Genomic DNA, 56,965 nt, shown 5'->3' with positions numbered 1-56,965 from the left:
CTGATCCCATCCCGAACTCAGAAGTGAAACGCAAACGCGCCGATGGTAGTGTGGGGTCTCCCCATGTGAGAGTAGGTCATCGCCAAGCGCCTAATTTAGGTTAACGTGTAGACGTTAAGCTAAAGGAGCGGTAGTTCAGTTGGTTAGAATACCGGCCTGTCACGCCGGGGGTCGCGGGTTCGAGTCCCGTCCGCTCCGCCAACATTAAGAGATAAGCCTCATCGAAAGATGAGGCTTTTTTCGTTATGGCGTCGCGGATAATTCGTGTCAGTGACGCACATGCTTCGGGCTCGAAGTATGTGGTTATCCTTATACTCGGCCATCATGTAGATGAAATCCTTATCAGAATATGACGCTTTCGCTTCAATGTTAAAAATCAAAACCTACTTTTTTGCCGATCTTTATTCCACTTTATCGATAGTGTTTCTTTCACGTTCTGAAAACCTCCTGTGCGCGACTTGGCAGTATTGACCTGTGACACTGATCTCGGACAAATTAAACGGTATAATGCCTTATGTCTTTCATGAGTAACGAAAATGAATTGTCGTCTTGGGTGTGGTGCTTGTTGTATTGCGCCTTCAATAAGCAGCAGTATTCCGGGTATGCCAAAGGGTAAGGCGGCGGGTGAGCGTTGTGTGCAATTGAGCGATGCCAATTTATGTTTGATTTTCGGCTCGCCTGATCGTCCTGCGGTTTGTAGTGATTTCGATGCATCTGAAGATGTTTGTGGTCATTCGAACGAAGAGGCGCTTTGGTTGATTACCCAACTCGAATCTCAGACCTCTCATTAAGTTTATCGCTGACAGGTGAAATATGCAGTTAACTCGTTATACCGATTTTGGCGTTCGTACCCTGATGTATTTAGCGGTTCAGCCAGATAGAACAACTTTATTTAGGATTGCTGAAATTACGCAGGTGTTTGATCTGTCACCAAATCATGTTTCTAAGATAGTGCATCATTTAGGCAAGATGGGTTACCTTGAAACCATCCGCGGTAAGATGGGTGGTTTCCGTTTGGGTAAGCCTGCGAGTGAGATTAACCTAGGCCAGTTAGTTCGAGTATTAGAAAACTCACTCGCACCGATTGATTGCAGCAAACCTTACTGCCGATTTACACCAGCCTGTAAGCTTAAAGGCGTGTTAGCCCAAGCTGTTGAAGCTTATTTGAATGTGCTGGATCAATATACTTTGCTGGATATTGTGAGTAACCGTGATGAGTTAGTCGCCTTGCTGCCAGACTTTTCTATTTCAGTACTGCAACTGGATTAGTACCACTTTTAAGTGCAATACCGATGGGGAGCAAACTCGATGCTGGCACCAGATCAATCCCCTCGGTTTTAAGTCTGTGTAGGTTAGCCTCCAAGAAGCGCATAGTTTCCGGATAAGGATGGGCAATCGCCACCAAGCTACCTTGGGTATGTGCCTGACTTATCATTAAGTTAAATTGTCTCTCGAGTGCATTGGCACTAGTATCATTGTCTAGAAACAGTTGGCGTTTTAGTAAAGGAATGCCTAGCTTATCTGCGTTATCCCCAGCCTTAGTGAATCGTGTTGTCATACTATCGACAAAATACAGCTGCTTTTGTTTGAGTGTTTCCATGACCCAGAGCATGGGATCGTCCAGTTGAGTTAATAGACTCCCCATGTGGTTATTGGCACCTTTGGCAAAGGGAACGCTGTTAATCGCATCAATAACACTGGTGCGAATTTGTGCCTCAGTCATTGTATTGGTTAACCCCCCCAGCCCTAATGTCTTACCATTAAGCGCCTGCATGGGAAGATGTAGCATAATTTCGTGGCCTTTTTGGTGTCCTGCGTTAGCGAGTTCTTTGCCAAGTGGGGTATGAGGTAATACTGAGAGTGTTACTGTACTGGGCAGTGCCAGCACGGCTTTATCTGTATGACGATAACCTATGTCATCAATAATGAGTGCAAGCTGGGCTGCATAGCTTTGAGAAATGCTTAGGGCCAATAGGGCCAAGGAATAAAGTAAGCGCACAATTTCTTCTTATTCGTCATGGTGCTGTATCCATGTAATGGCAGAGGTCACTTGATGATCTTGGGCCAGTGATGCATGGGCTGATAGGGCGTCGATTATAGCTAAATTACCAACGCCGGAACCAGTTTCGGCGGCAATTTTTATGTCGGGGATGATCCCAATGTTGTGAATGTTTTCACCTCTAGGAGTATTGTACTGGGCAATTGTGAGTTTAATCGCGTTACCATCTTCTAAGATGGGGATCAGGCTTTGTACTGTACCTTTGCCAAAACTGGTCTCACCTAAGAGTTTGGCACGACCATTTTCTTGTAATGCGGCGGCGAGAACTTCGGATGCAGAGGCCGAGCCTTTGTTGATTAACACTAGCATAGGCACGTTAGTCAGCATGGTTTGCGGTGAGGCATAGTAGTCAGAGTTGGCGTCGAAGAAGCGGCCAGAGGTCGAGACTATGCGTCCTTTGGCGAGAAAGAGATCCGCAATTTTAACCGCTTGGTCGAGTAGGCCGCCGGGATTATTACGTAGATCTAAGATGAGTCCTGTGAGTGGTTTGTTTTGCCATTGGCTGAGCGAGCGCACCATATCTTCGGTAGAGTTTTCTTGGAAGTTGCTTAATCTGACATAGCCAATATTGCCATCAAGCAGTTGAGTGCTGACTGACTCTATAGTGATATTGCTTGGCTTGAGTGACACTTTAAAGGTGGCATCGTCATTACTGTGTTTTAGCTCTAAGTTAATACTCTGATTATTGAGACTATGTCTTTTTATTTCAGTAAGGATATCGGCTAGATTCGTTTCAGTCGCCAGGGTGTCGTTAAGTTTAATAATAATATCGCCCGCACGTATTCCCGCTTGCTCTGCGGGAGAATGGGCAAAGGGGGCTATGATGCTAATGTGGTCTTTTTGGGCCGCGACTTCGAAACCGAAACCAAAATACTCGCCGCGATTAGAATCTTTAAGATCGAGTAATTCTTGATGATTCAGGAAGCTGGAATAGGGGTCGAGATGTTCAAAAATGCCTTTGATGGCGGCCAGCACTAGCTCTTCTTTGGGAACGGTTTTGATATAGTAAGTTTCAACCGTTTCAAGTACATCTTGTAGTAATGGATAGTCAAAGTTGTCGCGGTAGGATTTAGCATTCTCTTGGCTGGAGAGGCTGATGGATAGGCCTAAAGTGAGACCTAATCCAACGCAACTGATATAGCGGATCATGTATTTCATAACGGTCCCCTGTGATAAGGGGACCGTTATGATTAGCGACAGTATTTCGCTGGATCGACGGCTTGCCCTTTATGCCTTATTTCAAAGTATAGGCCAGGCTCGCTCTGTCCACCTGAACGTCCGACTAAAGCAATCGCTTCACCGCTTTTTACCATCTCACCTGGGCTTTTTAGTAGGGTTTGAGCGTGACCGTAAAGACTCATATAACCTTTACCGTGATCGATGACCATAACAAGACCAAAACCGCGTAACCAGTCGGCATAAATGACTTTACCACCTGAAACGGCTCGAATATTTTGCCCTTCTGGTGCAGACAACATAGTGCCTTTCCACACTACTTGACCGGAACGTTGGCTACCAAAGCTAGCACTCACACGACCTTTAGTTGGCCATTTAAGTTTGCCACTTTGTTTACCAAAGCCTTCCATCGAGGGGTTATCTTTCATGGCCCGCAGCGCTTGTTCAACGACGCGCTTTAAGCTGGCCTCTTCAATTTGCAACTGCTCAAGCTCTGCACCCTTAGAATTTAAGGTGCGTTGCAGCTCTTTGATAGTCAGTTGACGCTGATCTTGCTCTTGGCTCAAACGTTTAGCTTGTACTTGTTGTTCGGCTACGAGTTTCGTTAATTGCTTTTGTTTACTCGTTTGCGACACCTTGATCTCATCTAGCTCAGTCAAGGTTTGCTTTAATTCGTTGATCGACTTCATCCGCGCTTTATTGAGGTATTGGTAATAAGCCAACATACGCTCGATAGTGGCGGGACTTTGCTGATTAAGCATCATCTTAGTGTAATCGTGATTACCGGCAAGATAGGCGCTCGACAGCTGTTTCGACAGTGTTTGTTGTTGAGTCACTTTAAGCGTTTCTAACTCATCTTGACGTTGTTTTAGCTCGGCAAGTTTAGTGTCGATTTGCGCTAAGCTATTTTTGGTGCTGTTGACTTTTTTGGCCGCTGACGCAATCGCTTCTTCATCGCTACGCAGCAATGACAGCAGCTTTTCTCTTTGTTTACTGGTGGTTTTTAATGCGCTTTGTTGTTGATTTATTTGCGTTTGGATTGATTTTAACTCGGACTTACGCTTCTCCAAATCAGAAGCGTGTGCCGAGAAAGATAACATCATAAAGCCAGCAATAAGGCTGGCTTTAACAAGGAGTCGAGTGCTCACTAGGTAACGGTTACTCTTTTATGTGGATTAAGGGTTTGCCCGTCATCTCAGCTGGAATGGCTTCGCCGATCAAGGTCAAGATGGTAGGTGCAACATCGCTGAGTTTACCACCTTCATCTATGGTCGCATCGCGTCCAACAAAGACGAAAGGCACGAGTTCACTGGTGTGGGCCGTGTGAGCCTGACCTGTGGTTTCGTCGGTCATTTGCTCGGCATTGCCGTGGTCGGCGGTAATAATACATTCTCCGCCCACTTTCGCCAGCGCATCAACCACACGGCCGATACAAGCGTCGACAGCTTCACAAGCTTTAACGGCGGCATCGAAATTACCTGTGTGGCCAACCATGTCACCATTGGGGTAGTTACAGATGATCACGTCGTACTTAGTTGATTCAATTGCTGCGACTAACTTGTCAGTCAGCTCAGCTGAACTCATCTCAGGCTGTAGATCGTAAGTTGCCACTTTAGGCGAGTTGATTAGGATGCGATCTTCTCCCTCGAATGGCTCTTCTTTACCGCCGTTAAAGAAGAAAGTCACATGGGCGTATTTCTCAGTTTCAGAGATACGCAGCTGAGTACGACCTTGTTTCTGCAGCACTTCACCTAAGGTATTCACTAAGTTTTCAGATGGATAAGCGATAGGTGCTGTGATGTCGCCAGCATACTCAGTCAAAGTGACAAAGTGCATTTTCGGCATAACAGCACGTTCGAAACCATCGAAGTCTGGGTGAATAAAGCTACGAGTGATTTGACGGGCGCGGTCAGCACGGAAGTTCATAAAAATCAGGGCATCGCCGTCTTTTAAGGTCGCAACTTGACCGTTGGCATCTGTGATCGCCGATGAAGAAACGAATTCGTCGTTTTCGTTACGTTCGTAAGCCGCTTCCAATGCTGTAACGGCATTGTCGTATTGGAATTTTGACTTGCCTTGGGTGATTAAATCGTAGGCTTGCGACACGCGATCCCAACGATTATCCCTGTCCATAGCAAAGTAACGACCAATAATCGATGCGATACGGCCATGGCCTAATGTAGTAAACAGATCATCAAAATGGCTCAAGCTACCCTTAGCGCTGCGCGGTGGCGTATCGCGTCCGTCGAGGAAAGCGTGCAGATAAACCTGAGTTGCACCGCGCGCAACGGCCATACGACACATAGCTTCGATATGCTCTTCATGGCTGTGGACGCCACCGGGGGAAAGCAAGCCCATAATGTGCACAGCTCCGCCAGCTTTGATGGCTGAGTCTACCGCATCACATAGTGCAGGATTTTTTTCAAACTCATGATCTGCAATGGCTTTACTGATACGAGTGAGTTCTTGATAAACCACACGGCCAGAGCCTAAGTTAATATGGCCAACTTCAGAATTTCCCATCTGGCCATCAGGTAAGCCAACATCTAAGCCAGAACCTGAAATCAAACTATGGGGATATTTAGCGTTGAGACGGTCGAGTACCGGAGTCTTGGCGTGGAAAATCGCATTATTATGCGTGTTTTCACGGTAGCCCCAGCCATCGAGGATCAACAACGCGAGCGGACGTTTAGCTGTCGTCATAGTGATACCTTTAAGTTTTATAGAAGCGATAGAAATCTGAAATTGGTCAAATATTACTACGTTAGCGGGGTATGAAAAAGCGCTTTACCCCGATTAAGGTCATCGAATCACTAATTCGCCCGATTCTGTGAGTGGCTTGTGACAAGTACAGAGTCAATTGCACTAAAAGTGCGATCTCGAACTGTGACTAAACTGCTGCATTCTGCCAAGGCAATCGGTATACTCTGTGCCCTTATCGAATTTTCGCCATTTATGCGGGCAATCATCATGCAAGAATATATCGAATTTTTTAAAGCTCACTCAATGCTCAGTCTGGCTTGGGTGGGATTATTTGTTGTGCTTGTCGCGAGTATCATCAAATCGAGCATGTCAAAAATCAAAAGTATTTCTCATCAAGAATTAACGATTATGGTGAACAGACAGGATGCTAAAGTGGTTGATGTGCGCTCGAATGACGAGTTCCGCAAGGGCCATATTGTTGATGCACTTAACGTTACGCTCGCCGATATTAAAAATAATCAGATATCAGCCCTTGAAAAGTATAAAGCCAGTCCCATTATATTGGTATGCAATGCTGGCATGACCTCGTCTCAAGCCGCTCAGCTTTTGAGTAAGCAAGGTTTTGAAAACCTGTACAACTTGAAAGGTGGTATGGGTGAATGGCAGGCAGCAAATATGCCTGTTTCAAAAAGCAAAAGATAAGTTGTCGGCGGCAGTTATGATTTAAGCTGCACTCAATCCACGGGATAGTGCAGTAATAAAGTCATCATTGTTTGGCATACTGATCCTACGGTCGCTAAGGGCTTAATGTAAGTTTTTAGACTGGTTCGATCGATACCCGAATATGGGTACAAGTTGGGATGATACTGAGATCTGATATAGGCCTTGAGTAACATAAGCCCCGAGCCAATTTACGTTCAAATAGTAATTGGCTTTCAAATAATAATTGGCTTTCAACGAAAAGCCGATACAACATTGATAGGATAGGTAGGAAATTATGGCTGAAGTAGCAAACAACGAACAACAAGCCCCACAATTCAACATCCAACGTGTTTACACTAAAGATGTGTCTTTCGAAACGCCTAACAGCCCAGCGGTATTCCAAAAAGAATGGAACCCAGAAGTTAAGTTAGATTTAGACACGCGCAGCGCTAAATTAGCTGATGATGTGTATGAAGTTGTCCTGTCTTTAACTGTGACTGCACAAAACGGTGGCGATACCGCTTTCCTATGTGAAGTACAACAAGCCGGTATCTTCTCTATCACTGGTCTGACTGAGCCACAACTGGCCCATTCATTAGGTGCATACTGCCCTAACATCCTATTCCCATATGCTCGCGAAACCGTGGGCAGCTTAGTTGGTCGTGGTACTTTCCCACAACTGAACTTAGCACCTGTTAACTTCGATGCGCTGTTTGCCCAATACGTGCAACAACGTCAAGCTGCTGCGACTGCACCAGCTGCCGAAGAAGCTAACGCTTAATTACATGAAAAACTCTGCCGATATCACGGTATTAGGGGCGGGCTCTTATGGCTCCGCCCTTGCCATTTCTTTAGCCAGCAACGGTCATAAGACCTTGTTATGGGGACACGATCCTGTCCACATGCAAACGCTCGCTCAAGACAAGTGCAACCAAGCTTTTTTGCCTGGTATTGCGTTTCCTGATTGTTTACAGATCGAAGCCGATTTAGCCAAAGCCTTAGCCGCCAGCAACAATGTGTTAGTGGTGGTGCCAAGCCATGTGTTTGGTACTGTGCTTGAGCAAGCTAAACCGTTACTCCGTAGCGATGCGCGCATCGTATGGGCAACGAAAGGGCTCGAGCCTGAAACCGGACGTTTGCTGCAAGATGTGGCCCGTGATGTGTTAGGTGAGCAATATCCGCTGGCGGTGTTATCTGGGCCGACCTTCGCGAAAGAATTAGCCATGGGTTTACCTACGGCCATTTCGGTTGCGGGCACTTGTCCTAAATTCACCAACGATCTCGTCGAGCTGTTACATAGCCCTAAACGTTTGCGGGTTTACGCCAACGACGACTTTACCGGACTGCAACTTGGCGGCGCGGTAAAGAACGTGATCGCGATTGGTGCGGGTATGTCCGACGGTATCGGCTTTGGTGCCAATGCCAGAACAGCCTTGATTACCCGTGGTTTAGTCGAATTGACGCGTTTAGGCGAAGCCTTAGGTGCCAATGCGGCTACCTTTATGGGGATGGCGGGATTAGGCGACTTAGTGTTGACCTGTACCGACAACCAATCCCGTAACCGTCGTTTCGGTTTAGCCTTAGGTAAAGGCTGTGATGTGATGACAGCACAGGCTGAAATTGGCCAAGTAGTTGAAGGTTATCGCAATACCAAAGAAGTGTTTACGCTTGCGAAACGCCTCGGGGTTGAAATGCCGATCACTGAGCAGATTTACCAAGTTTTGTATCAAGGTAAAGCGCCGGTCGATGCTGCTAAAGAGCTGCTCAGCAGAGAAAAGAAATCAGAAACGCCTACGCAATAAACGCGAGCCGTGATGATGCTGTAATGCCGAATAAAGGAAAGGGTGCTAAAATAGCGCCCTTTTTTATGCACGGAAGTATTTATCCCCGGTCGCCAGGGATGGTGAAAGAGGGGATTTGTGTCTAGCGTTTGAGCTTATCTTTGCTCCGTTTAGTTGTTGTATGACTTGCTTGCTAAAGGTTCGCGAGTTATCAAATTGCCCGTTGGCAGACAATACCAATCAATTTATCTGTGTGGAGTAAGAGCGTGAAACATCATGATGTCATTATTATCGGAGCCGGCGCCGCGGGATTAATGTGTGCAGCGACCGCAGGTTACCGAGGCCGTGATGTACTCGTACTCGACAATGCCAAGCAAGCTGGGCGTAAAATTCTCATCAGCGGCGGCGGGCGTTGTAACTTCACCAACCTTAAAGTCGAGCCCGCTAACTTCCTCTGTGGTAATCCTCACTTTGTTAAATCGGCACTCGCGCGTTATCCGTCGCAGCAGTTTATTGAATTGGTCGAGCGTCACGGCATTGAATACCACGAACGTGATCACGGCCAACTGTTTTGCAATGACTCGGCCAAAGAGATAGTCACTATGCTATTGACCGAGTGTGAATGGGCGGGCGTGACGATTAAGCTGCGTACCGATATTCTGGCCGTTAAAAAGACCGAGGCTGGGCGCTTTGAGCTCAACACCTCTAACGGCGAACTGAGCTGCGACTCACTGGTTATCGCCACTGGCGGCTTATCCATGCCTAAACTCGGTGCCACGCCTTACGGCTATCAACTGGCCGAGCAGTTTGGCCTAAAAGTATTGCCAACTCACGCGGGCCTGGTGCCTTTTACATGGCACAGTGAAGATAAAATTCGTTTCGAACCCTTGTCGGGTATAGCGGTTCCGAGCCGCATTACCGCCAAAGATGGCACTGCGTTCAGCGAAGCCTTACTCTTTACCCACCGCGGCTTATCTGGCCCTGCTATTTTGCAGATTTCTAACTATTGGAAGGCGGGCGAAACCATAGAAATCGATCTCTTGCCGAATATGGATTTGGCGCAATTGCTAGAGCAACAATTCTCCGCGCACCCTAAGCAAAGCCTGCGTAACACCCTCAGCCAGTGGTTACCTAAACGGCTGGTTGAAGTGCTATTCGATGAAGCTTTGTTGAACAAAGCCTTAAATCAGCTAGTGCACGCCGAGCGCGCAAAACTGGTGGATGATATACACCACTGGACAGTATTGATGAACGGTACTGAAGGCTACCGCACCGCCGAAGTGACCTTAGGTGGTATTGATAGTAATGAGTTGTCATCCAAAACCATGGAAGCCAGCAAAGTCGCAGGACTCTACTTTATTGGTGAAGTTATGGACGTAAGTGGTTGGTTAGGTGGGTTTAATTTTCAATGGGCCTGGGCATCTGGCGTGGCTGCAGGGCAAGCGGTGTAGTTATAAGAATGGAAATAAGACGAATAAAATCTTTTGGTGAAAACCCCTTAAAAAATCTATGATATTGATTATTAAGATTAAAATATTATCTTCGTTTTGGCTATTTAAAACCACCAGAACAATACCAATTGTTTTGCATTAGTGCTTGATATAAAGCTGTTCTCCAGCTGTTTACATGTTGCTGGTAGGTTCCTGCAAACTTCTTTCTCAGGGCTAGCTCAACACCTGTTTTTTCGCTAATTTGAAAGTCGATTTCTAGTTCACCACGCAAATTTGATAACTCGTCGCCTGCTTGAATGCAAAAGCGCTGTGCTAATTTAAAATCATCGAAATGGTTGGTAATTCTAGCTTGGTCATCTGCACTCCAACCTGTAGGAGGTTGAGCATAATACCTAATAGTCGCTGGACTAGTCTCTGTGACTCTAGCAAACAACCATTGTTCATTTATAAAATGAGCTTGATCAAAGTAAGGATGTATTGATTGCAGGCCTTTAGTTATAGCAATTCTAGCGCTTTTTCCTTTGTTACAATCAGCACAACTAGGCACTAAGTTATTAGGATGAATGGATAAAAGTGGGAATTTAGCTTTAGGTAAATAGTGATCCAACGTTGTGACTTGCCCGAAACCGCAAAAAGGACAAATGCGGAGTGGTGCTCGCATCATAATGTGATCATAATACTGCCGAGCTGGCTTTGCCGCAGGTACCATTTGAAATGTATAAAGTCCTTTGAGTTCGGCCTTAGTTACTTGTCCAGTAACTAAATCTGTATCGATACCATTAAAAGTATGTATTTGGTATAAATCAGAAGTAGAAGCTTTAGCATCAAAATCTTGAATAGCATTGTCTATTTGTGTATTAATAGCGTTGAGTTTTAGAGTTAAAGTTTGATCACTAATGCTTCCAACGCAGGTATTTAAAACATCACTAAAACTTAATTGAGGTTTTGGGATTACTCTCATATTAGTTCGCCTTTATGAGCAATTAGCGCCCTCAGGATTGCTTGTCCTTCATAACCTAACTGTCCATTGTAAAGTTCTGTAATCTCGTCAAAAGTTTTGCCTTCTTCGACAGATTCAATTAACAATGCATGGAAGCCCGATTTTGTTACTTCTAGACCAAATACTTCTCTCGTTAAAACTCCTACATTCTCACCAAAAGTTTCATTTTCAGGCCTAAAGGCTATACCTTCATTTCTCGTTCGCTCTAATTTCCACACGCAGTTACTAGGTACTTCTTGTAAAACAACGGGGGAGTGAGTGGCAATAATTGCAACTGCATTTCTATCAACTAGTAAGTCCGATAAAGCTCTTGTAAATGCAGATAGAAGAGGTGGATGCAGGTGACTTTCGGGCTCGTCAATTAGTACTAGAGTCTTTTCTTCTATTGTTTCGATAAGCTTTGTTAAAGTCAGTAAAACAATAGTATGTCCAGAACTCATACGGCTAACTAAATTGAGTGCTGACTTTTGTATTTCACCAAGTCTTACAAGTTGCCCTAAACGCGATAGATCCATATCTGCAAAATTGATATCGGATTCGAGGGTTTTTATTGCTCGTATCCAGCGCTGCTTTTTGCTATCTAAGCCAAAACAAACCAATAAACTATTAACGAAGTCATCTCTTAGTAGTTCAATATCTTTGAGCTCATTAGAGTTTATGTCACTATTTTTCTTAAGTCCTATATAAAAGTAACAGGTACCTAAAGATCTATCAGGCCTATCTTGGGGAGGAATGAAGGGATCAAACGCACTAAATGACACTGAAGATATACTACTGAAGTAATCTTTAGGGAGAGTAGTTTCTTGCCAAAAGTTTGCTTTTACATACAGAGCCCCAACTTCTTCTGGTTCTGCTTTTTCATCGATAACACTTTTTACAATATTATTGAGTAACGTTGTCTTACCAACGCCATTTCTTCCAATTAAGACATGAATATTACTTGATGGAAGAGAGCCTGGTGTTACTTTAAAACTTAAGTTTATCTGAGCACTTTTCTCGGTTTGTTGTTTTTGATATGAAAAATTAAATTCTGTGAGTGGTGCTTCGTTGTTTAATATTCTTGAGTACTGTCCATGAATAACAGAAACGCTGACTGACCTTAATAAAGATGTTTTAAATACGTTTTCCTTTACCGCAATATCAAAGCTTTTCTTTAAATATGCGACGTCTTTAAGCTTTTCAAGCAGTTGATTTCCTAAATCGTCACTTAGTAAGCTTCGGATATTTTTGTAATATTCTTCATCCTGTCCCAATGTGAAAGCTGACTCAGTCAAGGCCCCAAAAGTATCTGGAAGCTTTTCTGAAGCCCATCCTGGTTCTAGGCCTACAATGCCCAGTTTCAGGTTACCAATGTTATGCTGCGTTCCATATTCATCGGATACGATCAGATAAAAACTCGTTTTAAAATCGTAGTCATCCCAATTATCTTCGCATAAGTAGGCTATCAGTTTTCCCGTTTGTGTAGGACGCGGCGATCTGTATTTAATTTTTTTAAACGTTAATTCCACTTACATTTACCTAAAAGGGCATATAAGTGCTGAATCCCAAAAATTCAGACACCCAAAATAAAACAATAACATAATCCGCTTTAGGTTTGCCTTCAAGAAACATTGCCGAAAGTTGCTTTAATGAGATCCATTAAAAGTGTCTGTATGGCAAATGAGGTGTCAAATTGAGCCAATTCATTCAAAAATGCTGTGTTCAAGTAGATAAGTATAATGCCAACGCAGCCTCCTCTGCGGTGAAAGTTCTCTCCTAATCTGCATCATTATCATATAGAGTAACTGGTCGATCACGTTTTCAAAGAAACAAAATGCAGGGTGAACTAACTATTATATTAATGCTCTTTTGTGCCAGTGATTGATCGCCCACAGCTAAGCTGAGTTGAACCAATAGCGGCACTGACTTGCAGTGCCTGCCATTCAATTTATTTAACCAATCGCCAGTTTAGTTTCTGCGTAGCGCAGTTTCTTGGTCCTTGGGCTGGCGAGGAAGTAGGCGAGTACGAGTGGGCCGAGGCGACCCATGAACATTATAAAAATGATGATGGCTTGGCCTAGAGTCGTTAAGTTGCCTGTCAGACCTCGGGACAAACCGACTGTGCCCAGTGCCGATACGGCCTCAAAGACGATATCAATTAACGGTGCGTTTTCACTTAATACCAGTGCGAAGATGGCTAGCCAAGTAACGCCAATGGAGATCATGGTTAGCGCCAAGGCTTTGCTGACAGTGTCTTTGGGGATCTCGCGCTTAAATACATAAATGGCTTCATCGCGGCGTAAGTAGCCATAAGTAGCCAAGATGAGCACCATAAAAGTGACCACCTTAATACCGCTGGCGGTACTTAGTGAGCCGCCGCCAATAAACATCAATACCAGCATGAGTAGCGTTGTACCATCTTCGAGTTGGTCTATGGCTAGCGTATTAAAGCCTGCGGTGCGCGGTGTCACGGCTTGAAACCATGAGGCTAACCATTTCCCGAGTTCGCTTAAGGGCGCCAAGGTATTGGGGTTGTTGTACTCAATAAAGTAAATCGCAATTACGGCGACGGCGTTGATAATTATAGTGCCTGTGATCATCATGCGGCTGTAAACGCTGAGTTTTGACCAACGTTTGTTCCTACGAAGATCTATCCACACCGAGAATCCAAGGCCACCTATGATGAGCAGGCCCGTGATGGTGAGATTTATGACAGGATCGGCAACATAGGGCATTAGGCTGTCGGCACTGAGGGCAAAACCTGCGTTGTTAAAAGCGCTGATGGTGTAGAAAAAACCGTGGAATAAGCTGGTTTGCCAGCCGAGTTCCTGACTCCAGTACACGGAAAGAATGGCCATGCCTACGGCTTCAACCAATAAGGAAAACACTAACACTGATTTTGCCGTTGACACTAGAGTAGATGTATCTGTTTGATTAAAGCCTCTTTTGCGACTGTTTGGTGTAAAAAACCAATTCTGCCGCCAATGGCGATCAAGGTGACAATGGCAAAGGTCATCAGCCCAAGTCCACCGCATTGAATTAACAGCGCTATGACGATTTGCCCAAAGGGCGTAAAAACAGTGCCAGTATCGACAACGACAAGCCCTGTCACTGTTACCGCCGAGGTGGCCGTGAACAGACTTTGTAGCCACGTAATAGAGGATGCGGTTGCTATGGGCAGTTTGAGTAAGCAAGTGCCTAAGATGATCAATAATGCAAAGCTCACGCTTAGGATAAAGGGCGGTGCGCCTAACAGCTTTTTACTCGATTTGGGTTTATGCTCAATCGCCATGATGGAGGGATGCCATTGAACCAAGTTACACCAACCTTGGCGCTAGGTATTTGAGCTCAGTACGGCTACCGCAGAGCAGTAAGGCGTCATTCGTTTGCAGGATAAATTGACTATCAATTTTGCTGAAAACCGTCAGATCCCGCTTAACCATAATGGCGGCGACTTTGCCTTTAGGATTGCGTATCACATTGCTTTTTGTATCATCTTTAACATCATCCTGTGCAGCGCCGAGGAGTTGGCTGACAGTGGTTTGATCAAGGTGAGGCTTGATATGGATTTCGACCACATAGAGACCATCACCAATCGGCAGGAAATTGTTCACCATAGGATAGTTGAGTGACTGGGCGACACGTATGCCCATTTCTTCCTCTGGATGTATGATGCGGGCGACGCCGAGTTTAGAGACGATAGTGTGATGGGCTTTAGTGCTGGCCTTGACCCAAATGACTTCTACGCCTAGATTTTTCAGTGCCAAGGTGCACAGCAAACTTGACTGCATATCTTCGCCAATTGCGACCAGTACGGCTTCACTGTTTGCGAGGTCTAGCTCACGAAGTGCGGCTTCGTCGGAACAATCACAAATAACCGCTTCGGTTAAGTCTTCTACGTATTTTTCCACCATTTTAGGGTCACTATCCACGCCAGTGACCGTGTGGCCTAAGTGGATCAATTCTAGGCTAGCGGCGACACCAAATCGCCCTAAGCCAATAACGGTAAAATGTGCCATTAAAATATCCTTTTCTAATTTATAACAGATGCTTATCTATTGTTTGTTAAGCGATAACCTAGGCCCGCTTCTGTCTTAATGAGCTGCTGCTCGCTGCTGTCATTGAGTTTTTTACGTAACTGACTGACTAAGATCCGCAGATAATGACTGTCTTCTTGATGGGTTTTACCCCAAATATCCCGCAGTAATTCAGTTTGTTTAACGAGCTGACCAGGGTGAGACATTAAGGTCTCCATCAGGGCAAACTCCTTTTTGGTTAAGGCGATTTCTTGCTGATCGAGCCAAAGCTGGTGGGTACTTTTTTGCAACTTAAGTGCGCCAAACTGCAGTAAATCACTTAATGGCGGTTCATCGACTAAATCGCGGACTAAAACCTTGATGCGAGCGATTAACTCCCTGATCCCAAATGGCTTGCTGAGATAGTCATTGGCGCCAGCTTCTAAAAGACGAATTTTTTCTTCCTCTTGATCGCGGGCGGTTAAGATAAGCACCGGCACTTTGTCACTTTGACGTAGGGTTTGCAGCAAGCTGATGCCATCACCATCGGGTAGGCCAAGATCAAGCACTAACACATGTGGCTGCTGCGCATGATATTGCGCTAGGGCTGACGCAATCGAGGCGGCGCCATGATATTCGAATCCTTCCGCTTCTAACGATATCCGCATAAAAGTGTGGATTTGCGCTTCGTCATCGACGACCAGCACCTTATAAGCCATTTATTCCTCTCCCTTTTTTATCGGCAATGCGATACGAATAAGGCTGCCATGAGCGACAGGTTCGGCGCTGATCTGGCCACCATGGGCGGTAATTATGCCCTTAGCAACAGCAAGCCCAAGGCCCGAGCCGCTATCGGTTGAGGGATGCTGGCGATAAAAGAGTTCAAAAATTGCCTGCGCTTGAGCGGGTTCTATGCCAAGACCCTCATCTTGGATATCTAACAATAATACATCGCCCTGCTGATACGCCTTTACTATGACTTGCTTATCAGAAGGCGAATAGCGCAGCGCATTATCCAATACATTAAAAATAGCTTGCTCAATCAATGAACTGCAGATCATCAGTGACGGTAGATCGGCGTCACTCTTGATGATAATACGCGGCTGCGTGGCTGGAAAACGGGCAATAGCTTGGTGCAATACATTCATTATGGCGTCTTCACTCAAGCTAAATTTGAGTGCGCCGTGTTGTAACTTAGTGGCTTGCAGCAGGTTTTCGATATATTGGTGCAGGCGATGGCTTTCGGCTGCTGCGCTATCAATCAGCTCATCCTTTTGGTCTGGGCTGAGCTTAGGCATGTATTCCTTTAAGGTGGTGAGCGTGCCAATGATAGTGGCGAGTGGGGTGCGTAAATCGTGGGAAACCGACAGCAAAATACTGTTGCGTAACTGAGCTTGTTCGAGAGCATCTTGCTGACGTCGATAGTGTTCGGCTAATTTGCTGGTGGTGAGGGCGACAAGCAGAAACACACTGAGATTGAGAATGTCCTCAAGATTAAACATCTGGAGTGAATAACGTGGTGTGGTAAATAGAAAATTAAAGCTGGTCGCCTCAAATACTGCCGCAAAATAGGCCAAGTTGGCGTTGCATTGTAGGGCTACGGCCACTACGGCCAATTGTAAAATCAGTAGTACGGCGATAGTCGAGTTTGAAAAGTGATCGATAAAGGCGCTGCTGAAAATGGCCGTCACTAGCACTATGAAGGTAAATAAAGTCGGGTGCGAACGCCAGTATTGTGTCATGGGAGCCGCTATGGATGAAGTCATGAATAGAAAGACGCATATAAAAAAAGTGCCTGTACTTTAGCAAAGGCATTTTAAGATAGCGCGTAAAAATGTCGTAAAATTTGTAACCTTGTGAGTGGCTTAGCTTGCACTTAGCTTAGGCCAATCGAGCTTGTTCACATCACACTTTGGGTAAATGATAAGGCTTACCGCATACACTCATGTTGTAAGCCTTAACCTAGGCGCAGACCCTTACGTATGTTGCCAAAGCGCCTATCCAACCACTAACCCCGAAATCATTTGTTCACCCATCATTGAGCTAAGCATCACCAAGGTATTGGTGGGGGCACTAAGCGTTTGCCACTATAGCCAGTAACGGCGGCGAAGCGGGGATCTTCGGCTTCCCAATCTGCCTGTGCTTTAACTATTTCATCTTTGCTATGGCCGACAAAGTTCCACCAAATGCTGACAGGATCAGCCAGTGGCGCGCCACCAATCAGCAGTATGCGACAACCTGCCTCGAGTTTTATGGTAATGGTTTCGCGTAGCATGCCAAGGTAGGCGAGGTGGTTATTATCAAAACTGTCATCCTCGATTTGGAAGCTGCCTTCCAGTGGCATGAGGGCATATTCGAAACTAGGGTCGAGATTCAGAGTGAGTTCAGCGTCATGGGCGGCAAACAGATCTATGGCAACGATAGGTGAGAAGTGTAATGTGGGCGCCTGTTTATGATGCCAACTGCCAATCAGTAGGGTGAATTCGACGCCTGACTCGTGCCAAGTCGGCAGCTCTGGGTAGTGATCGAATCTCGGAGTGGTATCTTTGTGCTCTAGTGGTAAGGCAATCCATAGTTGGGCTGCGTGCATAGTGTGATGGCCCGCTATCGACTCTTCGGTGTGGGCTATGCCGTGTCCGGCTGTCATCAGGTTAACTTGTTTTGGGCGGATCACTTGGGCACTGCCGAGGCTGTCCCTGTGCATGATTTCGCCTTCGAGCATCCAAGTAAAGGTTTGCAATCCAATGTGTGGATGTTGGCCGACGTTTAACTGCGGGCCGTCGGTGATTGGGCCAATATGGTCGAGAAAGCACCAAGGGCCGATAAGGCGGCGCTCTTTTTGTGGAATAGCCCGTGCGACAGGTATGCCGCCGACATCACTGATTTTAGGGGCTATCCGTTGAGCTTGAATGCGGCCATTTTCAATAGGACATTCCTTAGGGCCACCATAAAACTGTGCTTGTAGTTCACTCATGTTCGCTCCTTATTCCATTACTAGGGCATGCTCAGTTCAGTTTGGCTCGGTTCAGCGCAGCTAAGTGTGAACCTAGAATCTCGCATGGGGGTGATCTCATATTGCATTCGAGCCGAAGGTTTTAGCTTCGGGTATTCCAGTCGATTTTGCAAATTGTGGCAGTGACCTGATAGAGGGCAATTGCACTTTTTAGTGGTTAACTTAACGTGTTTTAGGATCTTCAAATTGTCCTTCGATACACTTTGATAGCCTAATTCAAGTACGAATGTGTGACTGAGCCCGCGTGAATGGGACTTTTATCTGTCCTTTACTTTAGCAAGCCTGTATTTATGTGGGCATTAGCGTTTGATGTTTTACTCGAGCCTAAATACGAGTGTTTGACAAGTTTGGGGCTCGGTGATTTTTATCATCCATGTCTTACGTTGGATCTGCAAAATCGAGTCTATCTTTTATGGGAGCTTGTGTTGGCGGCAAAGCCTGTCTTCACCCTAATCCATTCAGCGTACAGGCTTAACACTCATAAATATATCATTGGTAAATATAACGTTGGGCTGTGATTCAGCGTGATAGATCAAGGGGAAAGCGTGCTCGAAAATCAAATGATGTTACTGGCGGTATTTGAACGGGCGGCCTTGATGCTGATGACCTTGTTCTTTTTAACCCGCACTCGACCGTTCCAGCGTTTATTCCAAAAGCGTAATCACACCCCCGCAGAGCTGGTCTCTGTGGCGGCGATATTTTGCTTATTTGCGGTGTTCAGTACTTATACCGGTATTGAGGTTGAAGGCGCGCTGGTTAACGTGCGGATTATTGCGATTATTTCCGGCGGGATTTTATTTGGCCCTTGGGTCGGCATTCCCGCGGGCGTGTTGTCGGGGCTGCATAGATATCTGATTGATATGGATGGCGATACTTCTATCCCGTGTTTAATCGCCAGCATTATTGCCGGTCTAATGGCTACCTGGATTTACTACAAATGCCCCAAATCTAAGTTATGGATTTATGGCATTGTGGCTGGCATGTTGTGTGAAACACTGACCATGTTGTTGATTTGGCTGCTGACAGAGCCGCACCAGGTGGGTGTAGAGATTGTGAGTCACATTGCCTATCCCATGATTGCGGGCACTGTGTGTATCGGACTGATTATCAAGCTAGTGCAAGACCTCGACGATGAGAAAGAGCTCATTGCCGCCAAGCAGGCCAAGCTCGCGCTGGATATTGCCAACAAAACCTTACCTTTCTTCCGCAAAATTGATCGTCATGCGTTAGAGCAAGTGTGCGGTGTGATCCGTAATGAAATCCACGCCGATGCCGTGGCCATTACCGATACTCGCGATGTATTAGCCTATATGGGCGTTGGCAAAGATTACTACGAGGTCGATGGTCATCAAGCGATTAGCGAAATGACTCAAAGGGCGATAGAGCAAGATCAAAACATTATTAACAATGACTTACGCCAATATCATTTATCGGATTTTCATTCGGTCATCATAATCCCGCTGCGCGAAAACGGCACTGTGAGTGGCACGCTGAAGATTTACTATCGCAATACCTATCGTATCACTAGCTCGTTGCGGGAGATGGCTGTGGGTTTGTCGCAGCTGATTTCGACCCAGATGGAAGTGTCGCGTATCGAGCAACTGCAAGAGATGACCCGCAAGGCGGAGTTTACGGCGTTGCAGAGCAAGATTAATCCACATTTTTTATTTAATGCCCTCAATGCGATTTCTTCTTTGATCCGTATTCGGCCACAGCAGGCGCGACAGTTGATTGCTAATCTGGCCGATTATCTGCGCTATAACTTGGCTAAAGGCGATGAGCTGATTGATATCCAAGAAGAAGTGAAACAAGTCCGTGATTATGTGGCGATTGAGCAGGCGCGCTTTGGCGACAAGCTTGAAGTGATCTTCGATGTCGACGATGTGCATTTTTGTGTACCTTGCCTCTTGTTACAGCCGCTGGTGGAAAACGCCATTTTGCACGGCATTCAGCCGCGCAGTGCACCGGGTAGAGTGACGATAGAAGTGAAAAAACTCGATGCAGGCATTCGCGTCGCCGTGCGCGATACTGGTTATGGGATCCGCCAAGAGGTGATTGATGGTGTAGCTGCTGGCCGTGTAGAAAGCAGCAGTATTGGGCTGATGAATGTGCACCAGAGAGTGAAGTTATTGTACGGCGAAGGTTTGCAGCTTAAACGGCTCGAGCCGGGGACTGAAGTCAGTTTTTACTTACCGGAAAATGAGGCGCAAGTATGTTAAAAGCCATCATAGTTGAAGATGAATATCTCGCCCGTGAGGAGCTAGAGTATTTAGTGAAGAGCCACAGTGAGATAGACATAGTGGCTAGCTTCGAGGATGGCTTAGAGGCCTTTAAATATTTGCAGGATCACGAGGTCGATGTGGTGTTTTTGGATATCCAAATACCGTCCATCGATGGCCTTTTGTTGGCGAAGAATCTGCATAAATCGACCCATCCTCCCCATGTGGTGTTTGTGACTGCCTATAAAGAATTTGCAGTAGAAGCGTTTGAGCTCGAAGCCTTCGATTATATTCTCAAGCCCTACAATGAACCGCGGATCATCAGCTTATTGCAGAAGATTGAACAGGTGGGACGACAAGCACCAAAGCCGCAACATGAGGCCGCGAGCAACACCAGTCGAACCGTGAATTTAGTTAAAGGTGAGCGGATTATCGTTACGCCCTGCGAGCAAATTTATTATGCCGAGGCCGATGAAAAACTCACCTATGTGTACACCCGCACCGACCGTTATGTGATGCAGATGACCATCAGTGAGTTTGTCAGCCGCTTGCCTGCTGAAGGCTTTTTCCGCTGTCACCGTTCCTATTGCGTCAATATCAACAAGATCCGCGAAATCGTTCCTTGGTTCAATAGCACTTACCTGATTAGGTTGCATGATTTGTCGTTCGAGGTGCCCGTTAGCCGTAGTAATATTAAGGCTTTTCGACAGCTGATGAGGCTGTAATTGTCATTCATTCCTGCAGATCTGTATTTCATGCCTTAATTGATCGGCGCGAATCGCATCTCTCTTATAGTGGGCTCAATTCCTGATCCCCTAAAGCGAGATGCATCATGACTAAAGAGATGAACCGTACTCGGTACCTGACCTTAGTTGGTACTATTATCACCCAGTTTGCACTCGGCTCAGTTTACACTTGGAGCCTGTTCAATGCGCAGTTGGCCGTTAAGCTCGACGAACCCGTCAGCCAAGTGGCATTTGTGTTTGGTTTGCTGAGTTTGTCTTTGGCCGTGGCATCTTCCATGGCGGGCAAATTACAGGAACGCTTTGGCGTACGTAATGTCACCTTAGGCGCAGGCCTGTTACTCGGCGTTGGATTCTTACTCACTGCTCAAGCCAGTAACTTGATGATGCTTTACCTGTGCGCAGGGATTTTAGTGGGCTTTGCCGATGGCACTGGCTACTTGATGACCTTGTCTAACTGCGTGAAGTGGTTCCCCGAACGCAAAGGGCTGATTTCGGCGTTAGCGATTGGCGCTTATGGTCTAGGTAGCCTCGGATTTAAATACATTAACGTGCTGTTACTCGAAAACACTGGCCTTGAAACCACCTTCCAACTGTGGGGCCTGATCGCCATGGCGTTGGTCTTGTGTGGCGGTATGTTGATGAAAGATGCGCCTGCACAATCAGCCGCAAGTCAGCAAGCCGAAAGCCGCGACTTCACCCTCGCAGAAGCCATGCGTAAGCCACAATACTGGATGCTGGCGCTGATGTTCCTGTCGGCCTGTATGAGTGGTTTGTATGTGATTGGTGTGGCTAAAGATATCGGCGAGAAGATGGTCGACTTGCCTGTACTGGTCGCCGCCAATGCTGTTGCTGTGATTGCTATGGCGAACCTCAGTGGTCGTTTAGTGCTGGGTATTCTGTCGGACAAAATCCCCCGCATTCGGGTTATTTCACTGGCGCAGATCATCACTTTAGTCGGTATGGTGTTACTGTTGTTCATTCCTTTGAATGCTAACCTGTTCTTCGTTGCGGTTGCCTGCGTTGCCTTTAGTTTTGGCGGTACTATCACTGTTTATCCATCATTGGTGAGCGACTTCTTCGGCCTGAATAACCTGACTAAAAACTATGGCGTTATCTACTTAGGTTTCGGTATCGGCAGTATTATCGGTTCGATTGTCGCCTCGTTATTTGGTGGGTTTATTGCAACATTTAACGTGATTTTAGTGCTACTGGTGGTGGCGTTAGTCATGTCATTAACCATTCGTATACCAGAGCCCAAAACTCCTGCGTCAGCTAAGAAAGCGACTAAGAGTACGCCTCGCTTAGTGAATATGACGGCCGAATCTGCATAGGCGTAAGCTAAGCTTTTCCTCTTTAGCTAAAAGCTAACATAAAAAATCCGCAGCCAAATGGCTGCGGATTTTTTACTTTTTATCCCGTATTTTATGGACGAGGTTGTTACTCACGTTTAGGCTCGCTGACTTATCTATGTGATTACACTTTTGATGTTAGCTCAGTGCAGCCTCTTTTTTATCACACCAACAACAGGTAACTTGATAGCCATAAAGCGTTATTCAGGATGTGTTGATGTTAACGGACCCTCTTTTTTGGTTGGTGGCGATACCCGCAGTCTTGATTACTGGGATTTCTAAATCCGGTTTTGCGGGTGGCGTGGGCGGCTTAACTGTCCCACTATTGGCGCTGGCCATTAGCCCTACCACCGCGGCGGCGCTTATGTTGCCGCTGCTGATTTATATGGATTTTTTAAGTGTGCGTTCTTGGTGGGGGCAACATAATCCGCGTCATTTATGGATATTACTGCCCGCAGCGATAGTGGGTATTTTTATCGCTTATCTGTTGTTCGATAGGTTGAATGAAGAATATCTACGGGCGATTTTAGGTTGTGTGTCCCTCGGTTTTGGTTTGTATGGTTTGATCCTTGGGGATAAAACTCAAGCATCACCTTCACCTCTGGTTGGGCGCTTGTGTGGCTTAACCGCCGGATTTACGAGCTTTGTTGCCCATGCGGGCGGGCCGCCACTTAATGCTTATTTGTTGCCGTTGCGCTTGGCCAAGGCAGAGTTTTTAGCCACTGCCGTGGTGTTTTTTGCGGTGGTGAATCTGGTTAAACTTGTTCCTTACAGTTTGCTTGGGCAGATTAACCAAGAGAATATTATCGTTTCTCTGTTATTGGTGCCGCTGGCATGGTTAGGGGTAAAGTTAGGTTTGTTCATTCAAGATAAAATTGACGATAGGTTATTTAAACGCATCATCTTGATTTTAATGGTGCTGGTGGGTGTGCGTTTATTGTGGACGGCGTTATAGTTTTAAGCTTTAGGTTATATTAGTCTGCTAGAGTGCGCGGGTGTTGGGGCGTTTTGATCCCCAGCCGCCCTGAATTTACCTGATAAAAACTCAAAATTACGTTACTGTGAAATCTGCCTGCAATGAGTTTGAAGCTATGAAACGATTACTGATAGTTATCTTAGCCTTAGGCCTTGGCGCTTGTGCTAGCGCGCCAGAACCTAAGCCTGTGGTAAAGCAAGTTGAACCTGTCTCGGTTTGGAACGATAGCAATATCTCCGAACTCCATTCTGAGTGGCGTGGAGTACCTTATCGCCTTGGTGGTGGCACTAAGCGTGGCATAGATTGCTCGGCCTTTGTGTCGGTCGCCTATCAGAAGATGTTGGGTATGACCTTACCGCGCACAGTCGAAGAGCAGCAAGCCTTAGGTAAACCTGTGCCGAGAAATCAACTGCGCAAGGGCGACTTGGTCTTTTTCAAGACGGGCTGGAGCACACACCATGTCGGCATTTATGTGGGAGACGATAATTTTCTCCACGTTTCCACTAGCCAAGGGGTGAAGATTTCGAGCCTGCATAACAGTTATTGGGCGTCTAAGTATTGGAATGCACGGCGGATTTAACATATCTTCTTTATGCACTTGAGCTTATAAGTTAGCGGAGACAATATGTCCTTAGAGCCTGCGTTATCCCAGAGTGACCCTTTACCTACTTCTGTTTTTCTCGCCATTTTCTCCGCCGTATTCTTGCCCATGTTTTTGGCCGCGGTTGATCAAACCTTACTCGCGACGGCGACGCCTGCCATAGTTGAAGATCTTGGCGGTCTGCGCCAAGCCTCGTGGATCACTATCGGCTATATGCTGGCGATGGCCGCTTCTGTACCGATTTATGGCTGGTTAGGGGATAACTTCGGTCGCGCGAAAATCCTGATGATCGCCTTAGTGGTTTTTGCACTGGGCTCCATCGTTTCGGCGAGTGCAGGCACTATGGACCACATGATCGCCGGACGTATCTTGCAGGGTATGGGCGGTGGCGGTTTGATGAGTTTGTCCCAATCCTTAATTGGTGAGTTAGTGCCTATTCGGCAGCGGGCGCGTTTCCAAGGCTATTTTGCCGCTATGTTTACCCTCGCGAGTGTCGGCGGCCCTGTGATTGGCGGGATTGTGGTGCACGCCTATTCGTGGCATTGGCTGTTTTGGGCGAATATTCCACTGGCTATGCTGGCCGTATGGCGGCTCAATGGCTTACATAAGCGCAGCGTTAAACCCGTTCGCCAAGGCAAGTTTGATTTAGTGGGCGTGGTCTTGTTTCCGGCTATTATCACCGCGCTGTTGTATTGGTTATCTGTGGCGGGGCAAGAGTTTGCTTGGCTTTCTGCGACCAGCTTAGGCTTTGCCGTCTTTGTGGTGGTTGGCATTTTATGCTTGTTATTGTGGGAACGGCGATTGGCGAGTCCGTTTCTGCCGTTAGATTTACTGGCGAAGAAGGCCGTGTATATGCCACTGCTAACGGCGGCGCTGTTTGCGGCCTGTTTGTTTGCGATGATCTTCTTCCTGCCGATTTATCTGCAGGTGGGCTTACATACTAATCCCGCTAAAACTGGTTTACTGCTCTTGCCTATGACCTTCGGTATCGTCACTGGCTCGACGATAGCAGGCCGACTGTTAAGCAAAGATGTCGCGCCTAAGTGGTTGCCGACCTTTGGTATGGGTTTAGCTTTCATCGGCTTGTTATTGATTAGTTTTGTGCCGCCTAATGCCAATGTGATCGGCGGCTTAGGTGTGTTGGTTGGGATAGGGCTAGGGACTGTGATGCCGAGTGTGCAGCTCGTGGTGCAGAGCGTGTCGGGCAAGGCGCGACTCAGTCAAGTCACGGCCATGGTGTCGCTGTGTCGTTCTATGGGCGCTGCTATCGGCACTGCGTTATTTAGTGTGCTGCTTTATAGTCTGCTGCCACTCAAGGGTTCAGAGCTTGGCATCGCCACCATTAAAACTCTGCCGACAGAGGTGGTGCATCACGCCTTCCAATATGGATTTATGGCCGCTGCGGGTGTGGCATTGTGCGCCGCGATAGTCGGTTTTTTATCCCCTGCGACGGCATTAAAAGATCATGATAGCGAAACTGCGCAGTAAGCCTAGATTTGCAGGTGCACGACCCATTTAAGCCGTGTACTATTTGCGCTGAGCCGTATTTTTGTGGCCTTATTCGATTCCAGGACATAAGCATGACAACAACAAAACACTGGACCCTAAAGAGCATAGCCAACGAGTTGGGTGTCTCTAATGCCACTGTGTCTAACGCGTTTAATCGCCCCGATCAATTATCGGAAAAACGTCGTAATGAAATTTTAGCGGCTTGCACTAAGTTGGGTTATTTCGGACCAAATAAAGCGGCTCAATCCCTACGTAAGGGCAAGTTCGATACTGTCGCCTTGGTGCTGTCGGATAGCGTGGAATACATGGTGTCCGATCCCGTCGCCAGTAAATTTATGAAGGGCGTAGCCTCTGTCTTGGAGCAAGAAAAACTCAATTTGCTGCTGTTTTCGGGCAGTTCAGACAGTGTAAATGCGGTAGCCGATTTTGTGGATGGTTTTATTTGTTATGGTCGTCCGCGCAATGCCCTGTTGGCCGAGCAGTTAAAGCAGGTAAAGAAAAAGGTCGTCACGGTCGATTTTGATATCCATCGCAATGCGTCTGTGAGCATAGACAATAAGTTAGCGGCCTATGAAGTGGCAAAACTGGCATTGCAGTCGCCAGCTGACAATGTGGCCATTTTGGGGCTACGTTTGCTCGATACCCACTTAACTTGCCGCGTGTATGATTTAAATTTGTTAGAAATCGATACCTCTGTTGCCCATCAAAGGTTACAGGGTTACTTGCAAGCGATTGAAGAAGTGGGCGTTGTTCTGGGGCCGGACCGCATTTGGAATATCCCCGAGAGCAATGCCGACTATGCGGCGATAGCGGCAAAAGAAGCGCTGAACTCGACTCCGCGGCCGAATGTATTTTTATGTATGAGTGACTTAATCGCCTTGAGTGTGCTCGGTGAGGCGCAGGCCATGGGGCTGAGTGTTCCCGAAGATGTGCGAGTAGTGGGCTTTGATGGCATAGATGAAGGCACACGTTCAAATCCGCCGTTAACGACCGTCTATCAATACTCTGAGCAGAAGGGCCGAAAAGCGGCGCAAATGTTTGTCAGTGATGCCGTGCATGCGGAAGTTTTGGGCTATGAATTACGCCTCGGTAAGAGCTGCTAGTCTCTACATCTTTTAACTAAAAAAGGCGCATTCAATGCGCCTTTTTGCTATCTCAAAACTATGGCTTGAACTTAAACCCAAGCTCAAGCCCGAACAGGAACTCAAGCTTATGCTTGAGCCAGCAGTTTTGATAACGACACTTGTGTCTCTTTACCTTGCTTATCTATTAGGGCGATTTGGCCATCTTTGTTGGCAAAGTCGAGGGTGAGGCTCGCCTGTGAATCGGCCGCTGTCCAAGATAAGGTTAACGTGCGTTCTGCTGATGCCATCGTAAATCGGCCATCGAAGGCTGGGCTGCTATTACGCAGTTTAATCAGTTGAGTCAGCGCCTTAACTACAGGTTTCTGTAACGCTTGTTGCACTTTTTCACGGTTCAAGTAAGGACGATTAATATCGCGACCGACATGGGTGTTGTTGAGCAGTTCCATATCATTTGGAATCGCCAGCAGACCCGCGTAATACACCTGCGGAATACCCGGTGCGAAAAACTGAATCGCCCGCGCCATCAAATAATCTAAGTCATTCTGGCCGAGCGCATCGTAATAGGTGCAGTTGATTTGATATAAATCGACGTTACTGGCGGCCGCGCCTGTGGCTTGAAGACTCTCGCCCTTACTGTTGCCATGTATGGTTTCAACCAGATTATCGATTTGATTTTCGGTCAATAATCCGCGCAAGCCATCCATAGGGCCGACGTCGATAATGCCGATGCCGTCGTGGGTGTCGAGTACGGTAATGCAGTTGCGTGGCGCCATTTCCAGCCAATGGGTCAAGGCTTGGCAATCTTGGCTAAACAGCGTGTGCAAGATGAGCGGTGGCAGGGCGAAGTCGTACACCATGTCGACCCGCTTGGCGATTTCGACTTGAGTCATGTGGTGCGAATGAATTTCGGCCAGCGTTGTCATACCTAACTCATTGGCTTGATTAGCTAATTTATCCACGAACTCGAAGGACTCTTCAATCATAAAGCAGCTAGTGCCGGGCTTTTTAATCGCATAGCCCGCAGCATCTAAGCGGATCAGATTCACTTTACTGTGGTCGAAACGCGCCAGTACTCGGTTTAAATAGTCTTTACCCGCGGCGGAATGAACGTCGATATCGATTTGATTGCGGGTAAAGGTGGTCCAAAACTCTTCGGTCGAGCCATCGGCTAAGGTGTAAGTGCTGAAGCAACTGCCCGGGCGTGGACGATAGATAGCGGCTTGATCTTGCGCGCTTAACCCTTCAGGAAATACCTTGTCTTTGGTTAAAAATAAATCCCAGTAAGCCGATTGTTTGCCGTGCTTGAGTACGTCTTTAAATTCGGGCGACTCGGCGGACATGTGGTTAACGATAAGGTCGGCCATGATGTCGTAATCATCACCAATGCGTTTAACGTCATCCCAATTGCCTAAGCGTGAATCGACTTGCACATGGTCTATCGGATCGAAGCCTGCATCGCTGCCGTCAATGGGAAAATAGAAAGGCAAAAGATGTACGCCGCCGAATAGACCTTGCAACTCGTCATCGAGCAGCGCTTTGAGCTCCTTGAGCCCGGCATTGGTAATTCTGTCGACATAGGTGATCAGTTGCACTTGGTTTTTCATACTTTGCCCACGCTTGAGTTGTCTTTTTAGAGTAAAGGTTAATGGCAATCCTTTAATTGATTGCACAACTAAACTTAATCGATTAAGTTGTATATTTAACCAATATGAAACATTATTCAAGTGGTTTGTTGGATTTTTGAGTTAGTCTCAAGTTTTGGGGGAGGCTGGCTCACTGCTGTACACAAAAGCCGAAACCCTTTCAGTATGCTGTCACTGAGCTGCTGAGAGCGAGTAGGTATAATAACGATAAGGTGAAATGGTATGGTAAGTGATTCAAAAGGTTGCGATAACCGCAATCATACCCGTATTCGGGTACTCACATATTTAATGTTTTTCATGTTCGCTATGACCTCTGATGCCGTGGGCGTCATTATTCCTGAGTTGATATCCCAGTTTGGTTTGTCCATGTCGCAGGCCAGTGCCTTCCATTATATGCCGATGATTTTTATCGCGGTGAGTGGACTGTTTTTAGGCTTCTTGGCGGATAAGATAGGGCGTAAGTTAACCATTCTATTGGGGTTATTGTTATTCGCGCTCGCCTGCTTCATGTTCGCGCTGGGGGAATCGTTTTACTATTTCTTGTTCCTACTCGCCTTTGTCGGCACGGCGATTGGCGTCTTTAAAACCGGCGCGCTGGGGCTTATTGGCGATATCTCGACTTCCTCAAAACAGCATTCGAGCACTATGAATACGGTAGAGGGCTACTTTGGTGTCGGTGCCATGATAGGGCCGGCCATCGTTAGTTATTTACTGATCAGCGGCGTCTCTTGGAAGTATCTGTATTTTGGCGCGGGTTGCTTCTGTTTAGTGCTGTGTTGGTTAGCTTATCGGGCGGATTATCCGCAAATCAAACGTTCCTCGACGGATGCCATTAACCTTGCCAGCACCTTTAAGATGATGAAAAACCCTTATGCATTAGGGTTCTCGCTCGCGATAGGTTTATACGTTGCCACCGAAGTGGCGATTTACGTGTGGATGCCGACCTTGCTGCAAAGCTATCAAGGTGATTACACCACACTGGCCGCTTATGCCTTGACGATCTTTTTTACCCTGCGTGCTGGTGGGCGCTTTTTAGGTGGCTGGGTGCTCGATCGCTTCCCATGGCAGCAAGTGATGTTCTGGTTTAGCTTCGCGATAAGTGCTTGTTATCTTGGGTCTATGATCTACGGCATTGAAGCGGCAGTCGTCTTGTTGCCCTTGTCTGGGCTGTTTATGTCCATGATGTATCCCACGCTTAATTCTAAGGGGATTAGCTGTTTCCCCGTAGATCAGCATGGCTCTGTGGCTGGGGTGATTCTGTTTTTTACTGCCGTGTCCGCCGCCGTTGGGCCCTTGTTGATGGGGTTAGTGGGCGATATTTTCGGCCATGTTAAATATGGCTTCTACCTCGCCACTGGTTTTGCCATTTTGTTGTGCCTTCTGAGCGGATTTAATCTCGTTAAAGATCCTGCCCGCCATTTGTTAACTTTCGATACGCACTAATTTGGGCTGTGACAGAAAATATTTTTTTGTCACATTTCTTCAATTAATCAATACGTTGATCTGGTACACCCAGAGTGCGAACCAAAATTGTGCAAAAAACACACTTGATTTTTGTTATTAAGTTGCTAACTTGTTAACTTAATCGATTAAGTTGGTTGGGGGTTAAGTTCAATATGACCTTGAGCAATCACTAAGATGGTTCTTCGATTAATCACAATTCGGTAGATGTAGCCATGGGGAGATAGGGCTGCATCTCAAATATGGGTGGGGACATAAAAATGATAAAAAGCACATCACAGAAATTCTTGTTAAGTACATTGGCCGTGTTGGTGAGTTCTCACCTTTGGGCAGCCGACGCACCACAACAGGAAGAAGCCAAGAAAGACGCGTTAGGTTTAGAAAGAATTACCGTGACTGGGGTTGCCCGCGGCACTCGTGTTATGGACTCGAGTGTGTCAGTCAGCAGTGTGTCACTGGCTGAGCTTGAAGTGAGTACGCCGCGTTCATCTGCCGAAGCATTCCGTATTATTCCGGGGATGAAGGTCGAGTCTACTGGCGGTGAAGGTAACGCTAACATAGCTGTGCGTGGTTTACCTGTGGCGTCTGGTGGTGCTAAGTTCCTACAAATTCAAGAAGATGGTTTGCCAATCCTACAGTTTGGCGATATCGCCTTCGGTAACGCAGATATCTTTTTACGCTTAGATTCAACAGTGCAAACCATTGAATCTATCTGTGGCGGCTCTGCATCGACTGCGGCCAGTAATGCCCCTGGCGGCATTATCAATGTGATCAGTAAAACCGGTACTTCGGATTCGGGCAGTGTGGCTACCACCTTAGGGCTGGATTACGATACCTTCCGTACCGACTTTGAATACGGCACTAGCATCAACGACAGCCTGCGTTTCCATGTGGGTGGTTTTGTGCGTACGGGCGAAGGCCCACGCGATGCTGGCTATAACGCTAACAAAGGCGGCCAGATCAAAGCTAACTTAACCAAAGAATTCGATAAGGGTTATGTTCGTCTGTATTTCAAACATTTAGATGATAAAAGCATTGGTTACTTACCTATGCCTATGTACTCGGATGGCAGTTCAATCCCAGGTTTTGATGCGAAATCCGATGCGATTCAATCCGCGTATTTCCAGTCAACTTTGAGCTTAGGTGCCGATGGCGAACGTCGCCGTGGCGATATGCGCGATGGCATGAATCCAGTGGTCGATTCTGTCGGCTTAGAGGCTTCATTCGATTTAGGTAACGATTGGCAGGTTGAAAACCGTTTCCGTTTCTCCGATGTGAGCGGTAACTTTATCGCGCCATTTCCTGCCGAAGTGGCAAACGGTAGCGATATCGCGACCAGTATTGCTGGCACTGGCGCTAAGTTGATTTACGCCAATGGACCTAATTCTGGTAGTCAGATGGACGGTTTAGCCATGCGTATCAATACCTTTGACGTGCAGATGAATGACTTTGGCTCAATCGTAAACGACCTGAAATTGACTAAAACCTTCGACGATACCAGCGTGACCTTAGGTTACTACAATGCGGTGCAAAACATCAGCATGACCTGGATGTGGAACTCTTATTTGATGGAAGTCAAAGGCGATAATGCCGCACTATTAGATGTGGTTGCCGCCGATGGCACTGCGTATTCTGACAATGGACTCTATGGTTATGGCGTACCTTACTGGGGAAATTGTTGCCAACGTAATTACGATACCGACTACACCATTAAAGCGCCTTACCTCGCGTTAGCATCGAGTTTTGGTGACTTGTCGCTCGATGCCAGTGTGCGTTATGACAGTGGTGATGCGAGCGGTAACTACGCAGGTAGCGTGCAATCGCAAGTGGATATGAATCTTGATGGAATGATTTCAATCCCTGAGCAGAGCGTGTCTTCCATCGATAATGCGAACCCTCAGCCAGTGAATTACGATTGGAGCTATACGTCTTACTCATTAGGTGCTAACTATCAATTTGCCAGTGACTTAGCTGCCTTCGGTCGCTTGAGCCACGGTGGCCGCGCCAATGCCGACCGTCTGTTATTTGGTAAAGTGCGTGCCGATGGTTCAGTTGCGAAGGAAGATGCGGTTGATATCGTTGACCAGTACGAGTTAGGTGTTAAGTACCGTTACGATGATTTGTCTGTGTTCGCGACGGCGTTCTACTCTGAAACCGAAGAGCAAAACTTTGAAGCCACCAGCCAACGTTTCTTCGACCGTAAGTACAAAGCCAAAGGTATCGAAATCGAGTCGGCCTATTTTATCGGTGACTTCGACTTTAGAGGCAACCTGACCTGGACCGATGCTGAGATTGCTAAAGATGCATTGACGCCAGAAGTGGTGGGTAATATCCCAAGGAGACAGGCTGACTTTATCTACTCCTTGATGGGCCGTTACAACTTTGACCAAGGTTCTGTGGGCGTTAACTTAATCGGTACCACTGATTCCTATGCTCAAGATAATAACGACTTAAGCTTCGATGGCTACAACCAAGTGAATACTTTCGCGACTTACAATCTGACCGAAGCCATGAGTGTGTCCTTAAACGTCAATAACTTGTTTGATGTCACAGGTATTACTGAGGCGGAAGAAGGCTCAATCCCTGATAACAATATCATCCGTGCCCGTACTATTAATGGCCGCACCACGAGTGCGACGCTTAAATACGAGTTCTAAGCGGATGTTGCGACAAAAATAATGCTAAGCCCAAAACAGCCCATGAAAGTGGGCTTTTTGCCCGATACAGAATGCAGAATATAGAATACAAAGTTGGAGTGGAAATGACGGTATTACTCAGTTTCGGTGAGGTGTTAGTAGACTTGCTGCCAACCGATGCCACAGGCAAACATCATCAGCTGATTGCCGGTGGCGCGCCCGCCAATGTGGCTGTGGGTTACGCGAAACTCGGCGGTAAGAGTTACTTTGCCGGTGGCATCAGCGCGGACCATTATGGCGTTATGTTAAAGCAAGCCTTAGCGGTTCAGGGCGTGGCGACCGATTATCTTGCCGAAGTGCCGGGCGCCGCTACCGCGACTGTGCTGGTCAATTTAGATGAACAGGGTGAACGCACCTTTGAGTTTAACCGTAATGGCACAGCCGATATGCGCTACAGCAATCAGCATTTCGACCATATTCCATGGCAGGGGATTGATATCTTTCATCTTTGCTCTAATACCTTTACTGAAATTGCCATCTTTAACACTAGCCTTTATGGTGCGCGTTGTGCCAATGCGTTCGCGACTTTAGTGAGTTTCGATGTGAACCTGCGTTTATCCCTGTGGCAGGACACGTCTTTGTTGGCCGAGCGGGTTGAGCAGTGTTTTCGTTACACCCAAGTGCTGAAAATGAGCCGCGAAGAAGCGGACTACTTAGCGTTAGCGCGGGATAAGAGTTTTGAAGATTATCTGCAGTTTTGCCTCGCCCAAGGGGTTGAGGTGATTTTGGTCACCGATGGTGCCAATACAGTACAATGCATCACAGGGCAGCAAAGGTTTAGCGTACCCGTCCCCAAAATCTCAGCCGTCGATACTACGGCGGCAGGCGACAGTTTTATCTCAGGCTTCCTGTTCGCTTTAGGCTTAGGGCTCGAACATGATCTTGAATCCGATTTAGGAAATGTAGGCTTGAAACAAAGGCTAGAAAGCAAAGCGCATTTAGAAGCGGCGGTGGTATTTGCAACTCGCTGCGGCGCGATTACCTGCGGGCAAAAAGGCGCGTTTCCCTCTTTGCCCACACTGGCTCAGGTGAGCTCATTTTTGCTTTAGATCTGAGCCGATATTTGTCTCTTCTCCTTGGCATAAATTGCACATATATTTCAATGTAATGTACTAAATCTATTTTTTATGCTGAAAATATCGCTAAAGCAGATGAATATTAAAAATATACTGCTATAGTATAACTATTATTTTTTTTCATCATAAAAAGTCTGCGTTAGTGATAGTTGTTACTGTGTAATACCTGTGGTGAAACGTAGCACTTTGAGGTGGTACTTATGTCTGATATGAAAAACGTAGAAAGTGATACCCAAATAAATCAGATGCTTAACATGAGAAACCAGCTAGCTGTGCAGATGGCTGCGTTAGATCGTGAATTGCAAATACTGCTTCTTAAACAAAAGCGTGATGGATTTCAGCCGCTAACGCAACAGACAGTACAAGAGATGGTGGCCGAACATATGGGGCAGCTAAAAGTGAAGGAGCTAACCTTATTTGCCGATATTGCGCCAGCTACTTACTACAAAATTATGAGTAAGCTTGAGTCGGTAAAAATTGGCACCCTAAAGACACTACTCAATACCATTGGGTTAGATTTATTTATTGGTAAGAAAGCACCGGACGTTAGTGTTCAAATTAGCTCTTCGAATGAGGCTAAGTCATGAGAGCTAATCGAATTGGTTATGTCTACAGTAACAACCGATTTGCCGGTGAACTGCTAGAGTACGACACGCTAGAGGGGTATGAGTACAGCTTCACCTATGCGGCCTCGTATATTGCCTCAGGCCTGCCGCAGATTGGCTATAAGCTGCCAATCACCCATGAGCCATACCGCCGAAACTATTTGCCGCCATTTTTTGCTAACCTGATGAGTGAAGGTTGGGTGAGGCGTCATCAAGCGAGAATCGCGAGATTAGATCAAGATGACAAGTTTGGCTTATTACTGGGAAATGGTGCCGAGCTTATTGGTCCCGTCAGTGTGCTGACTGAGTATCGTGGTGATGATATCTCGCCCGCGATAGAATTGATCTCTGTTCCGATGAAAAGCCTTAAAGGTTACCAGATTGATTTTCCTCGCAGTGAGTTTAACGAAGTGGCCATGGAATCCTTAGGTGGCGTATCTATCTCTGGTGTTCAACCTAAAATGTTTCTAACCTATGTTGAAGGCAAACCCAAAACACTGACCAACGCCGTCGGCATGGGACCATACATAGTTAAACCTTCTCCCAACGACTTTCCAGAGTTGGCGGAGAACGAATTTATGGTTATGCAGTTGTGTAAGGCAGTTGGTTTCAATGTTGCTGAACATCACTTAGTTCCCTTTAGTTGCGGGCAACTGGCCTATGTGACTGCACGGTTTGATCTGGATAGAGAGACTGGTAGAAAGCGTGAATTTATCGAAGATCTGGCATCTGCGCTAAATGTTGCGCCGGGGAATAAGAGTAGCGATACATTGTCCTATGAAAGAGCGATTAAAGAAGCGTATCAATTGAGTGGTGGCCATGTGCAATTGCTCAAAGATGGCTTTCTGCAGGTCCTAATGGCCTATATCGTTGGCAACAATGATTTGCATTTGAAAAATATTTCCCTTAGCCGTGCTAGTGACAGTAACAGGGCCTCTGGGTACACCCCCATCTATGACATGGTCTCAGTTGCTCCCTACAAGCAATACGATAATTCGGGTGAGTTAAGTATTTGGTTACTTGAGTCAGAGGTGGAAAGAGGATTCAGTACATCATCATATGAGCATTATGGTTACTATACTGGCCATGATTTTAGTGCCTTTGCTGAAGCGATTGGGTTGGGTGAACGAGCAGGAAAAGTATTGATGAATGACCTTGGCAAAAAAGTGGCAAAAGCTCGGGAGAAGGTTATTGAGAATGCCCCCGGTAGTGAACAGCTGAAGCAAATAATTAGTGATAGGATAACGGCCAGATTAAGCACTCTGACTCGGCCAACGCTTTGGTAATAACTTGCTGCAATTGGCTAAGTTGAAAGTGTTTGTTTTTCAATATTACCCTTTGTGCTCATTGCATCTCCTCTATACATACAAATGCTACGCATATAGCGCGAACCTCATCACGTTTTAGTCGCTCCATTGGTTAGGCATTTATGCTATTTTAGCTGCGGCTTAAGGTCGAAGCTGTCGCGGCTTCTTCCATGCTTGATGTCGACAATTTTCACTTCGGCATGTTTCATTTCAACATCATTGGGGATTTCCTATGAGCAAAGCAAAAATCGGTATTGTGACGGTCAGCGATCGCGCCAGCGCGGGAATTTATGAAGATATCTCAGGCAAGGCGATTATCGACACGCTCAACGACTATCTCACCAGCGAGTGGGAGCCGATTTATCAAGTGATCCCCGATGAGCAGGATGTGATTGAAGCGACGTTGATCAAGATGGCCGACGAGCAGGATTGCTGTTTGATTGTCACTACGGGCGGCACTGGCCCAGCGAAACGCGATGTCACCCCAGAAGCGACAGAAGCCGTCTGCGATCGCATGATGCCAGGCTTCGGTGAGTTGATGCGCGCCGAGTCATTAAAATTTGTGCCTACCGCCATTTTGTCTCGTCAAACCGCAGGGTTACGTGGCGATTCATTGATTGTGAATTTGCCCGGCAAACCAAAATCGATTCGCGAATGTTTAGATGCCGTGTTCCCCGCCATTCCTTACTGTATCGACTTGATGGAAGGCCCGTATTTAGAGTGCAATGAGTCGGTTATCAAGCCATTCAGGCCTAAGGCTAAGTAATCTTGCTATCGAGCCTGTAAAAAAATAAAGCCACTGAAAATCCAGTGGCTTTATTGTTTGAGGAGCTTAGGATTCATAACTGATTAATCTGCTGCTTTAGCTCGTACTCTGGCTCTGTCACTATTTTTTCAAGCACTTGTACTCGCTCGATTAGTGTTTGGTTTTGTAGGCTGAGTTGAGTCACTTTGTCCTCAAGGTGCCTATCGTCTGCGGTGCCCACTCCAAGTTGGTGTGCCTTTAGATAGTGTTTAAACATTTCAGTGGCGCTGAGGCCAATAATGAAGCTGACCATAATCACCATTAAGACAAATTCGTTTTCCATAACAAACTCCCGTAGCTATTGAGGTTTTCAACTTGGGAGCGACTTAGTTATCGCTCCTCAAGTTTGTCGGTTTAAGTTTATCGTCCCCAAGTTTATCAATCGAAGCGACCTATAAACCGAAGATTACTTTTTCACTCTTGAGCGACCTTTCCATGCCAAACGCCAGCAATACCGCGATGGCGAGTGTGCCTAAGGTCGAAACCAGTAACTGCAACATGGGTAAGTCTTTACCTTTGATAAAGTCCATTAATGCCTGTTGCTGACCCGAGACGGGCAACCACTGCAGCATATCTGGCGCTATGTTGTAACTGGCGGCCATCGACAGGGCTAAGGGCACAAACAGCACCATAGTCAGATAGGACTGAGCTTCCTTAAAGGTTTTCGCCATAAAAGACACAAAAAGTTGCAGACAAGCGGCCATTAACGCGACGGGGATGCCGACCACTAACATCAGCAGCATAAATTCTGTGGTGATGTTGACGCTAAAGCCTAATTCCTGCCATGGCACAAAGGCGTAGGCGATTTTAGACACCAGCAAAATCAGCACTAAACCGAGCAGAGCGAACAGGCTCACCGCAATAATTTTTGACAGTACTAATTGGCGAGTGGTCAGCGGATGGCTCAGTAGCAGGGCCAAGGAGTTACGTTCGCGCTCACCGGCACTGGTGTCGATCGCTAGGTTCATCCCCGAGATAAATACCGAGTAGATCATAGTGAAAATGGCGATACCTAAGATCATCCCACCTTTAGAGTCTGTAGTGGCTTTGTCTTGCACATTCACTTTAAGCGGTTGCACCACGCGGGGGTCAATACCGCGGGCGATTAAACGTAAACTGCCCATTTCAGCGCTGTAGGCCTGCAGTTGCTTCTCGAGTCTGCGAATCGAGTTCTGTAATTTCTCTTCAGAGTTATCGGCCACGATAGTGATTTCGGCGCTTTTGCCTTGGTTCATCTGCGCGGCATAGTCGGTGCTGATGATCAGTTCTATTGCTTTAAGGTCTTTGGCGTCAGAGCCATCGGCTGCGCCTTGAGTGATGCCTTTATTCGATAAAAATCTTACTAAATCCGGTGCTTTATCGGGATTTTTAATAGTGATTTTCAAATCATCGGGGCTGGTTAGCTGGCCAATTAACACCATAAATAGGCCGCACATGATCAGCGGCGTGCCTATGGCGTAGTAGAGACCCGCCATCACAGAGCGCTTATCGCGGGCGGCATCGATGAGTTCTTTACGAACCATAGCCATTATTTTATTCATGCTGTCATTCCCTTATCCATGATCTTATCTATCTGAGCTTGTACAGTATTGATGCTGCCTGCATTCTTGTTAGTTTGAGTCATCATGCCGCTATCCCTTCATCCGTGCCGATAAGTTGAATAAAGGCTTCTTCGAGTGAGTCTTTGCCAGTTTGAATGCAAAGCTCAGTTGGGCTGCCAATGGCGACGACTCTGCCTTGGGCCATGACGATCACTTGGTCACACAGCGCGGCGACTTCCTGCATCACGTGGCTGGAGAACAGCACGCAATGTCCTTGATTTTTAAGGTCGATAAGAATGTCGCGCAATAGGCGAGTGCTCATCACATCCAGCCCACGTGTCGGCTCGTCGAGGATAATATTGCTCGGGCTGTGGACGATTGCCTGTGCGAGGGCGGTTTTCATTCTTTGTCCTTGGGAGAAGCCTTTGCAGCGGCGATCGCTAATGTCTTCGAGGCGCAATTTCGCAATCACTTGGCTGGTGGCTTCCTTGGCGTCCTTGGATGATAAGCCGCTTAGCTCGGCAAAATAGCGAATGTATTCCCTTGGTGTTAAGCGTTCATACAGACCAAAAGGGTCGGGGAATAGCCCGAGTTGCTGCTTAGCGCCAATAGGGTCGATGGCGACATCTATGCCTTCGATTTCAGCCTTGCCGTTATCGGGTTTCAGCAGGCCAAAGATAGTACGTAAACAGGTGGTTTTACCTGCCCCGTTCGGGCCGAGTAGTCCTGTGATTTGGCCGTTTTGTGCGACGAAACTTAAGTCATTCAGCGCCTGCACGTCACCGATGCGCTTGGAAAGATGGGATACTTTAATCATGGCTTATTCCTTAGCTCCAGTGCTGGCGTGATCATCTGTTGTCGTGGTTTTTGTGCTGGTCGCATTAAGCGGTTCCACCGAGCTGGCATTTAAATAAAAGCTACGGCGCACATCTTTATTCAAACATTCGCCGTCGAGATCGTTGACTGAGCCCGAGCGGACGAGATCGGCAATCAGGTTATTGGCGCAGGATTGATAGGCCACACTGTGGGTCGCATAAGGAGCGACAAAGTGTTTGGCATTGGTGAGTTTTTCCATGGCTAACTCGCCCCAGCTTGGTGGGGTGGCGGGGTCGATTTCGCCGGATAACAACAAGGTCGGAATGTTGCTGTTAATGGGCTCGCTAAAGCTGTCATCGACCGCAGGGACTTTCCATACTGAACAAGTCGCCTCTAAGCCTTCGAGCATGGTTCTGCCCATAAAGGATTTTTTGGCCTGCTCGCGCATGATTGGGGTAATGCGGTGCATATCTTCGCCACAGACCACAGAGGCATGCATGCCCATCGCCATGCCAGCATTGTCGATAGTGAGGGCATAGAGGCCGAGTGTGGGTTGGAAGTTGTTTTTCGATGCTTGATGAATCGCATGGGGCAAGAGGGCGCGCACATTGGCTTGATACAGTGCCATGCGGATCGAGCCAGAGAATTTACCGCGCGTCATGGTCAACATGGTTTTTTCGCCCGTGACGGGATCGTAAACGTTTTCCATCACAGGGCCTGTGGCGAGCTTAGCGTCGACTCGCTCAAAGTCTGCCTTTAACTGGGGAAATTGACTGTTACAGGCGACAGTTGCTTGGCAATCCTTAAACAATAAGTCGAAGCCACGATCAATCGCAGAGCCAATTTCTAATACGCTTTGCTGCATGGGCACTATGCCGTCTAAGGTCACTGTGGCTAAGTGCTCTGGATATAAACGCATGTAAAGTTGTGCCATGCGAGTGCCGTAGGAGATGCCGTAAATATGCAGTTTTTTATAGCCTAAGTGCGCTCGCACGGCTTCGAAGTCTTTAATCGCATTGAGGCTGCCATATTGGGTCACGTCGGCATCAATTTTGGCTAAGCATTTTTGCGTTTCGGCTAAGGTATCGACATTATCGTCATCGAAGGACAGTGGAGATTGAGCACCTTCATCGCAGGCCAGTACATTCGAACGGCCAGTGCCCCTTTGATCGATCAGTAAAATATCCCGCTGTTGGCGGACTTTGCTCAGCATGGCATCGAAACCTGCCGCGTTCTCTATGGCCGATTGTCCTGGGCCGCCGGCAATCGCTAGCAAGGCTTCTTCATGGTTGGCATTTTTCACCGCAGGCAAAACAACGTAATGTACTTGGATCTGTTTGCCATCGGGTTTGTTAGGGTTTTCTGGCACAGTCACAAAACCGCAGTTTAGGCGATCGGAAACGCCTTCTACATAACAAGTGTCGGTCTTATTCGCGATATCTGCCGTCGTTTGTGTCTCTTGGCTTTTAACATCACTCGCCCACGTCGCCGTACTTGCCATTGCCAGTATGAGGGCGCTCATTCTCAAAGTACGCGTGCGCCATGTGGCACCATGGCGTGGCTGAGTTGGCACAAGGCGTTGAACTGTGTTGCTTAACTTCCTGTGTGTCATGCTATCTATCATGCGCGCTTTCCTTTTTGCATTTCAGGACGAGTATGTTAATTTAAATACCAGTGTATCGGTGTATCAATGTATTAATACAGTGTGTAAAGGCTAATGTTAGAACTTTTAAATGTCAACCCCAGCAGTGGTGAACCCATTTACAAACAATTACACGAACAAGTCGTGCGTTTAATTGTGGGCGGTCAACTGCAAGTGGAAGACGTATTACCCTCAGTGCGACAGATTGCCGAGCATTTAGCGGTAAATCCCATGACAGTTTCCCGCGCTATTCAACAGTTGGTTGACCAAGGTTGGCTCGAACGCCGCCGTGGCCAAGCGACAAAAGTTGCGTTGCGAACTGAGACTATGACATCGGGTATTAGCCTGCTTGAACCCCAGCTTGATGCCCTGCTGTCGCAGGCAAAGCAGTTAGGTGTCAGCTTGCCCGAGTTGCTGCAACTGCTAAATGAGCGCTGGCAAGATTAGAAAGTAATGTACCGATAAATAGAATAAAAAGGATGAAATTCGATGGACCAAAAGCGCACGTCAATACTTGAATTTAACCGAGTGAATAAAGTCTTTCGCGGTAAAGGCGCAGGTGAAAAGTGGGCGCTTAAGGATTTATCGTTAACTTTGTCGGCGGGTATGGTGGTGGGGTTATTGGGGCAAAATGGGGCGGGTAAATCAACCCTAATGCGCTGCGCCTTAGGTGTGCTCACACCGGATTCTGGCAGTATTGTTACTTTAGGCGAAACGCCCGCAAACTTAACCTCAAAGGCAAAGGAGCGTTTAGGTTATGTACCGCAGCAACCTTTTGGTTATGAAGGTTTTACCATTGAACGCGCCCTTGATTTACACCGCAGCTTTTATCCCAATTGGGACATGCAATTAGAGCAAGATTGGTTGGTACGTTTCGAGTTAGATGTGACCCAACAGGTGCAGCGTTTATCGGTTGGGCAAAGGCAATCATTAGCGTTAATTATGGCGATGGCCTATCGCCCTGAGTTGTTAATCCTCGATGAGCCCGTTGCCAGCCTCGACCCTATAGTCCGGCGCAAGTTTATGGTTGATTTGTTCGATCTCGCCCTCGAATCTGGCTCTGCCGTGCTGTTTTCATCCCATATCACCTCAGATCTAGAGCGAGTTGCCAGCCATGTCGCACTGATAAAACAGGGTGAGTTAGTGCTGTTTAAGGAAATTGATGCCCTGCGTGAAGAAGTGCGTTTGTTAACACTCGCTCCCGAAACTGTGTTGCCCGAGTCAATTACTGTGCTGAACCGTGTTGGCGATTCGGTGCTGGTGGATCTAGGTGAGCACAGCGCGTCAATATCAGGCGTGTTAAAGAATGAAGCTTTAAACTTGGAGCAACTGTTTATGGAGCTACACAGATGAGTGCGGCGCACCATAAGCAGATACAAGTCGCGAAGGGCAAAATAACGAGTCAACGAATGAATCCTTTCAAGGGCATGCTGCGCTTTTGGTGTTTTGATATCGGCAGTGTGAGCTTTTTAGGTACGGCTATACTGGGGGTGATCTTAGCTTGTATCGCCGCGGTTTATGGTAAAAATGACAGTGCTGAACTGTTGTTTTCTATGGGGATTATCTCAAGCTCGGCGGCGGTTGCATGGCAACTCATACGTCTGATGGCGAATGAATGTGCACAGTTAATTCCCCATTATCGTCGCCATATCTACATTCAAAGTGTCACTGTTTTAGTCAGCGTTTTTGGCATAGGAGTCTTGTTCTGTTTGGCTTTAGGTTTGACGGCTAGCCTAGCGAGCTTAGTGCTGGCTTTGGTGATGAGTTTAACTTTTATTTGGCTTTGTTTACTCAGCACTCAGTGGTTTTATGCTTCGTTTTTACTTTTTGTCTTAATGCCATTTATCCCATTGATTGCAGAGCACATTCCTCTTTGGCTAAGTGCGATTGCCCTGCTGATTTTAGGTATGCTGATTGCGCGTGCATGCGGTGTTTTACCTTGGCGTGCTGAGGCGAGGACGGTATATCTCAATGGTCTCGAAATGGGCTGGTTTTGGCTGCCGAATCTGCAATCCATGCGTATCTTGAGTCGCTTCGAGCGTTATTTGCATCCGACCAATTTCTTTATTGGCCCTATGCTCACCATTCTATTGTTATTACTGCCTATATTAGCCTTAGTGCTTGGGCTGTTGTCGCATCAATTTCATTGGAACGCCCCTGTATTATTGTTTTTGGCGCAGTTCAGCGTGATTAGTTGTTCGTTGGTGCATTGGAGCCGAGTGCAACGCTCGCGCTCGACAGAAACCTTATTGTTGATGCCAGGGTTTGATGGTCGAAAAGGACTCATAGCGGCATTTTGCCTTGGACAGCAAAGACTCCTGAATGTGGTCGTCGGCATTATGCTGACGTGTAGTCTGCTGTTGGGCTGGCTCAATGGTGATCTGAATATGCAGTTAGTGGGTCATCTCGTGCTCAGCACTTACTGGGCCTGCGCTTTGACGTTAGGTTTTGGCTGTATGTGTCGCCGAGTTTTGCATATCACGCTTACTATGATGGTCGTCGCGGGGCATTCCCTGTGGGTGTCCATCAGCCTTACCTCTTTACGTGATGGCGGCAATTTAACTAATTGGTTGCTATGGGATCTACTCTTAATACTGCTGGGGCAAGCGGTACTGATTTGGGGCAAGAAAACCCTCTGGAAGGGCGATGTTATGAGGGCATGTTGACGTTTCGAGATTAAATTTTGTTCGCTCTGGCAAGTAAGTGCTACTAAGAGTGGTACGCTGCTAAAGGCTATTTACAGCGTGATTTGGGCGACATTTGCACAACATTAGAGCAAAAACTCTTAGTTTTTATTTGGCCTTCAGGTAGAATGCTGCAAAAGCGGTACACTTGTAAGCTAAAAAGGTGAGTCTCTTATGTCTCTCGATCAATATCATGTTATTCGACTACTACAGCAGCAGAGCGAGTCTTTAAAAGACGCAGTAGCGCTGGAAGGTTTTGAAATGGCCGCTCCTTGGTATCAGGTGAGTTGGCAAGCCTTCGACCAAATCAGCAGTAAAATTGCACAAGTGTTGATCGAACTTGGCGTACAAGTGCAAGACCGTTGCGTTATTCTGGCGCAAAACTGCCCGCAGTGGACTTGTGCCGATGTCGGCACTCTCAAAACTCGCGCCGTTGTAGTGCCAATTTATCCCACCAGTACCGTCGAACAGGCGAGCTTTATCGTTAACGACGCCACCGCTAAAGTGATTTTTGTCGACGACGCTAAGCAATACGCCATGGCGTGTGAGTTGCAAGCCTTATGCCCAAGCCTAGAGCATGTGATTGTATTCGATGCCAGCGTGACACTCGCTGCCGATAAGGCCAATCAGCATTGGCATCTAGATACCCTACTGGCGGGTGACACTCAGTTAAACATTGAGCAAGAAGCCGAGCTTAATCAGCGTTTACAAGCTGCAAATCTCGATGATTTACTGACCTTAATTTATACCTCCGGCACGACGGGCGATCCTAAGGGCGTGATGCTGGATTACCGTAATATGGCGTCTACCATACGCCAGCACGATCAAAAACTGGCCTTCCATTCTGGCGATGTGTCTTTGGCATTTTTGCCATTGAGCCATGTATTTGAGCGCAGTTGGAGTTTCTACGTCTTGTGCCGTGGCGGCCATAACGTCTATCTGCAAAATACCCAAAGAGTGAAAGAGGCGATTAGCGCCGTGCGTCCACATACCTTGTGTGTGGTGCCGCGTTTCCTCGAAAAAGTGTATAGCGCCGTACAAGATAAAGTCGCCAAATCAGCCGACGGTCGTAAGAAGTTGTTTGCTTGGGCGATGCGCGTTGGCCAACGTCAGTTCGAAGTTGGCCAAGGTCGTGCTAAGGGGGGATTGTGGTTGTCGCTGCAATGGCGTTTGGCGCACAAGCTGGTGTATAGCAAGCTGCAGGCTGTGCTTGGTGGCCGTTTGAAGTTTATGCCTTGCGGTGGCGCAGCCTTAGATGTGAATGTCGGTAGTTTCTTCCATGCGATTAATATTCCAGTACTTTGTGGGTATGGTATGACAGAAACTAACGCGACTGTGACCTGCAATACCTTAGGTAATCGAGTGCCGGGTTCCAATGGACAACCTTTGCTGGAAACCGAAATTAAGCTAGGTAAGGACGATGAGATTTTAGTCCGCGGCGCTACTGTGATGCGCGGCTATTACAATCGTCCTGAAGATACCGCCGCTGCGTTTGAGGATGGTTGGTTAAAAACCGGCGATGCAGGGCGTTTCGATGCGAACGGCAATTTATTTATTACCGATCGTATTAAAGAATTGATGAAGACCTCCAACGGTAAATATATCGCGCCGCAAAGGGTTGAAGGCGCCGTAGGCTGTTGTCCTTTTATCGAGCAAGTGGCGATTATTGCCGATGCGCGTAACTATGTGACCGCTTTGATTGTGCCAGCGTTTGAGTCACTGGAAGCGTGGGCGAAGGACAAAGGGCTGAAGTATGAGTCACCTTTAGAATTGCTGCGCCATAGTCATGTGGTTGAGCATTTTGAGCAACGCTTAAAGCAGTTACAGCATGAGTTGGCCGGTTTTGAACAGATTAAAAAGTTCACTCTGTTGCCTGAAGCGTTTTCGATGGAAGCGGGTTTAATCACCCCAACGCTCAAGCTGCGCCGCAAGATGATTTACCATAAATATGCCCATGAAATAAATGCTATGTACAACAACTAATTGTTAACTTGTTGTTGCTAAAGGCCGCAGAAGCGGCCTTTTTTTTATCTACTACTTCCTGAAGTGCTTTTCTTCGCTTAAAATTCGCCCCGTTTACTGGTGCGCATGAGGCGCGAGGCGTCGGTATAAAAGGTGTAGTTAAATGGAACTTTCGATTCGTAGTTTATTCACTGCAGCGAGTGCGGTGTTGTTATCTTCTTTAACTGTCATTCCTGCAGCTGACGCTGAGGATTACGACAAAATCGTCCATGGCCCAGTGGACTTGCCTAACGGGCAATGGCTCAATTTCTATCAAAAAGATCATAAAGTGTGGGGCGAAATGCTCTATGGCGATGCGCCCGGCGTACGTCTTGATGATTATGGTTCTGCTGAAGTGGTTGCGGTTTTTTACCTCGATTTTGATAAAGGTGGCACCAAAGAAGTGGTTGTCATGCTTAAAGATGCCGATGGTCAGCATTTACGGGGCTATGGTTTTGAAGGGGATGATCTCACAAAACTTCCCCGTCTACAGGTTGTGCTCGATGAAGTCGCACCAACCTTAACCTCGTTTACCGTGGGTAGCGTTCGTAAAGTGTTAAGCCAAATTCCGCCGCAACAATATCGTATGACCTATGATGTTGACGCGATTGAAGATCCCGCCATTAAAGCGATTGTCGATGGTTCTACTAAGCTCAAGCCGACCTTAGTGGGTTATCGTAATTCCGAAGGTTCACCCGTCGATGTGAAGACCGCCGTCGAATATAAATTACGTTATCCACTCACTCGCAAAGATAAAGATGCCCAAGGGATTGAGCGCCAATATAGCTTAGTGACCACCTTTGATCGCAGTGGTTATAGCGAAGAAGACGGCAGTTTTGTATTGGTGAGCGTGGCCTTTGAGGCCGATGACTTTGATTGGCTTAAAAGTGGTGGTGCCGTGATCCCTAAAACTGGCCCATCCTACGATTTTATGAGTATGAGCATGGCGAGTACTTGGGCAGGGCTTGCCAGTGAAAGTCATTATGCCCAAGGCGTGCTTGATGGCCCGTATGCAGCCTACGATGGTCGCAATGGTAGCGTGGTTTACTCTGGTAACTACAAACAGGGCAAAAAAGTCGGTAAGTGGATGGAGACAGAGAACCAAGCCATTTATTGGGAAGGCGAATATCTTGACGGTAAAAAGCAAGGTAAATGGATTGCACAGTCGATGTTCGATGAGGCCGATAACTTTGGTTTTGCCCATTACAATCAGGATGTGCTCGACGGCCCCTACGAAGTCTATGAGCCCGATTATGACTCCAGTGCAGAAGGCGATAAGCGATTAGTGGCAAAAGGTATTTATCTTAATGGCGTAAAAGATGGCGAGTGGCTTGAGGCTGATGGCAGCAAAGGCCAATATCAAAAGGGTGTGAAGCAAGGCGCTTGGGTCGATAAAGTGACGAGCGGACATTTCCGTGATCAAGTAGGTGAAGGCGCCTATCTTGCAGGAAAACGCACTGGCCTTTGGGTATTTAAAGCCGAAGATGGGACTCGTACCGAAGTGAGCTATGTCAATGGCTTACGTCAAGGAGAGTCTAAATCATTCGACAAAAATAATCTGATGTTTAATACCCGTCATTATGAGCAGGGTCGCCTTAATGGTCAGAGTATTTGGTATTCAAGTCCGAATGTCGTGGTGGATATCGCTAACTACCGCCAAGGAGAGTTGGATGGTCAGCAAATGCGCTTTAATCCCCAGAACGGTGAGCTGACTGAACTAACGAGTTATAAATTCAATGAAGCGGTGACGCTTAAGCCTTCGCACGATGAATGTATTATGCGTGAGAATCCCTACTCAGATGATTGTGAAGGGGTGATTAATGGCAAAAATGAAGCAATTTCATCGATAAAACACGGTGAGCAGCGCGAATATCATAGCAGCGGCTCCTTGTATAAATTGGCTTATTACACCAATGGTGCTGTAGATAAAGAATATCAGTTTGATTCAAATGGCCGTTTATTAAATTTAAAAACGTACAAAGCGGGTAAGGAATACGGCCCAAGTATCAGTTATTCCACTGATGGTGGTTACTCACTCTCCCGATATGGTCACCAAGTGAATAACCGTGTCTCTGGCCCCCATTACAGTTTCTATCCCAATGGGCAATTAAGAAGCCTGTGGAACTACTGCCAGCAAGAAGGCGAAACCTGGAACGGTGAACCTTATTTCTGGGATAACGCCATTGCGCGCTGCGGTATACAGCGCGAGTACTTTGATAATGGTGCCGTGAGTTGTATTGAAGACCTCGATAGCAATTATGCCGTGGATAAAGTGTGTTACGACATGAATGGCAAGATAGCGAATGAAATGCTGCGTATCGATGAACAGCATGTGGTACACAAGCGCTACATTAACGGTGTCATCTATTCCGAAGAGCCGGGTTTTGCCGATTACTCACATATCACTAAGGGCCGTAAGATTTACCACTTAGAGAACCCAAAAACTCATGGGGTGTATAAGTCTTATAAAAATGGCAAGTTAGAATACGAGAAAATGTATGATATGGGTAAGGCTGGATGCCTTAAAAAGTACGATGCTAACGGCAAGCAAACCCCAGAAACGGCGAGTTGTCAGTTTTAAAATGCTAGGTTTGGGCTAGTGGCTAGAACCTGTTTGGCTTAGGATAATGGATGAGTTTGGTGGTTTGGTTTCATTGCGATAATCACCACGCTCTTCCAGTTATAAAATAATAAAAAGGAAGTTTGCATGTCAGCCACAGAATACAGTCTCGAAATCAATCCAAGATTTACTGAAACCGACGGCCTAGGTCATATCAACAACACTGTTATCCCCGTATGGTGTGAAGCGGCGCGCACGCCAATCTTTGAGATTTTTAATCCTGAGCTGGATTTACATCAGTGGAACTTAATCGTCGCGGGGTTTACCGTGGCATTTATCGCGCCGACTTACTATGGCAAGAGTGTCACAGTAAAAACCTATGTCAGCCGTATCGGTAATAGCAGCTTCGAGCTGACCCAAACCTGTTGGCAAGCGGGCAACAAGACAGCCGAAGTAAAAACCACACTCGTACATTACGATTACAGCAGTGAAAAAAGCCGCCCGATTCCTGAAGAAATCCGCGAAATGCTCGCTAATCTGAATGGTGAAAGTGCTTAGTCTGCTTACTCTTTCGGTCAGCGTAATTGCAATTGCGCTGCTGAAGGGTTAATTTGTCGACCCGCTAACTGTGATGCAGATCACTTATCTGTATTGCTTAATTTTTATCGGTTCGGATTAACCATGAGATTCTATTTTACCCGCATGCGATCGAAGGACATTTGTCCACCAAGACAGCCACTTAAAAAGATTGTGTGGTCATGGGTTGGGGCTTTCTGTGGCATTTACTTGGTCGCGAGTCTCGCAAATTATATGAGTGAAAACCTCGTCGACACTATGTTTGTCATTGGCTCGTTCGGCGCGTCGGCAGTGCTAGTGTACGGTGCACCGCTGGCGGAGTTTTCTCAGCCGCGTAACTTGATTGGTGGCAGTGTGTTATCGGCCTTAATTGGGGTCGCAGTGTACCAAGTGTGTGGCGATTATGTGGTGCTGGCGAGCGCCTTAGCGGTATCCCTGTCTATCGCATTCATGTACCTGACTCGCACTCTTCATCCTCCGGGCGGCGCAACGGCATTGATTGCCGTGATTGGCGGTGAAAACGTGCATCAACTTGGCTTTCTTTACGCGTTAATGCCAGTGTTCCTCGGCTCAGTATTACTCTTACTGGTCGCGCTGGTGGTCAATAACCTTTCCACCGATCCCAAGCGCCATTACCCTGTTTATTGGATTTAGCGAACTTGTTCTTAAATCTGCCTATTTTAAAAACTTCTGTACATACCAGCAGCTGGCTTGGATAGTAAAGTCTTGGCTTTTGGCCCACTTTAAGCCGTGGCGCACTAAGCGTTCGGCAAGGCCTTTACCGCGCAGTTCGTTGGGGACAAAGGTGCGGCTAAAATCGATATCCTTGCCTGATAATCGGTATTCCAACACGGCTTCATAGCCGTCGACAGGGATAATAAAACGCTGTCTATCCTGTTGATGTTCAATGGCTATCTCGATATTTTCGTTATCTGACATACATGCTTCCCTCAAGGTATGGCCTAAAGTGTGATGGCAATTCGTTGTCGATTTGAATAGCTTAAGCGACTTCGTGCTGTTTGAGAATCGCCAGTAGGTCTGCCGGTAACTCAGCTTTTTTGCCCGTTTTAAAGTTAAACATCACCGCGACTGAAGTACCTAACGTCGTTACTGCCTGCTGCTGTTTACTAAAAGCCTGATAATGCATGGTAAATCTATCGCTGTGAATATCGCTAATGCTGACACTTACCAATAAAGTATCGGGGAAAGTCACTGGGCGTTTATAGCGAGCCTGATTTTCGCTGATTACGGGGCCAATGCCGGATTTATACAGGGTATCTAGCGGGAAGAGGCGATTGAAAAAGTCGATACGTGCCGTTTCAAAATAGCGGAAATACACCACATTATTTACGTGTTGTAGGGCATCCATTTCACCCCATGCAACGGGGATTTCTGTGACTATGGGGTGCTGTGCGAGAAACTTTTCCATTGCCTGTTCTTGTACACCTTCTTGCAACTGTTGTTTAAATCCCATGATAAAAATCCCAAGTTAAAACGCTCGTTTAAGCGGCCAGACTAGCAGCATAAGATTGCTGCGACAAGTCTTGGCCTAAGCTGATACTGTGGCTGATAATGGCAAGCAATGCCGATATGAGTAATGTCTTTAAAGGGTTAGGTTGAGCTATGTATATTGGACAAGCGGCAAAGCAAACTGGGCTGTCGATAAAAGCGATTCGCTTGTATGAGGAGTGGGGGCTAATCGACACTCCCGCACGTCAGGGGCGTTATCGTATTTATAGTGCGGCGGATATTAGGCTGTTGTTGCTGATCAAAGAGGCCAAAGCCCTCGGCATTAAGCTTGTCCAACTAAAAGATTTACTCGAACAAGGCGATAAGCATGCTCAGTTAGCCACAGTGCAGGCTTTTTTGTTGGGTATAAAAGCGGATTTTTTACGCCAGATAAGTGAGTTAGAACATAAAGTCACTCAGTTAGATGCCTGTATTGATGGGCTCACCTCCTGTGAGTCGCAGCTGTTACCTTAGGTCTTGACTCTCCCCTTAGGGGCAGAGTTTATGCTATTTGTCACATTGACTGTTATGGAGTTTCATCGTGGCAAAAAAGATTTTAGTGATCTGTGGTAATCCTAAGGCGCAGAGTTTTTGTGAGCATCTGGCTGAAACCTATGCCCAAGCGGCGGCAGATAAACACTCAGTGAGAATCGTCAAACTAGTTGAGCTGAATTTTGACCCGAATCTGAGCTATGGTTATCGTCAACCTCAGCTACTCGAAGCCGATTTGCAGACGTTTCAAGCGAATATCCAGTGGGCGGAGCATGTGGTGATTGTCACACCGATTTGGTGGGGCGGTATTCCTGCTAAGTTTAAAGGCTTAATCGATAGGACATTTTTATCTGGATTTGCATTTCAATATGAGAAAGGTAAATTGATACCCGCTAAGTTGCTGCGCCATAAAACTTCGCGAATTATCATGACTATGGACACGCCGCCTTGGTATTACAAGTGGTTTCAAGGCGCTCCCGCGCTGAAACAGCTTGATACCGCCACCTTAGTTTTTAGTGGTTTTAAGCGTGCTAAGTCCAATATGTTGGGGCCAGTGATGAGTGCTAAGGAGCCGCAATTGCAACAATGGCGGGCGTTGGTGCAGCGGCTGGGGAATTTAGGTTTATAGAATCTAGCGAAACAAGGAGTGGGGCGTGATTAAACAAGTGGGCAATACTCTTATTCAGCCAAAACACAGAGCGTCCTGCCATTGCGGTGCCGTGGTATTGGAGTTGTCATTGCCTAATGGCATCGAAAATCCACGCCGTTGCGATTGCTCTATCTGTCGCCGTAAGGGCGCAATGGTTGGCTCTGTGCCGCTGGCGGGGATTAAGATCCTCAAGGGTGAGGATGCGCTGAAACTCTATGAATTCAATACCAAAACTGCCAAACACTACTTCTGCTCTATCTGCGGTATTTACACCCATCACCAGCGACGTTCCAATCCCCATGAGTATGGTTACAACATTGGTTGCCTCGAAGGGGTTAACCCATTCGATCTCGAAAATGTGCCCACGAATGATGGCGTTAACCATCCTGCGGATCGTTAGATTATGAATATAGGTCAGTTTGCTGTACTCACAGGACTGTCGGCGCATACGCTCAGATATTACGAGAAAATTGGCCTACTGCAGCCTGTCGTTCGAAATGGCAGCGGGCATCGTGATTATGCGGCGAAAGAATCGGAATGGATTGGGTTTATCAATCGCTTAAAAGAAACGGGCATGCCGTTAAAGCAGATATTGACCTATGCCGAGTTGCGTGTTCAAGGCGATGCAACCGCTGGCCAGCGACAGCAGTTGCTCGAGCAACATGCAACACAATTGGCTGAGCGTATTCGCCAAGAGCAGGAGCATTTGGCTGCCCTTAAGCAAAAAATTCACTATTACCAAACTCATTTTTAGTGGCTAAGCTCAGTCGCTAACATTTGTGGTTAAATGCTAAAAAGCTAATATTATTTACTTTTCTATTTGCTTGCGCCTCTAGTCGGCGAGTTAAACAGAGGGTTAGTTTTACTGATCCGCATTGCCTGTGTCATCCATCAATGAACCATTGACTTAGAGTTAACTCTAAGGTTTAGGCTGCTTGCTGTGATTTAATCCAACAGGAGCTAAAAATGAGTAATCAAAGATATGTGCAGGGCCTCGCTAAACTGACTGAAATCGACGGTGAGGCGGGGGAGAAAGTCATCCGCAGTCTTGCCGATATTTGCCCTGACTTAGGCAATTACATTATTGAATATCCTTTTGGGGATATTTATCAGCGTGAAGGGCTCGACCTTAAGACGCGGGAGCTAGTGACAGTTGCCGCACTCACGGCGCTAGGGCATTGCCAGCCACAGTTAAACGTACATATTAATGGCGCATTGAATGTGGGTTGTACGCCGCAGGAAATTGTTGAGGTGATATTGCAAATGTCGGTTTATGCTGGCTTTCCTGCTGCACTTAATGGCATGTTTGTCGCTAAAACCGTATTTTCTGAGCGGGAGTTAAGCGTCGTTTAGTTAGTCCTGAGTCAGGTTTATTGATTTGTAAAAGTGACGATAAGGCCGCTTTGATTTCCTCTCAAGTTCATTTTAGTTGGATTTAAACTGGCGATGGGGTGTTGCAGAGCTTTCATTCGACTCTAAGCAGAGCGTTCGACTTTGGCTAGAGATAGCCAAAGTGACCAATGTACCGAGATTGAGTGGCACAGTTGCCATCACTGTGCTTTGCACATTACAGTGGCAAATGTTGCCCGTCTTACTATTTCAATGGAATGTAAAATAATAATGAATTTAATCGGTTACATTGGGGCGGCTCGCCAATACTTGCGAAAGCTCAGTTTACCATCACTGAGTGACATCCGTTTAGGTTTGGGCAAGTTCTGGCGCTGTCTTATCCTAGGGGTTGCTAAGTTATCCTTTGCGCAAAAGCTGTATCTTATTGCTTTGATATTGGCTTTTAGTAGCGAGTTAATGGGGTTGGTCGCTGTGATTGCCGTAATCGCTATGGCCATCGAGTTTTGGCCTGTGTTCGAGCGGGTTTGGCACAGTTTGGCGGGCAAAGCTGTGTTGTTGCTGTTTTATGCGATGATTGCCAACTTTGCTTTGGGCTGGTCTGGCGCGATAGTCAACGAAGTGGTTGGGGTCTCAGCAAGCGATCTCAATTACACCCATAACTTAGCGATTCTACTCTATATGCCCGCTTGGTTTTTGATGGTAAGCGCGATCGTGCTGCTGGCATTGCAGTTGATTATTCCTATCTATTTAATATTGATTTTTTTGCTTAAACCTTTGGGTGTCAAGTCGTTACGGCTTACCTCGCATACTTCATTCCGTAAAACGACTTTTTTGATCCGTATCGTGCTAGCGACTGTGGTTTTGTATCACTTGAGCCTGTTAATTGATTTAGAGACTCGCATTGAAACCTCATTTGGCAGCTTTATTACCTCTCCCCAAGAAGCCGCTAAGCATGCGCCTCGCGAGCCTAAATCGGGACGGTTGCCGGATGCGACCGATGTGCTGACGGTACCGATTGTAGAGCTAACTCAGACTGCTCTTGACTCTGAAAGCGATAAATCGAGCAAGGCTGAGAATAGTAATGATGACAGCGAGCTGGAAGAGGAAGATCGCAAAAAGGCCTACGCCTCAGTGCGAACTCAATATCAGTACTTAGTGCGGCAATGGCTAGCTACGTTCGCATTTTCACTTGAAGCGAATGGCCGCTCGCGTTGTAAAAAGCCTGCCGAGTCGAATGTGATTGAATTAAATGATTACGAGATTTTGTTGATCACACCCGATAAGAATGCGGATTATGGTTATCGTTTTGAGGTGGAAAAATGTATCTCGGCCGCGTTTCCGCTAGCGGTGAAGGGCAATTGAGTCAATTAATAAAAAAGCGACCACAAGGTCGCTTTCGTTTTATAGGCTAAATCAGCTTGAGCTGACTGAGTCGACTATCGTGTTATTCAACCATCACGTTATTCAATAATTGCATTATTCAATCAGCAGCTCATCGAAGCTGCTGATTTTGCGGAACTCGCCAGTGCGTTGCTTGCTGTCGCGAACCATTTGGCAGGTCATCATACCCGCAGCGTCGGCAGCCTTTAATTCTTCAATGACATCAGACACAAATAGCACTTGTTTGGGGCTTAAGCTGATGGTGTTGAGGATATTGCAGTAAGCCTGCTTATCTAATTTGTTGCCCGTGCGGGTGTCGAAATGGCCGTTAAACATTTCAGTTAAATCGCCGCCGTCACTGTGGCCGAACAACAGTTTTTGCGCGTCGACAGAGCCGGATGAAAAACTGTAAATACGCAGATTTTGTGCGCTAAAACGTTTCACCGCTTCAATAAAGTCCGGGAAGATATGGCCCTTAAATTCGCCATGGGCATAGCCTTGTTTCCAAATTAACCCTTGTAAGGTTTTAAGTGGCGTGGCTTTACGGTCTTCGTTGACCCACTGTTGCAGGATCTCAGTTACACGCGCTAAGTCAGCCTCAGGCTCTAGGGCGATATCTTTAGTGTCACAAATACAGTTTTCAACCAATACATTGTGTTGGTTCTGTTCTAAAAAGTCTGGCAAGGCTTTGACAGAATAGGGGAATAGTACATCTTGGATAAAGTTTAGGTCTGTCGTGGTGCCTGCTGTGTCTACGACTATGGCTCTGATACCCATAATGTTTTGATACTCCACAATATGTTGGCTAAAAAATGCAACTCCGATCCTAAGCGTTATTGGTGAAATTGGCTAGTCTATTTCACCCAAACACATGGGCAAATTGTGGGTGATATCACTAAGCGATAAGATTGAAATTTGATTAATCTAGTAATTTTAAAAGCTTATCCACTGATTATCCGAGAAAACACTAACTTGATACTGGATTTCATCTCGTTTATTGCGCACAAGTTTGTGGTAGACATAAGACTATGGTCTTAATAGCTAAGGGAAATTTAGGCTGCTATTGTAGTTAAAGTCTCTTTACTCCTTTATACCTTGCATGCTGTGGTTTTCGGGAGACGAGACAGCTATTTCACCTGCGAATAGAGAGACCTTACATGAAATATTTACCCGCACTTGGCTTTGGTATCCTATTAGCCTTATTGAGTTTTATCAGCTTCTCATTGGTCGCCAGCGCAGGTTATATGTTGGACATGTTGAGTGCGGTGCCTCACATCTCGCATAACAGTGTGGAGTATCTTTTGTTGGCGGCTCACGATGCGAGTTTGCTGATATTGCTTGCAGGTTTAGTGCTTTATGCTTACCACAGGATCTTTCCTAAACTTCCCTTCGATTGGTTTACCGCTGTGCTTATCCAAATGCCCCTTGGCTTGGCGGTACTGGTGTTAGATGGTTTTACTTTAAACCTGTTTTCATTCAAAGGTTTTGCACTCACGCTGACCACTTTAGCCGCTTCATTTGGGGTGTTAAGCCTCTTTTGGTTGCTTCAACGCAGAGCTAAGCGTTTCGAGGCGAGGTTGAGTAAATAAGCAGAATTTACAGAACATAGCGTAGGCGCAGTGCCGTTTGTTCAACAGGGGATAACGCGAGCCACTGTTCTCGGATTTCCACGGCTTCCTGCGGATAGTCGGTAATGAGCACATCGGCTCCCAGCGCCAACATGCGCAGCATTTGCCGTGGATTATTTACTGTCCATACATGCACTTGCTTACCTCCTTTGTGTGCTCTGGCGATAAATTTTTCGTTAGTAATCGATTGATTGACCGCTAAGAATTGTGTATTCGCCTTAATGGGATCGCCAATGGATTGAGTGACGATAAGGCCAGTGTGAATGGAAGGGTCGAGTCGTTGCACTTCTTCAATGGCTCTTGCTTCGAGTGATGTAATCACCACTTGTTGTGTCATTTTCTCTTGTTGCAATAAGGCGACAACGGCCTGCGCTAAGCTGGGATCGGCTTGATTATATTTAAGCTCAATGTTCAAACCGATTTTGTTGCGTGCCTCATTAAGCATCTCTAGTAGTGTTGGTACGGATTCCCCTGCAAAGGCAGCACTGTGCCAGCTCCCCGCATCAAGCTGTTGCATTTCGCTCGCACTGAGGTTGGCAACTCGCCTGGGATCGCCCGCTATGCGCATCAAATCAGCATCGTGCAATACCATTAAGGTGCCATCGGATGCCGTTTGCACATCGATTTCGGCATAATCCGCCTTTTCTGCAATCGCTAAACGCAAAGCAGCAAGGGTATTTTCTGGTGCCCTAGCAGCGCCAGCACGGTGGGCAGTAATCAGGATGTCATCCCTTTGTGGTTCACTATTGAGGGCATATACCCCTAATCCCAACATGATTAAAAAAGTGCCGATTAACACCCCGCTTATTGTATAAAGCGACAGTTCAGACGTTCTTTTTACCGTTTGTCGCCCAAGGCGTTCTAACCCTGCGGGTTTTTCTCCCAGCTGGCGGTATAACAGCAATATGATAAAGGCTTCGCCAAACATTCCGAGTAAGGACCATGCCGCACTGAGCATAAAAATCAGTGCAGAAACCAGGGCCAATATGGCTAATTCTGCCGAAAGTGTCAGCGTAACCCTATCAAGTAAAGTATCGGTTCCCCAGGAGATCAGCAGTATTAAGGGATACACCAAAGCACCTATCCTCAACCACCAACCCGCAGCGTGCCACATAATCGGGCGTTCATTGCCTGCGCTTAATTGCCAGCTGCGTTTGAGTGCCGTCAAAGCATCGGTCGTTTCACTCACAATAATCGTCAGTGAAAAGGCCGCTTTGGCCCACAGATATAAGGCAACAAGGACATAGATTATCGCTAAGAAGGCCATACTCGTTAAGGCGAGATACCAGTCTATAGGCTTGAAATACAAGTAGTAATTAATATCGTGTCCCTGTAGAAACACGCTGAAAATCAGATATCCTAGCCCGATAAAAGGTACGCTGAGCAGCAACAAGCAAGCCGCATAAATGCTACCAAGGCGAATAAATACGGGTAAGCGCGCAGTCGCGAAAATCAGCGCCCGCACTGGGCCAATGGGAATATCGTATAAGCCAGATGCTGCGAGAATCGTGACTCCAGCACGTTGGGTAAAAAACACGGTAAAGCTGCTGAATAGAGTAATGACCATAAACAGTAAGCCATAGGGAGACATGGCAAAGGCGATTAAGTCGTAATTGGTAATGGTGACATTGCCCGTTTTGGCAATCAGATGGCGCAGTAGCCAGCCAAAAGACGGGACGATAATACCCGCCGACACTAAGGTGAATAACAGTTCAAATTCAATGAGTTTTCTACCGCAGCGACGAATGGCTTTAAGCGTGTCATACCAGTAACTGTGTTCAGGATTGAGCATGCCGCTTCCTTAATCGTGCGAGTTGAGGACTGTAATTTAGCAGCGTTTCAGGTTGACGGTTAGTCATTCGTGCAATGTTTTAGATATGGGCAAGCCGTTAAAGTCTACTTCTCAATGATTTTACAGAAGACGTATAAGTGACTAGGGTCTGTTGATCTTTGCTGTACAAATGTTGTTCAGCAATACATCGGCAGCCACATTAACATAAACGCCAGTGACACCATACTGGCGTAATTTCTTGCTAGCTTGTCATATCTTGTTGATATTGCTCGATAGTGCTTAATTCTTCCAAAAGCATTCTCCACTAAATGTCGATACCGATATAAGCACCAATCGACTCTTTCTTGAGGTGTATTCTTATAGCGGCGCCTTGGAATAACAGATTTC

At 46.7% G+C, this 56,965-nt stretch carries 53 protein-coding genes, 1 tRNA gene, 1 rRNA gene and 1 pseudogene; 35 read left to right on the top strand and 21 right to left on the bottom strand.

Annotation, left to right across the window (positions count from 1 at the left end; all coding sequences use genetic code 11):
• The 4 genes from rrf to L5L97_RS21715 form a co-directional block, all read left to right on the top strand.
• Nucleotides 1-88: ribosomal RNA gene (gene rrf / locus L5L97_RS21730) — 5S ribosomal RNA — on the top strand; the annotation flags it as partial.
• 36 nt (nucleotides 89-124) lie between these two features.
• Nucleotides 125-201: transfer RNA gene (locus tag L5L97_RS21725), tRNA-Asp, on the top strand.
• A gap of 335 nt (nucleotides 202-536) precedes the next feature.
• A complete protein-coding gene (locus tag L5L97_RS21720) occupies nucleotides 537-791 on the top strand; it encodes a YkgJ family cysteine cluster protein (protein ID WP_173242460.1) in 255 nt (84 codons plus the stop codon).
• Nucleotides 792-813: 22 nt separating this feature from the next.
• Entirely contained in the window at nucleotides 814-1,269 is a 456-nt protein-coding gene (locus tag L5L97_RS21715; protein WP_105250838.1) for an Rrf2 family transcriptional regulator, read from the top strand.
• On the opposite strand, the gene L5L97_RS21710 is transcribed toward L5L97_RS21715, so the two are convergent.
• Genes L5L97_RS21710 through gpmM form a run of 4 tightly spaced genes read right to left on the bottom strand, consistent with a single transcriptional unit; the run spans nucleotide 1,244 to nucleotide 5,938 of the window.
• Nucleotides 1,244-1,999 carry a divergent polysaccharide deacetylase family protein gene (locus L5L97_RS21710; protein WP_105250839.1) on the bottom strand — a complete coding sequence of 252 codons (756 nt, stop codon included), beginning with the start codon at nucleotides 1,997-1,999 and terminating at the stop codon, nucleotides 1,244-1,246. The genes L5L97_RS21715 and L5L97_RS21710 overlap by 26 nt on opposite strands.
• Nucleotides 2,000-2,008: 9 nt before the next feature.
• Nucleotides 2,009-3,217, bottom strand: coding sequence for a S41 family peptidase (locus tag L5L97_RS21705; protein WP_263183948.1), 1,209 nt, complete (start codon nucleotides 3,215-3,217; stop codon nucleotides 2,009-2,011).
• 32 nt (nucleotides 3,218-3,249) lie between these two features.
• Nucleotides 3,250-4,383 carry a murein hydrolase activator EnvC family protein gene (locus L5L97_RS21700; RefSeq protein ID WP_263183947.1) on the bottom strand — a complete coding sequence of 378 codons (1,134 nt, stop codon included), beginning with the start codon at nucleotides 4,381-4,383 and terminating at the stop codon, nucleotides 3,250-3,252.
• 10 nt (nucleotides 4,384-4,393) lie between these two features.
• The gene (gene gpmM, locus L5L97_RS21695) at nucleotides 4,394-5,938 is read right to left on the bottom strand and encodes a 2,3-bisphosphoglycerate-independent phosphoglycerate mutase (protein WP_105250842.1); all 1,545 of its coding nucleotides are present in this window, start codon (nucleotides 5,936-5,938) and stop codon (nucleotides 4,394-4,396) included.
• A 267-nt stretch (nucleotides 5,939-6,205) separates the two neighbouring features.
• On the opposite strand from gpmM, the gene L5L97_RS21690 reads away from it, so the two are divergent.
• The 4 genes from L5L97_RS21690 (at nucleotide 6,206) to L5L97_RS21675 (ending at nucleotide 9,872) form a co-directional block, all read left to right on the top strand.
• On the top strand, nucleotides 6,206-6,640 hold the full coding sequence (locus L5L97_RS21690) for a rhodanese-like domain-containing protein (RefSeq protein WP_105253030.1): 435 nt from the start codon (nucleotides 6,206-6,208) through the stop codon (nucleotides 6,638-6,640).
• A gap of 295 nt (nucleotides 6,641-6,935) precedes the next feature.
• On the top strand, nucleotides 6,936-7,421 hold the full coding sequence (secB, locus tag L5L97_RS21685; protein ID WP_006083777.1) for a protein-export chaperone SecB: 486 nt from the start codon (nucleotides 6,936-6,938) through the stop codon (nucleotides 7,419-7,421).
• A 4-nt stretch (nucleotides 7,422-7,425) separates the two neighbouring features.
• Nucleotides 7,426-8,442, top strand: coding sequence for an NAD(P)H-dependent glycerol-3-phosphate dehydrogenase (gpsA, locus tag L5L97_RS21680; protein ID WP_173497252.1), 1,017 nt, complete (start codon nucleotides 7,426-7,428; stop codon nucleotides 8,440-8,442).
• A 245-nt stretch (nucleotides 8,443-8,687) separates the two neighbouring features.
• The gene (locus L5L97_RS21675) at nucleotides 8,688-9,872 is read left to right on the top strand and encodes an NAD(P)/FAD-dependent oxidoreductase (RefSeq protein WP_263183946.1); all 1,185 of its coding nucleotides are present in this window, start codon (nucleotides 8,688-8,690) and stop codon (nucleotides 9,870-9,872) included.
• A gap of 100 nt (nucleotides 9,873-9,972) precedes the next feature.
• Here the strand turns inward: L5L97_RS21675 and L5L97_RS21670 are convergent, their stop codons facing one another.
• From L5L97_RS21670 to L5L97_RS21640, 7 genes and pseudogenes are all read right to left on the bottom strand, one after another.
• Nucleotides 9,973-10,833, bottom strand: a complete 861-nt coding sequence (locus tag L5L97_RS21670; RefSeq protein WP_263183945.1) for an HNH endonuclease — start codon at nucleotides 10,831-10,833, stop codon at nucleotides 9,973-9,975.
• A complete protein-coding gene (locus tag L5L97_RS21665; RefSeq protein ID WP_263183944.1) occupies nucleotides 10,830-12,380 on the bottom strand; it encodes an AAA family ATPase in 1,551 nt (516 codons plus the stop codon). Before L5L97_RS21665 ends, L5L97_RS21670 begins: the two co-directional genes overlap by 4 nt.
• 423 nt (nucleotides 12,381-12,803) lie before the next feature.
• A pseudogene (locus L5L97_RS21660) lies at nucleotides 12,804-14,167 on the bottom strand (TrkH family potassium uptake protein).
• A gap of 1 nt (nucleotide 14,168) precedes the next feature.
• Nucleotides 14,169-14,870, bottom strand: coding sequence for a potassium channel family protein (locus tag L5L97_RS21655; protein ID WP_263183943.1), 702 nt, complete (start codon nucleotides 14,868-14,870; stop codon nucleotides 14,169-14,171).
• Between the two features lie 32 nt (nucleotides 14,871-14,902).
• Nucleotides 14,903-15,586, bottom strand: a complete 684-nt coding sequence (locus tag L5L97_RS21650; protein ID WP_131524531.1) for a response regulator transcription factor — start codon at nucleotides 15,584-15,586, stop codon at nucleotides 14,903-14,905.
• Complete coding sequence (locus tag L5L97_RS21645; protein ID WP_263169404.1) at nucleotides 15,587-16,633, bottom strand: PAS domain-containing sensor histidine kinase; 1,047 nt, start codon at nucleotides 16,631-16,633, stop codon at nucleotides 15,587-15,589.
• Between the two features lie 284 nt (nucleotides 16,634-16,917).
• On the bottom strand, nucleotides 16,918-17,841 hold the full coding sequence (locus L5L97_RS21640; protein ID WP_263183942.1) for a pirin family protein: 924 nt from the start codon (nucleotides 17,839-17,841) through the stop codon (nucleotides 16,918-16,920).
• 584 nt (nucleotides 17,842-18,425) lie between these two features.
• Here L5L97_RS21640 and L5L97_RS21635 point away from each other — a divergent pair.
• From L5L97_RS21635 to L5L97_RS21605, 7 genes are all read left to right on the top strand, one after another.
• Nucleotides 18,426-20,099 carry a sensor histidine kinase gene (locus tag L5L97_RS21635; RefSeq protein WP_317629578.1) on the top strand — a complete coding sequence of 558 codons (1,674 nt, stop codon included), beginning with the start codon at nucleotides 18,426-18,428 and terminating at the stop codon, nucleotides 20,097-20,099.
• A complete protein-coding gene (locus L5L97_RS21630; RefSeq protein WP_105250908.1) occupies nucleotides 20,093-20,824 on the top strand; it encodes a LytR/AlgR family response regulator transcription factor in 732 nt (243 codons plus the stop codon). The genes L5L97_RS21635 and L5L97_RS21630 overlap by 7 nt, the downstream gene beginning before the upstream one ends.
• Before the next feature lie 107 nt (nucleotides 20,825-20,931).
• Entirely contained in the window at nucleotides 20,932-22,176 is a 1,245-nt protein-coding gene (locus L5L97_RS21625) for an MFS transporter (RefSeq protein ID WP_263183941.1), read from the top strand.
• A gap of 235 nt (nucleotides 22,177-22,411) precedes the next feature.
• Nucleotides 22,412-23,149, top strand: a complete 738-nt coding sequence (locus L5L97_RS21620) for a sulfite exporter TauE/SafE family protein (RefSeq protein ID WP_263183940.1) — start codon at nucleotides 22,412-22,414, stop codon at nucleotides 23,147-23,149.
• Between the two features lie 136 nt (nucleotides 23,150-23,285).
• Entirely contained in the window at nucleotides 23,286-23,750 is a 465-nt protein-coding gene (locus L5L97_RS21615; protein WP_220777436.1) for an NlpC/P60 family protein, read from the top strand.
• A gap of 45 nt (nucleotides 23,751-23,795) precedes the next feature.
• On the top strand, nucleotides 23,796-25,259 hold the full coding sequence (locus L5L97_RS21610) for an MFS transporter (protein WP_263183939.1): 1,464 nt from the start codon (nucleotides 23,796-23,798) through the stop codon (nucleotides 25,257-25,259).
• Nucleotides 25,260-25,351: 92 nt separating this feature from the next.
• On the top strand, nucleotides 25,352-26,383 hold the full coding sequence (locus tag L5L97_RS21605) for a LacI family DNA-binding transcriptional regulator (protein ID WP_263183938.1): 1,032 nt from the start codon (nucleotides 25,352-25,354) through the stop codon (nucleotides 26,381-26,383).
• Between the two features lie 107 nt (nucleotides 26,384-26,490).
• Here the strand turns inward: L5L97_RS21605 and gtfA are convergent, their stop codons facing one another.
• Complete coding sequence (gene gtfA / locus L5L97_RS21600; protein WP_263183937.1) at nucleotides 26,491-27,969, bottom strand: sucrose phosphorylase; 1,479 nt, start codon at nucleotides 27,967-27,969, stop codon at nucleotides 26,491-26,493.
• Between the two features lie 261 nt (nucleotides 27,970-28,230).
• On the opposite strand from gtfA, the gene L5L97_RS21595 reads away from it, so the two are divergent.
• From L5L97_RS21595 to mog, 6 genes are all read left to right on the top strand, one after another.
• The gene (locus L5L97_RS21595; protein ID WP_263183936.1) at nucleotides 28,231-29,451 is read left to right on the top strand and encodes an MFS transporter; all 1,221 of its coding nucleotides are present in this window, start codon (nucleotides 28,231-28,233) and stop codon (nucleotides 29,449-29,451) included.
• 278 nt (nucleotides 29,452-29,729) lie between these two features.
• Nucleotides 29,730-32,126, top strand: coding sequence for a TonB-dependent receptor domain-containing protein (locus tag L5L97_RS21590; RefSeq protein ID WP_263183934.1), 2,397 nt, complete (start codon nucleotides 29,730-29,732; stop codon nucleotides 32,124-32,126).
• A 104-nt stretch (nucleotides 32,127-32,230) separates the two neighbouring features.
• Complete coding sequence (locus L5L97_RS21585) at nucleotides 32,231-33,214, top strand: carbohydrate kinase family protein (RefSeq protein ID WP_263183933.1); 984 nt, start codon at nucleotides 32,231-32,233, stop codon at nucleotides 33,212-33,214.
• A gap of 227 nt (nucleotides 33,215-33,441) precedes the next feature.
• The gene (locus L5L97_RS21580) at nucleotides 33,442-33,828 is read left to right on the top strand and encodes a hypothetical protein (protein ID WP_212601154.1); all 387 of its coding nucleotides are present in this window, start codon (nucleotides 33,442-33,444) and stop codon (nucleotides 33,826-33,828) included.
• Nucleotides 33,825-35,132 (top strand): type II toxin-antitoxin system HipA family toxin, encoded by a 1,308-nt coding sequence (locus tag L5L97_RS21575; RefSeq protein WP_263183931.1) that lies wholly within the window; start codon nucleotides 33,825-33,827, stop codon nucleotides 35,130-35,132. The genes L5L97_RS21580 and L5L97_RS21575 overlap by 4 nt, the downstream gene beginning before the upstream one ends.
• A 253-nt stretch (nucleotides 35,133-35,385) precedes the next feature.
• Nucleotides 35,386-35,919: a molybdopterin adenylyltransferase gene (gene mog / locus L5L97_RS21570; protein WP_106648670.1), complete on the top strand. Its 534-nt coding sequence runs from the start codon at nucleotides 35,386-35,388 to the stop codon at nucleotides 35,917-35,919.
• Between the two features lie 73 nt (nucleotides 35,920-35,992).
• On the opposite strand, the gene L5L97_RS21565 is transcribed toward mog, so the two are convergent.
• From L5L97_RS21565 to L5L97_RS21550, 4 genes are all read right to left on the bottom strand, one after another.
• A complete protein-coding gene (locus L5L97_RS21565; RefSeq protein ID WP_263183929.1) occupies nucleotides 35,993-36,241 on the bottom strand; it encodes a hypothetical protein in 249 nt (82 codons plus the stop codon).
• A 109-nt stretch (nucleotides 36,242-36,350) separates the two neighbouring features.
• Entirely contained in the window at nucleotides 36,351-37,499 is a 1,149-nt protein-coding gene (locus L5L97_RS21560; protein ID WP_263183928.1) for an ABC transporter permease, read from the bottom strand.
• An 82-nt stretch (nucleotides 37,500-37,581) separates the two neighbouring features.
• Nucleotides 37,582-38,316 carry an ATP-binding cassette domain-containing protein gene (locus tag L5L97_RS21555; protein ID WP_219254690.1) on the bottom strand — a complete coding sequence of 245 codons (735 nt, stop codon included), beginning with the start codon at nucleotides 38,314-38,316 and terminating at the stop codon, nucleotides 37,582-37,584.
• Nucleotides 38,317-38,319: 3 nt separating this feature from the next.
• A complete protein-coding gene (locus L5L97_RS21550) occupies nucleotides 38,320-39,939 on the bottom strand; it encodes an alpha/beta hydrolase (RefSeq protein ID WP_263183926.1) in 1,620 nt (539 codons plus the stop codon).
• Nucleotides 39,940-40,032: 93 nt separating this feature from the next.
• Between L5L97_RS21550 and L5L97_RS21545 the strand changes: the two genes are divergently transcribed.
• The 7 genes from L5L97_RS21545 (at nucleotide 40,033) to L5L97_RS21515 (ending at nucleotide 48,432) form a co-directional block, all read left to right on the top strand.
• Complete coding sequence (locus L5L97_RS21545; RefSeq protein WP_263183925.1) at nucleotides 40,033-40,404, top strand: GntR family transcriptional regulator; 372 nt, start codon at nucleotides 40,033-40,035, stop codon at nucleotides 40,402-40,404.
• A 42-nt stretch (nucleotides 40,405-40,446) separates the two neighbouring features.
• Nucleotides 40,447-41,310, top strand: a complete 864-nt coding sequence (locus L5L97_RS21540) for an ABC transporter ATP-binding protein (protein WP_263183924.1) — start codon at nucleotides 40,447-40,449, stop codon at nucleotides 41,308-41,310.
• The gene (locus tag L5L97_RS21535) at nucleotides 41,307-42,623 is read left to right on the top strand and encodes a VIT1/CCC1 transporter family protein (protein WP_263183923.1); all 1,317 of its coding nucleotides are present in this window, start codon (nucleotides 41,307-41,309) and stop codon (nucleotides 42,621-42,623) included. Before L5L97_RS21540 ends, L5L97_RS21535 begins: the two co-directional genes overlap by 4 nt.
• Nucleotides 42,624-42,815: 192 nt before the next feature.
• Nucleotides 42,816-44,624 (top strand): AMP-dependent synthetase/ligase, encoded by a 1,809-nt coding sequence (locus L5L97_RS21530; protein ID WP_198573882.1) that lies wholly within the window; start codon nucleotides 42,816-42,818, stop codon nucleotides 44,622-44,624.
• Nucleotides 44,625-44,766: 142 nt separating this feature from the next.
• Nucleotides 44,767-47,223: a toxin-antitoxin system YwqK family antitoxin gene (locus L5L97_RS21525; protein ID WP_263183922.1), complete on the top strand. Its 2,457-nt coding sequence runs from the start codon at nucleotides 44,767-44,769 to the stop codon at nucleotides 47,221-47,223.
• A gap of 126 nt (nucleotides 47,224-47,349) precedes the next feature.
• Nucleotides 47,350-47,760 carry an acyl-CoA thioesterase gene (locus L5L97_RS21520; RefSeq protein WP_263183921.1) on the top strand — a complete coding sequence of 137 codons (411 nt, stop codon included), beginning with the start codon at nucleotides 47,350-47,352 and terminating at the stop codon, nucleotides 47,758-47,760.
• A 123-nt stretch (nucleotides 47,761-47,883) separates the two neighbouring features.
• Nucleotides 47,884-48,432: an HPP family protein gene (locus tag L5L97_RS21515; protein ID WP_131524567.1), complete on the top strand. Its 549-nt coding sequence runs from the start codon at nucleotides 47,884-47,886 to the stop codon at nucleotides 48,430-48,432.
• Nucleotides 48,433-48,453: 21 nt separating this feature from the next.
• Here L5L97_RS21515 and L5L97_RS21510 read toward each other — a convergent pair whose 3' ends face one another.
• Nucleotides 48,454-48,717 carry a GNAT family N-acetyltransferase gene (locus L5L97_RS21510; RefSeq protein WP_263183920.1) on the bottom strand — a complete coding sequence of 88 codons (264 nt, stop codon included), beginning with the start codon at nucleotides 48,715-48,717 and terminating at the stop codon, nucleotides 48,454-48,456.
• A 61-nt stretch (nucleotides 48,718-48,778) separates the two neighbouring features.
• Nucleotides 48,779-49,207, bottom strand: a complete 429-nt coding sequence (locus L5L97_RS21505; RefSeq protein WP_263183949.1) for an acyl-CoA thioesterase — start codon at nucleotides 49,205-49,207, stop codon at nucleotides 48,779-48,781.
• A gap of 194 nt (nucleotides 49,208-49,401) precedes the next feature.
• Between L5L97_RS21505 and L5L97_RS21500 the strand changes: the two genes are divergently transcribed.
• The 6 genes from L5L97_RS21500 (at nucleotide 49,402) to L5L97_RS21475 (ending at nucleotide 53,140) form a co-directional block, all read left to right on the top strand.
• Complete coding sequence (locus L5L97_RS21500; protein ID WP_105250930.1) at nucleotides 49,402-49,761, top strand: MerR family transcriptional regulator; 360 nt, start codon at nucleotides 49,402-49,404, stop codon at nucleotides 49,759-49,761.
• A gap of 67 nt (nucleotides 49,762-49,828) precedes the next feature.
• Nucleotides 49,829-50,407 (top strand): NAD(P)H-dependent oxidoreductase, encoded by a 579-nt coding sequence (locus tag L5L97_RS21495; RefSeq protein ID WP_263183919.1) that lies wholly within the window; start codon nucleotides 49,829-49,831, stop codon nucleotides 50,405-50,407.
• A 25-nt stretch (nucleotides 50,408-50,432) separates the two neighbouring features.
• On the top strand, nucleotides 50,433-50,828 hold the full coding sequence (locus L5L97_RS21490; protein ID WP_105250932.1) for a GFA family protein: 396 nt from the start codon (nucleotides 50,433-50,435) through the stop codon (nucleotides 50,826-50,828).
• 3 nt (nucleotides 50,829-50,831) lie between these two features.
• Entirely contained in the window at nucleotides 50,832-51,182 is a 351-nt protein-coding gene (locus L5L97_RS21485; RefSeq protein WP_263183918.1) for a MerR family transcriptional regulator, read from the top strand.
• Between the two features lie 212 nt (nucleotides 51,183-51,394).
• Nucleotides 51,395-51,781 carry a carboxymuconolactone decarboxylase family protein gene (locus L5L97_RS21480; protein WP_263173714.1) on the top strand — a complete coding sequence of 129 codons (387 nt, stop codon included), beginning with the start codon at nucleotides 51,395-51,397 and terminating at the stop codon, nucleotides 51,779-51,781.
• Between the two features lie 267 nt (nucleotides 51,782-52,048).
• Nucleotides 52,049-53,140, top strand: coding sequence for a hypothetical protein (locus L5L97_RS21475; RefSeq protein WP_263173715.1), 1,092 nt, complete (start codon nucleotides 52,049-52,051; stop codon nucleotides 53,138-53,140).
• Nucleotides 53,141-53,254: 114 nt separating this feature from the next.
• Here L5L97_RS21475 and mtnC read toward each other — a convergent pair whose 3' ends face one another.
• Entirely contained in the window at nucleotides 53,255-53,935 is a 681-nt protein-coding gene (mtnC, locus tag L5L97_RS21470) for an acireductone synthase (RefSeq protein WP_105253037.1), read from the bottom strand.
• Nucleotides 53,936-54,315: 380 nt separating this feature from the next.
• On the opposite strand from mtnC, the gene L5L97_RS21465 reads away from it, so the two are divergent.
• Nucleotides 54,316-54,747 (top strand): hypothetical protein, encoded by a 432-nt coding sequence (locus tag L5L97_RS21465; protein WP_113941233.1) that lies wholly within the window; start codon nucleotides 54,316-54,318, stop codon nucleotides 54,745-54,747.
• 7 nt (nucleotides 54,748-54,754) lie between these two features.
• Here the strand turns inward: L5L97_RS21465 and L5L97_RS21460 are convergent, their stop codons facing one another.
• Nucleotides 54,755-56,578 carry a glycerophosphodiester phosphodiesterase gene (locus L5L97_RS21460; protein WP_263183917.1) on the bottom strand — a complete coding sequence of 608 codons (1,824 nt, stop codon included), beginning with the start codon at nucleotides 56,576-56,578 and terminating at the stop codon, nucleotides 54,755-54,757.
• Nucleotides 56,579-56,754: 176 nt separating this feature from the next.
• Nucleotides 56,755-56,965, bottom strand: a 211-nt coding sequence (locus L5L97_RS21455; protein WP_263163063.1) for a transposase, incomplete at its 5' end; no start/stop codon positions are given.

This window comes from Shewanella sp. SM71, from assembly GCF_025653905.1.
Taxonomy (GTDB): domain Bacteria; phylum Pseudomonadota; class Gammaproteobacteria; order Enterobacterales; family Shewanellaceae; genus Shewanella; species Shewanella oncorhynchi.
Note: the sequence above shows the minus strand (reverse complement) of the source record. Positions and strands in the feature narration are given on the sequence as shown.

Coding starts and splice junctions, on each gene's coding strand:
- L5L97_RS21580 (WP_212601154.1), top strand. CDS start 33,442: ATGTCTGATATGAAAAACGTAGAAAGTGATACCCAAATAAATCAGATG.
- L5L97_RS21640 (WP_263183942.1), bottom strand. CDS start 17,841: ATGAGTGAACTACAAGCACAGTTTTATGGTGGCCCTAAGGAATGTCCT.
- L5L97_RS21555 (WP_219254690.1), bottom strand. CDS start 38,316: ATGATTAAAGTATCCCATCTTTCCAAGCGCATCGGTGACGTGCAGGCG.
- L5L97_RS21720 (WP_173242460.1), top strand. CDS start 537: ATGAATTGTCGTCTTGGGTGTGGTGCTTGTTGTATTGCGCCTTCAATA.
- L5L97_RS21575 (WP_263183931.1), top strand. CDS start 33,825: ATGAGAGCTAATCGAATTGGTTATGTCTACAGTAACAACCGATTTGCC.
- L5L97_RS21485 (WP_263183918.1), top strand. CDS start 50,832: ATGAATATAGGTCAGTTTGCTGTACTCACAGGACTGTCGGCGCATACG.
- secB (WP_006083777.1), top strand. CDS start 6,936: ATGGCTGAAGTAGCAAACAACGAACAACAAGCCCCACAATTCAACATC.
- L5L97_RS21500 (WP_105250930.1), top strand. CDS start 49,402: ATGTATATTGGACAAGCGGCAAAGCAAACTGGGCTGTCGATAAAAGCG.
- L5L97_RS21650 (WP_131524531.1), bottom strand. CDS start 15,586: ATGGCTTATAAGGTGCTGGTCGTCGATGACGAAGCGCAAATCCACACT.
- L5L97_RS21615 (WP_220777436.1), top strand. CDS start 23,286: ATGAAACGATTACTGATAGTTATCTTAGCCTTAGGCCTTGGCGCTTGT.
- L5L97_RS21620 (WP_263183940.1), top strand. CDS start 22,412: ATGTTAACGGACCCTCTTTTTTGGTTGGTGGCGATACCCGCAGTCTTG.
- gtfA (WP_263183937.1), bottom strand. CDS start 27,969: ATGAAAAACCAAGTGCAACTGATCACCTATGTCGACAGAATTACCAAT.
- L5L97_RS21520 (WP_263183921.1), top strand. CDS start 47,350: ATGTCAGCCACAGAATACAGTCTCGAAATCAATCCAAGATTTACTGAA.
- L5L97_RS21560 (WP_263183928.1), bottom strand. CDS start 37,499: ATGAATAAAATAATGGCTATGGTTCGTAAAGAACTCATCGATGCCGCC.
- L5L97_RS21610 (WP_263183939.1), top strand. CDS start 23,796: ATGTCCTTAGAGCCTGCGTTATCCCAGAGTGACCCTTTACCTACTTCT.
- L5L97_RS21550 (WP_263183926.1), bottom strand. CDS start 39,939: ATGATAGATAGCATGACACACAGGAAGTTAAGCAACACAGTTCAACGC.
- L5L97_RS21535 (WP_263183923.1), top strand. CDS start 41,307: ATGAGTGCGGCGCACCATAAGCAGATACAAGTCGCGAAGGGCAAAATA.
- L5L97_RS21460 (WP_263183917.1), bottom strand. CDS start 56,578: ATGCTCAATCCTGAACACAGTTACTGGTATGACACGCTTAAAGCCATT.
- L5L97_RS21670 (WP_263183945.1), bottom strand. CDS start 10,833: ATGAGAGTAATCCCAAAACCTCAATTAAGTTTTAGTGATGTTTTAAAT.
- L5L97_RS21475 (WP_263173715.1), top strand. CDS start 52,049: ATGAATTTAATCGGTTACATTGGGGCGGCTCGCCAATACTTGCGAAAG.
- L5L97_RS21530 (WP_198573882.1), top strand. CDS start 42,816: ATGTCTCTCGATCAATATCATGTTATTCGACTACTACAGCAGCAGAGC.
- L5L97_RS21645 (WP_263169404.1), bottom strand. CDS start 16,633: ATGACTTCATCCATAGCGGCTCCCATGACACAATACTGGCGTTCGCAC.
- L5L97_RS21625 (WP_263183941.1), top strand. CDS start 20,932: ATGACTAAAGAGATGAACCGTACTCGGTACCTGACCTTAGTTGGTACT.
- L5L97_RS21595 (WP_263183936.1), top strand. CDS start 28,231: ATGGTAAGTGATTCAAAAGGTTGCGATAACCGCAATCATACCCGTATT.
- L5L97_RS21585 (WP_263183933.1), top strand. CDS start 32,231: ATGACGGTATTACTCAGTTTCGGTGAGGTGTTAGTAGACTTGCTGCCA.
- L5L97_RS21690 (WP_105253030.1), top strand. CDS start 6,206: ATGCAAGAATATATCGAATTTTTTAAAGCTCACTCAATGCTCAGTCTG.
- L5L97_RS21525 (WP_263183922.1), top strand. CDS start 44,767: ATGGAACTTTCGATTCGTAGTTTATTCACTGCAGCGAGTGCGGTGTTG.
- mog (WP_106648670.1), top strand. CDS start 35,386: ATGAGCAAAGCAAAAATCGGTATTGTGACGGTCAGCGATCGCGCCAGC.
- mtnC (WP_105253037.1), bottom strand. CDS start 53,935: ATGGGTATCAGAGCCATAGTCGTAGACACAGCAGGCACCACGACAGAC.
- L5L97_RS21505 (WP_263183949.1), bottom strand. CDS start 49,207: ATGGAAAAGTTTCTCGCACAGCACCCCATAGTCACAGAAATCCCCGTT.
- L5L97_RS21510 (WP_263183920.1), bottom strand. CDS start 48,717: ATGTCAGATAACGAAAATATCGAGATAGCCATTGAACATCAACAGGAT.
- gpsA (WP_173497252.1), top strand. CDS start 7,426: ATGAAAAACTCTGCCGATATCACGGTATTAGGGGCGGGCTCTTATGGC.
- L5L97_RS21590 (WP_263183934.1), top strand. CDS start 29,730: ATGATAAAAAGCACATCACAGAAATTCTTGTTAAGTACATTGGCCGTG.
- L5L97_RS21705 (WP_263183948.1), bottom strand. CDS start 3,217: ATGAAATACATGATCCGCTATATCAGTTGCGTTGGATTAGGTCTCACT.
- L5L97_RS21715 (WP_105250838.1), top strand. CDS start 814: ATGCAGTTAACTCGTTATACCGATTTTGGCGTTCGTACCCTGATGTAT.
- gpmM (WP_105250842.1), bottom strand. CDS start 5,938: ATGACGACAGCTAAACGTCCGCTCGCGTTGTTGATCCTCGATGGCTGG.
- L5L97_RS21630 (WP_105250908.1), top strand. CDS start 20,093: ATGTTAAAAGCCATCATAGTTGAAGATGAATATCTCGCCCGTGAGGAG.
- L5L97_RS21565 (WP_263183929.1), bottom strand. CDS start 36,241: ATGGAAAACGAATTTGTCTTAATGGTGATTATGGTCAGCTTCATTATT.
- L5L97_RS21655 (WP_263183943.1), bottom strand. CDS start 14,870: ATGGCACATTTTACCGTTATTGGCTTAGGGCGATTTGGTGTCGCCGCT.
- L5L97_RS21465 (WP_113941233.1), top strand. CDS start 54,316: ATGAAATATTTACCCGCACTTGGCTTTGGTATCCTATTAGCCTTATTG.
- L5L97_RS21540 (WP_263183924.1), top strand. CDS start 40,447: ATGGACCAAAAGCGCACGTCAATACTTGAATTTAACCGAGTGAATAAA.
- L5L97_RS21605 (WP_263183938.1), top strand. CDS start 25,352: ATGACAACAACAAAACACTGGACCCTAAAGAGCATAGCCAACGAGTTG.
- L5L97_RS21515 (WP_131524567.1), top strand. CDS start 47,884: ATGAGATTCTATTTTACCCGCATGCGATCGAAGGACATTTGTCCACCA.
- L5L97_RS21545 (WP_263183925.1), top strand. CDS start 40,033: ATGTTAGAACTTTTAAATGTCAACCCCAGCAGTGGTGAACCCATTTAC.
- L5L97_RS21480 (WP_263173714.1), top strand. CDS start 51,395: ATGAGTAATCAAAGATATGTGCAGGGCCTCGCTAAACTGACTGAAATC.